The organism is Salinivibrio sp. MA440 (assembly GCF_001996265.1).
Lineage (GTDB): Bacteria > Pseudomonadota > Gammaproteobacteria > Enterobacterales > Vibrionaceae > Salinivibrio > Salinivibrio costicola.
The window spans coordinates 1-49,794 of sequence record NZ_MUFI01000025.1 but is presented as its reverse complement, the minus strand read 5'-3'; the positions used below and the strand labels follow the sequence as shown (position 1 = coordinate 49,794).

Genomic DNA, 49,794 nt, shown 5'->3' with positions numbered 1-49,794 from the left:
AATGGCGACTTTTTTCGGCTTTCCAGCGGCGACTAATCGGGTATACGTCGCTTTAAAAACAGGATTACATTGCATCGCAGACATCATCGCCATATACAACACGGTACGAACTTGAGCACGTCCACCTTGGATCACCCGTTTGCCTTTATATCGCCCACTTTCTTTTGTCACGGGTGCAACACCAATGAGTGATGCCGCTTGTTTGTTAGTTATATAGCCCAGCTCAGGGACGTTACTGATGATAGATGCTGCCGCAATGCTGCCAATGCCAGGCACGCTTTGTAAGAGCGTATTTTTAGTCTGATATTCAGGGCATGCTTCAATCAACTTCACGAGTTTTTGCTCGATGTTGGTGATTTGATTTTTCATCGCAGTGAGCATGGGTTTGATGGTTGAATGCAAGGTTTTGGGCAGTATCTGCAAGCGGTTCTTTTCCATCGTTTGCATAGATAGTAGCTGGTTTCTCCTGATGACTAAGTCACTCATTAGACGTATATTTTCCGCCTTGATAATGGTGATTTCAGGCTTAATGGCGTCGCCATAATGTGCGATTAACTCAGCATCTAAGCGGTCATTTTTCGCTCTGCGGCCAATGGCGCCGGCGAAGCGTTTAATGTGCACAGGGTTGGCGCGTAAGATGGGTAAATTGGCTTCAATACACGCGAGCACAAAGGGCATTTCTAATCGGCCAGTGGCTTCAATGATGATGCGCTCAGGCTGATATGGCTTGATGATTTTCAATGTATCTTTAATGCCTTTATCAGTGTTTGGCACAGAGAAGAAGTACGCAGTTGGTCTGACGTAGATGTCGAGTTGCGCTTTACCGGTATCGACGCCGATGTTGATGCTTTGCTTGGGTGCAGTATTCATAATAAGCTAACTCTTGTTTGCGTAATACGGGTTCGAGACCCAGTCGAGTATTCGAGTTTGGTACTTGGAGTTCTAAGGTGCGTTCATGTTTGTTATCGGTCTCTCGACAGAGGAGCCAGCGTTCAATCGAACTGCACATTAGAAAGCTTTAGTTGCAGCTAAAGCCTGGGTCTCACTTTACCCAAATACGGGTGAGATTATCCATACAAACGCTTCAAGAGGGACAGCCAACGCACGGCATTTTTACTATGCGTTGGTTTTGGTGATTACGGTGTTATGCGGAAAGTTAGTAGTAGCGTTGGCTGCCCCTTAAGTGGGCATTAAGCGTACAAAATTAGACGACTTGGAGGTAACGGTAGGTATTGAAGCGAGAGCAGTGATCTCGTTCGGATTGGAAGTGAATATTGAAATGAAAGCGAAAGCCATAATGGAGGTAGTTATGGAAAATCTGATCGTATTTACTACATGCGTTTGGTGCGGGGTGGCGTTTCTGCGGGCCTGGTGGGACACTTTCAATCCGAGCGAGAGATCAGTAATTGTGAATTGCCTTCCCGATCCAGGAGAAACGAGAGGAGGTTCGATTCCTTCTCCCCGCACCATAATTTACGTAGCGCGCTTTGTAGCAGTGGCGCTTAACACATATGAGCCCTTCTCCGGTCACATATGAGCCCTTCTCCGGTCAATAGGCAATAGCATTTTTTTGGCTGCGCCAGCAGCCAATGCTCTCGAACAGCAAAGTCGTCTACTTCGTTCTGTCATTTCCGCCATTAAGTCATTGCTTACGGCAAACACATATAGAAGGTCTCTTACTGCGGTCTCACCGCTGCCTGCCAATCCTGTGACAGGGCCATTAGACATTATTCGGTTAACCCAAGCAGGCGCTATTCAAAAAGAAGGCTAAACGTTTGTTTTCCAGTTATCTTCAGGCTCAGTTTGGGTGTAAGCAACTTTGTTGTTCGCTTGTGTGCGCAACAATGGGGCGGCTAATCAAAGCAAAGGGGCTTGGACAACCATTGGTACAGCAGACCATTGGGGCTTAATGCCCAGTGAACTCAGTCAGCAGCGTGCTCCTTCTCAGCACCAGTTAGACGTTCAGCTCACCCCATTGTGCGACTTACTCGGGTAAGAACTTGTGTTCGTCAAACACGGTTTTGTTCCTCAACATGAAGTAAACGCAGCGTCCCAGCTTGTGGGCGAGTGCAGAGAGTGCTTTGGCTTTACTCATGCGCTTTTGTAATCGGTTTAGGTATTTCCTGGCCTTTTCATTGCCGCGAAGATAAAGCACCGCCGCTTCAGAGAACGCCCATTTAAGGTGTGCGTTACCGATTTTGTTGCCATTGGTCCCGTATTGTTTTCCCGCAGATTCGGCTTTGCATTTAATCAGTCGCGAATAAGACGCGAACTGTTGGACAGTTGGAAAACGTTGGATGTTGCCAATTTCATACAAGATAGTTAGTGCCAGAATACGGCCAATGCCAGGGATGGTTTGTAGCAGTTGGTAATCTTGCGGATTATGTTGTTTGGCATTTTGCTCGATGAAGTGTTCAACGCTTGCCAGCTCTTTGGTGTAGAAGGCAATCACGTTCAAATCGATATCGAGATTGCGGTTTATTGCTGGTTCGTTGAAGCGGTTGCGAACCTCCTCTCTGGCGCAGGGGTAGCGCAGTTGGAGGTTAGGTGCAGGATGATTGTACTGACTAAAGGTGTTGGAGACATGGGCTTTCAAATCAGCGCCGTGACGCATGATTTTGGTTCGGCGGCGAAGCAAATCGCGAGTGGCCCTCATCGCTTTTGGATAGACATAAGCCAGCGGAAAGTTACCCCCCCTGAGAAGAGAAGCAATCTTATAGGAATCAATGCGGTCGTTTTTGGTTTTRCCGCCGTGAATGGCTTTCATGTATAAGGCATGGCCGAGCACAAAGTCAAAGGCGTAATCGAGGCAAAGGTCACTCACCCAATACCAGCAATGCATACACTCGACGCCGACAACAATTTGGTCTTGAAAGGGCGCAAGAATGTCTAAGAGTGCGTCAGGGTTGGCGTCAACTTTCTTATGAACCACGGTGTTACCCGCAGAATCAATGATACAGACGTAAAGAATGCGCGCATGCAGATCGATGCCGCAGTAATAATCGTGCTGTTGGTTATAAAATCTCATGAGTCTTCTCCTTTTTGGATTTGTCGCCTTCCAGCTTAGCCTGCTGGTTGAGCTGGAGGAGAAGGCTCAATGAGTATCAAGGCCAGTCACGGCGACGGATTTTTCTTTGCGGCTGCGCCTACATTACAAAGCCGCGCGTGCTGGCGGCGTTAAGTGTCTAAAGAGTCGAGTATGGAACTAGATACTAAATCGAAATTGAAGCGATATATTGAGCGTGAAAATATTGCTAGCGTTCTAAACAACACTAAATGGGAGCGCCTTTTTAAAGAGCTTCAGGAAATCGAATTCACGCTAGATTTTCAACGCAAAGACTTAGATGAAACTGAACCAAGCCCGGATTACTGGGATTCTGACCTATATCATGTCATGGGGGCGTGGGAGCAAATAGAGTGGCTTAATATCAGAGCTTTAATCAGTCGTCCTAAAGGGGCTTTGATTAAGCCGGAAATAGAAGATAACACTCAATTATTAATAAAAGCATTGAGGCAATCTGGTGTACCTTATTGCATATACAATGATGGCATAAGAATTTATGGTTATTTGCGTCCAGGAGTTAGCCCTGAGTGGTTCAGTACTTAACAAGCGGCTCCAACGGAAAAATTTCCACTGTCACCTTTTGTACAAAAAACACGCAAAAAGCCGCCATCAATAATTTGCTCGGTGAGCCGGGCGTTAGCAGCACAAATGGAGGAATAAACATGGTTACACTATCAAAGCGCCTTTCCTGCTTTGCAGCACTAATTATTTGTATGGTGATGATGGGGCTGGTGCATGCTGAAACCGTTGAAGGAGCCACCTACTCAATAATTTCCGACAACGAATTTCGGGACGTGAAACGGAGTGTTGATGTGAGGTTGGACAGGAAGGTGTCGGCTGAGGCGTTAAGAACGATAGCTATGGAATTAAAAAATATGGAGCGCAAGAAATATGACCGGATTTTTATTGCTTATTACCTTCCAAATATGAAGGTTGGTTCAGGTGCCTGGGCAACAACGCATTTCGATCCCGAATTAGAAGTGAAAATCCTTGGGCTTACTGCTGAGGAAGAAGAGAAGATGGTGCGTGCTGCAAAAAGCACACCTCGTGATGTGGTAGGCATTTGGATGGATGATAGGCCATACGTGGGCGCAACGGTAACAATATATCGCGAAAACAACAAACTGTATTTGGAATCGAAATATAAGGATGGCAGTGGTTCCACCGAGGAAATGACTGAATCCCAATCGACTGTTGGTTCAAAGCTCGTGGAAAAGGGTGGCAACCCCCATGGGGAGTACTTTGTGCTTGATAAGAAAGGAAATCTACAAGCTGGCGACAATAATGGAATTTTCTTGAAATACAAAAAACTCAAATGAACAAATTAATTGCTGCTAACAATCATATACACTCGGACAACAAAAAGCGCTGCTCCTCGTTCCTCATCGCTATACTTTTTGTTGCCGGTGATGTGAAGCGTTAGGGAGTATCCAATTGAAGCTTAACGATAGGTCACCTAAGTCGAAAGAAAAGTTTGCCGACAGCTTGATGGCGGTTGCGAACACGATTCATGGCGCAGTCCTTGTCAGCATCTTCGTCTTTCCGCTTACGGCATTTCTAACGGCAATCTTCGGAAACCAAGAGCCTTTTTCTTTTATCGCAATAATTCGGAGAATGACATGGGCGAATGTCGGGTTATTTGCACTTGTCTATCTTTTGCCCATCTTGGCCGGAGTAAAGGCTAAAGAGAAAGCAATGGACTTGTACGATGAAGTGGCTAAATCAAGTCCCTAACAAGTGTAGGCACGGCGACTCCGGCTCCATTCCGTGGGCGCGCATGCTGCAAGCGTTAAATTGTTTATGAATCGAGAGTTAATGAATACCTGCAACGAATGCGGTAGTGCCTATCGACCTGAGGCTTCTGAGATGGCCGCACTGTGTCCTGAGTGCACTCACCGCTTATACGGCTACAAAAATTGCCCACACGAAATGGAAAGTGGGCGTTGCAAGATATGTGGGTGGGATGGCTCTGTATCCCCGTTCCTTAAATACCAGAATCAAGGGCAAGAACTCTAATGACATCGGGGTTGACTGCCAATTTAACAAAGCCAGGCAGTAGGACGCTCGCAAGCTCGGGCCTCTGCTGGCAGCGTTATACCCTTAGGAGGATAAATGAACTTCGATGAATCAAATAATCCGACAGTAGACAGATTGGCTGCTATGTATGATGAATTAGAAAGCCTAGGGGGATTGTCGGAAGATCTTGAACGAGAATCTTCTGTATTATCAGTGATAAAAAATTTTAATTCACGATTTAAAGATCAAGCATGGGTACTTAATGATTACTTACCTTTGGCGCATTGCGAAGAAGCGGTAACGTTAGCGGAGGGTGGCAACCTATCTGAAGCTGAAAAAGTACTGATAAAAGGGGTCAATGATGGCCTTTCACTTTTCATGCAACACCTATCAACGGCTAAAGAATTTAAACAACGAGAAGTAATTCTTAACAACGCAAAAGAACTACAGTTACAAAAAAACTATGGAGCAGTTGTTCCTCTTTTGTTGATGGCTATTGATGGAATATCTAATGATATTATGAATCTTGGGCTATTCGCCCAAGATTCAGACATAGGTGTATGGGACTCTATATGCCAATATGACGATGCTTTCACTTATTTACAAAATAATTTTCTTACCAAAAGTAGAACTAAAACAAATTTCGATGAAATATTTTTTCCTTTCAGAAACGGGGTTTTACATGGTAGGGATGTAAATTATGCGAATGCAAGTGTATCGGCTAAATGTTGGAATATATTGTATGTTTTACGTACTTGGTATCGTGATAAAAAAGATGAATCTTACAAAAGGCGCAAACTTTATGCTGAGTTAAATATTTCGACAGAAAATGAAAAATTGAAGCTTTACTTAGAGCAGTTTGATAAGCGCGCGAATGATCTTTTATTTATAGAAAGGTCAGGTGCGTCAGAAATAGCAAATTTTTTTTTGGAAAGCTGGAAGAAAAAGCAATGGGGGAAAATTGTGCTTCATATGTACGATCTATCCGGTAAGCATCAAGGGAAATCAGCAAGTGAAGTTAGAGAAACATACGCTAACTTTGAATTGATCGATTATAGGTGTATAGGAGGCAATTGTGACACTCCTAGCAGCGTTGTCTTAGATGTTTATTTGACTATCTCTTTCGTAGGGCAAAGAGAGGAGCATTTGGTAAAACTTCGGTTAAACTATTCATCTGACGACCTCCTACCTTTGCCAATGAATCATCCTGATGGTAATTGGGGGATTGTACAAAACTCATTGTCATCAATACTGTTTGGACGGGTATAACAAATAAGAATAAGTGTCGCGCAGCCGACACTTTATTTGGGTGTTGAACAAGCCCGTTGCTTTATTAAGTAAATAGCTCGAATGCGCATAGGTGGGTGCTGCGTCTGGCACTTTTTTCAGCGCGAGCGCAGCCAGGAAGTGAGCAGATAGACCTCACTTCAATACGTTACGTTAACGATGTGGTTTTTGTCGGTTTGCTCTCCTGTGTTTAAGTGAACGCCATTCTCCTTATTCTGTTCGCCTTTCGGCTACCTCGGTCGTGTCACGCCCACGCAGACCATGAGCCGCTCCCCACATGTAGGACAGCATCGTGTCGTATGCTGCTCAGGGGCCGTCTCAACGGGCAAGGTCTGGTGTGCCATGTGAAGCAACATACGTTGAATATGGTATCGCTTGTGTTTGGCGCTGCCATGCAATAAGCCATAGTCACGCACGCGTTGTAGTCCTTTGGGTAAGACATGCTGAAGTATTAACATCAGGAACTGATTGGTAGGCAACGAGCGAGTCGCCGATTGATTTGTCTGGCTGTCGGTGTACCGGAAGGTCACCTGATGGTCACTGATGTCGATGATATCTTTGTCGGGCGTGCGGATAAAGATACTGCTGATTGGCAGAGTAGGAAGAAACATAGGCGTTATACGCCAAAGATTGGGTTAACATCCATACTCTTATGCAAGATTCTGATGATCTGGATGTTTTGGCTACCAATTTGTTGATAAAAAATAACATGGCTTCCTTGTGGAAATTTTCGGTAGCCATCTCTGATTCCATCACAAGTTTTACCAATATCAGGATTTTCAGCGAGTAGCCAAAATGATTCATCGAATTGTTTGAGGTAAATATTACGTTGCTCGCGGCCCCATCTGCGGAAGGTAAACAAGGCAATGTCTTTTAAATCAGACTTTGCCTTGTTGGTTAGTTGAAATGGTTTCATTTTCCCTCTTCGCTATCTAGTTCACTGATAAACGAATCGAGGTCATAATCAGCCATACCACTTTCTTCACCTTCAACGAGTAGTTGTCGCAAAGTGTTTATTTTCGTTTCTTGTGTTTCGAGTAAACGTAGAGCGGAACGAATTACTTCACTTGCTGAGCCATAGCGTCCACTTTGGATTTGGTTACTGATGAAGCTATCAAAGTGTTCGCCGAGAGTGATGCTAGTATTTTTAGCCATTGCAATCTCCTAATACCAAATAGTACCTAATTATGGTATTAATTTGAGGTAATCGCAAGTGGCGCACAACAAACCAGGATGTCGTCAATCACTAAATTTTAGCGAGATTTTTATGTCTCTGAACATCGAATTTAAGATCACTACCATCTTGCGCACACAGGCAATAATGGCGACTTTTTTCGGCTTTTTAGCGGCGACTAATCGGGTATACGTGGCTTTAGAAACAGGATTACATTGCATCGCAGACATCATCGCCATATACAACACGGTACGAACTTGAGCTCGTCCACCTTGGATCACTCGTTTGCTTTTATACCGTCCACTTTCTTTTGTCACGGGTGTAACATCAATGAGTGACGCCGCTTGTTTGTTAGTTATGTGTATTTCTAGCTTGGAGGTTAGATGGAATCGGTTAATGTAGCATTAAACCCGCTGGATTGGTCTGGTGTTTCAGCAATTACATCAATCCTGATGCTTCTCATCAATTTTTTCTTACTCGTGTCGGTAATTTTTGCTTACCGCACCATTAAAGAGGAAGTAAAAAATAGGGACAGTACCCTGCTGCTTTGGGCAATGGATGAAATGTCAAAGATCAAGTCAGACTTATCATTGCTTCATAATGCAGGCGACTATTCAAACGGAGAGCTAGGGGGCGAAGACCATGAGGTCGCTTGGTCTAAAGAAACCGTTGATGCAGCGTATCGTGTCAGTATTGTGATGCAACGATTGTCCTATATGGCTATGTCAGGGCTTATTAGTCGAGAGCATTTTTCAAAAATGTGGGGTCCTGCTTTTATAAAGGCCTGGGATTCGTTAGAGCCGTATATCCATCACAAGCGCTTCCTAAATGGTGAACCTTTGACGCTCGCAAAGGGCGCCTACAGCCGGAATGATTTCGAAAAATATGCCCTGTACTGTAGGGATCTAAACACATAACACGGCCAAGCACGGCGGCGCCCTTTGACCTTTAAATTGCGCCTTTGGCTCCATTCCAAGGGTGCGCATGCTGCAAGCGTTAGAAAACTAGGAAGTTACGGATGATCAAGGAAGTTGGAAGCACAGTAATTCAAGAGTTTCACAAAGCTCAATGTCATTGTGGTTCAGTCGAGTTTGAGCTGCACTTGCCACAGGGCATCGAAAAGCCTAGGCGTTGTGATTGCTCGATATGCCGTCGTAAAGGAGCAATAGTAGCCTCAGTAAAATTGGATGGCATTCGTATTTTGAAAGGTAAAGAGCATTTAAAACTTTATCAATTCAATACGAATACAGCAAAGCATTACTTCTGCTCAAACTGCGGTATTTATACACATCACCAAAGGCGTTCAGATCCAAGTGAGTATGGTTTTAATGTGGGTTGCTTAAACGGGGTAAATCCATTTGATTTAGGTGATGTTGTAACAAATGATGGGGTTAATCATCCAGCGGACAAACGATAACGACTTATGAAGGATATAGACATGCGTGATCATTACGATTTTTCTGAGTCCGTTAAGAATCCATACGCCAAGAAGCTCAAGAAGCAGGTTACGATCCGGCTGGTGTCGGAAAGGCAAAAGATCCGACCAAGAAGTGGATTCTACTTTTGCGTGCTGCAGAGCCGGGCGTTAGGCTAAACATGTCAAATTCAGATGTTACGGACAAGGAGGCCTGATAATGCTTTGGATTGTAATTAAGTACCTTACAACGGCAGCTATTGTAGTGTTGATTTCAGAAGTCGCAAAACGAAGCGATAAAATGGGAGCTTTAGTTGCTGCGTTGCCTACGATAACCATATTGGCGCTGGTTTGGATGTATATTGAAGGGCAAGGAAACAGTAAGCTTTCAAATCACGCTTTTTATACTTTTTGGTATGTGCTGCCAACATTACCAATGTTTTTGCTATTCCCTTACTTGCTAGCCAAATATTCGTTTTGGATTACGTTACTAATTAGTTGTTTTGTTTCGATAGCTTGTTTTGTAATTACTCACGCAGTAGTAAAGCAATTTGGGTTAAATTTGCTGTAAGAAAGTTTAGCCTAACAAACGAGAATAAGTGTCGCGCAGCCAACAAGTGGGTAGATACGCTGTCACGCCCACGCAGACCATGAGCCGCTCCCCGCATGAAGGATAACATCGTGTCGTATGCTGCTCAGAGGTCGCCTCAATGGACCAGATCTGAACAACTATCCTGACATCGGGAGATTCAGTGCTGTCCATATTGTGGTGAGAAGTTAGAACGAGAACTTACCCAGCAAAAGCAACCTTACTATTACCATTTCGGCGCTTGCTAATTAGGCTGCTGATCTATGTTTTTTTAGTACGTTGTCAATCACTCGTTTTTGGCGAGGTTTTTATCTCACATTGCGCCGTCTCTGAGCATTGAACTTACGATCACCGTCATATTACCAACGGTGCAGGTTTATTCTTTTAATGCGATTTATTACGCAGTTTGGATCGCCTGCTATCGAAGAAGGACGATGAGGATCAGTCAAGCCTGAAGTGATGACTTTGCCTTAAATGAACACAATTGATAGGGAATAGAGAGTAAACCTGATATGATCCATGTCTTCCAGTTTTCACGTTGATAGCACTGGATTTACCTAAGACTAGGAACTATTTTGACCAATAATGACATTTTACGCCGTGTACGCTATACATTTGATTTAAAAGATAATGTAACAACTGAGATCTTCGCTTTAGCCGATTATACAGTGACCAATGATCAAGTCAGTCGCTGGCTGAAAAAAGAAGACGATGAATATTTTGTTAAACTTAGCGATACAGAACTAGCGATATTTCTGAATGGCTTTATCAATCTTAAACGTGGTAAACGAGACGGTGAGCAGCCTAAGCCAGAGCAAAGGCTAAGTAATAATATCGTTTTTCAAAAATTACGCATTGCTTTGAACTTAAAAGCAGACGATATTTTAGATATTCTGCAGCTTGCCGATTTTCGATTAAGTAAGCATGAGCTCAGTGCCTTTTTCCGTAAACCGGATAATAAGCACTATAAAGAGTGCAAAGACCAAGTGCTGCGAAACTTCTTATCAGGCCTCCAGCGTCAGTTACGTCCAAGTAGTGACCAATTCGATGTAGAATAAGCGATAACACTATCAAATAGCTTCCTCATCTGCGTGCCTAGCAGCATGAGGATGACTATTTACAAAAAACACGTATAAAAGGAATGTTTGTGTGAAAAGTAACTGTGTTCTCTTTTTAACATTCACAGTAATGCTGCCATGTTTTAGTACTGTGGCTGCAGAGCTCCCCATTAAAAAGCAGAACCTAATGGGGCAGTGGACATGTTCGTTTACCATGCAAGGTGATAAAGTCTACAAAGAGCAATGGACATTAAAAGATAACAACGCGTTCTCACTACAAGGACGTGTTGAATATTTTCTTGGCGAAAAGAATGCGCACTTTTTATATGATGCGACAGGTGAATGGGAGTTAATCAACGAGACAATTAAGTTGGTTTACAATCCGTTTGAGTTTCAGAGCAAAGACAGCTTCAGTCAAGATTATATCTCCGATATTGAAACCGTATACATTACACCGGCATGGAATGGCACACGACGATTTCAGTACGACGTTGAGGCATTGTCAGCATCACGTATGCAAATCGGCGATGACTACGATAGCTGGCAATGTAAAAGAAACAAACGTGCGAATTAAACGGCTAAAACTACTTTGTTGATAACTCGCGCAACGTGCCAAACCGCGAATTAGGTAGAAAGATCAAGGATGCTAATGAATACAGAACAACAGGATTACTTAAACGCCTACCTTGCCACTTTAAGTGACGAAGAACGTCAGGCCGTGCCTGAAACCATTGCCGAGTACTTTTGCGCGGATGAATACAACGCCAATGAATGCGCTCGTTTGATTGACCAAGGCATTAAACGCGCATCGTGCAGCTTAAAAGCCTGCTATGAGATAGAAAACGAACCCTACCCACAAGTGGGCCGTTTAACTGTGGTGCTTAACTGGGCGCAGCAGCCGGTTTGTATTATTAAAGTGACTGAAGTGAGCGAGTGCCCGTTTGATCAAGTGACTGCTGAATTTGCCGCTGCGGAAGGTGAAGGAGACAAGAGCTATGCGTGGTGGCGGCAGGCACATCTTGCATTTTTTGAGCAGGAAGGGCGAACACTCGGCGTGCCGTTTACAACCCAATCCCCTTTGGTGTTAGAGCGCTTTGAGAAAGTCTATCCGCTTGATAACCATGAAACTGAGCAGGTAAGCGCATGATAAAACAAGTCGGTCAAACATCCATCCAACCCGAACACTTGGCCCGCTGTCACTGCGGGGCGGTTGTGTTAAGCGAATAACCACTAAACATGTTCTTTAAGTTGTACATGTCTGGTTTGTTGCTCTATACTTCGATGGTGTACGAATAGGAGCAATCCGATGAAAATCATTTCGTTTACTGAAGCGAGAAATGGCCTCAAAACGGTATTAGATGGAGTGGTTGATGACGCTGATACCACTGTCATTACCCGACGTGATGCAGAGGATGCGGTGGTGATGTCGCTTGATTACTACAACAGCCTTATGGAAACCGTCCATCTGTTGCGCTCGCCCGCCAATGCTGAGCACCTAAATCGCTCCATTACTCAGTACAAGATGGGGAAAGCGATGGAGCACGCGTTAGTCGATGACGATGAGTAGTCGCTTACTTTGCTGGACGGATGATGCGTGGCGTGACTACGTGTACTGGCAAAGTCAGGATAGAAAAACACTCAAGCGAATCAACAAGCTTATCCTCGATGTAAAACGAACGCCATTCGAGGGAATAGGCAAGCCCGAAGCACTAAAAGAAAATCTGACAGGCTTTTGGTCGCGGCGTATTGATGATACCAATCGGCTGGTTTACGCCGTGGATGATAGGTCTATTACGATCCTATCTTGCCGATATCACTATTAATCACCTAGCGCATGATGTAGGCCGCGCGTTTGCCGTGGGAATCGAATGCGTTGTGATCCCAAGTGTAGCAATTCAGTGAGTCAAACACATAAACTCCCTTCTATCTTAGGGCCTTGGTTCGTCAACACGGTCAATTTAGCGTAGGATGCCAGTAATCCAGTCACATGTAGCTGTTTATGACTATTGAAGTAACAAACGTGCCAACCTCCGATGTTACCTGCGCGACGTGTAAAGCGTGTTGCTGTCGCTTAGAGGTGATGCTGATTACCGATACCGGTGTACCGAGAGAGCATATTGAAATCGATGCTTGGGGCGGAGAGGTAATGAAACGGCTTGACGATGGTTGGTGCTCGGCGGTTGATCGAGACACGTTTATGTGCACGATTTATGAAAATCGGCCTTGGATTTGTCGAGAGTTTGAAATGGGCTCAGATGAATGCATCGATGAGCGTAAAAACATGTAACCACTATTCACCGTGAAAAAAGAGGGCCTGTTGAACAAACAGGCCCTCTTTTTTTATTTTTTGATCGCGCGAGGGCGGCCGTTCTCATCAATGGCAACATAGTTAAATGTTGCATGACTGACCTTATTACGATCACCAATTTCATCATGGCTGACGGGCTTAACCCATACCTCGAGTTCAATGGTTATCGACGTATTGCCGATACGTTGGCAGGTACCGTAGCAGCAGACCACATCGCCGACGCTCACCGGTGATTTAAAGGTAATGTCATTGACTGAGACAGTCACAACGCGACCGCCTGAGATTTCTTTCGCCAAAATGGCGCCGGCCAGATCGAGCTGAGACATAATCCAGCCACCAAAAATATCACCATTGGCGTTAGTGTCCGCAGGCATCGCTAATGTACGAAGTAGCAGTTGGCCGCGTGGGCAGTTGTTTTTATTGTCAGACATGGCTCTCTTCACATCTTATTGAAAAGGGGCAATGCGCCCCTTTTTTACTGTACAAGATAAGAATTGTGACCGCTAACACAGCATTCGGGCACGTTTTTATTGGTCCGATAAGCGTTAAACCCAATCCCAGCCGAAGACCAACAGCATTAAAATGGGGCAAATAACACGCACATAGCCGGGCCAAATTTTCCAGAACCAGGTGTCGCCCAGTTCAGGACTGCCTTGCACCAACTCTTTTAATATTTCGTTGCGGTGCCATAGCCAACCGGCGACAAGCGCAAACAGTAGGCCGAGAATTGGCTGTGCGTATTCAGTGGTCACGGTGACGACCAAGCCAAACAGCTCGCCAAAGTTGTAGACGATGATGGCCGAGGCGGCGGTGATCAGGCCACCTATCCACCAGACCGCTTTTTCTCGTGATTGTTTCAGCTCTTCGGTCGCACAGGCGACAGGCACTTCAAGCATGGAAATCGCCGAGGTGAGTGCCGCAATCACCATGAGCAGGAAGAAGGCAAAACCGATGAATAAGCCAGCCGAGCCCATGGTGTCAAACATGGCCGGTAATACGCTAAATACCAGGGTGTCGCTGCTCAGCAATTCGCCCGCTTCGCTGTATATCGCCACCCCATTGTGCTGTGCCACAAACATGGCGGGCATGATCAGTAGCCCCGCGGTAAAGGCAATGCCCGTATCGAGTAGCGCAACTTGCGCGGCCGTTTTAGGAATGCTGGCAGATTTGGATAAGTAAGAGCCGTAGACCATCATCACGCAGACACCGAGCGATAACGAGAAGAAGGCTTGCCCCATGGCACTCACAACCAGGCTAGGTGACAGGTGTGACATATCGGGGATCAGGTACATTTTTAAACCGTCGATCGCACCCGGTTGGAACAAAATGTACACCACCATGACCACGAACAACAAAAACAGGACGGGCATAAGGCGGGATGACCAACGTTCAATACCGTTAGCAATGCCATTGCGCACAACCAGGATGGTCGGCACCATAAAACACAGCATCAATACCAGATTTCGGGTATCGCTAAATGATTCTAACCAGGTTGCTGTTTCGGTAAAGCCCAATGCGGTGAGTAAAGGCGAGACCATAAACCCGACCAGCCAGCCAGCGACAATGGCATAGAAGCTCAGAATACCCGTCGCTCCCAGCATACCGACTAAGCCGAGCAGGCGGCCCAACCACTTGTGTCCGCCGGCAACCGACGACAAAGAGCGAACAGGGTTGGCATTACCGTAACGACCAATAGTGAGTTCTGCTATTAAAAGAGGGTACGCTAGGATAAAAACCATTAGCAGATAAATGAATAGAAAAACGGCGCCGCCGTTAGAGGCGGTTTGGGTAGGGAATCCCCAAATGTTGCCTAGCCCAATGGCTGAGCCTGCTGCCGCCAAAATAAACCCAATGCGGGATGAAAATTGTGCGCGTTGTGTGTTTGCCATACCTACTCGTTATCGTTTGCGATAATTAATTGATTTTTTTTAACGACACCTCAGGATGTCGTCGTTGATGAAACTGTCAAAGGTGTAAACTTTTTATTACGAACTTGGATGAGTGATTCCCAGCTCAAAGACTCGTAAGTAAAACAGTTTATGCGTAGAATTTGAAGATCTTGCCGTATGTAATGCCTAAAATAAGCATAATTTCCCCATATTCTTCCTGCTCGTGATGACTTCTTCGACAGTGATAAGCGCGATTCGCTACCTATAGTGAGTATCACAGTGACTTTCTCTGCTGCAATCACTGATTTAACAATCTAGTAACATTGCGATGAGTTGTCACAATAATATGAATGACTGCGCTAAGATAAGCGCCAATGATGTGCGTTAACTCACTGTCGAGTCTGATTGTGTCGTAACCTAAAGACAAGACGTTGCTTGCACCCGCTCATAACCTAGGCAGAATGGAAGAGCTAGCGGGTTAACCCTTTATTAATGACTATCAAGGTGTGCACTTGGGCATGGAAAAAGTCTACGAAATCCTTACCGTACTGTTGTTGTTACTGTACTGGTTAACAATTGCGGGTGTAACGATACGCGTGGTATTCAAGCGACGCGCACTGGGCGTGTCGATTGCTTGGCTGATGATTATCTATATTTTGCCGATTGTGGGGGTGATTGCGTACCTGCTTTTTGGAGAATTGAACTTGGGGAAAACCCGAGCCGTGCGGGCGAAAGCGATGTTTGAGCCTTATCGTCAGTGGCTGTTAAGTTTACAAGCGTGTCCCGCGCACCGTCCCCATCATATCAATGAGCAATCCCACCATGTGAACCGGCTCTGTCATGCTCGAATTGGTGTCCCTGAGCTCACGGGCAATCAATTGGCGCTAAAAACGGAACCGGCAGAGATCCTTAAATCTGTGGCACTCGACATTCGTCAGGCGCAAAAAAGTGTGGATATGGTGTTTTATATCTGGCACCCGGGCGGGCACGCTGATGAGGTGGCGCAGGCGGCGTGCGATAAAGCAAAACAGGGCATTCCAGTGCGGATCATGTTGGATTCTGCAGGGAGCAAAGCTTTTTTCCGTAGTAAATGGCCTCATGCGATGCGCGAGGCCGGGGTTGAGCTGATAGAAGCACTGGCGGTGAACCCGTTCAGGATGTTCTTTCGTCGCCTCGATATTCGCCAGCATCGTAAAGTGGTTATTATCGATAACCAACTGGCTTATACCGGCTCGATGAATATGGTCGATCCACGATTTTTCAAGCAAAATGCGGGTGTTGGTCAGTGGGTCGATGTGATGGTTCGCGTGTCGGGGCCGACGGTATCGGTGCTTAGCAGCGTATTTGCCTGGGACTGGGAAGTTGAAACCGGCATTCGTGACCTGCCCAGTGCGCCCGAATGCTTGATGATAGAAGATCATCAACATGCCAATCATGCCGTACAAGCGATTCCGTCAGGGCCTGGATTGCCTGAGGGAATGATCCAACAAGTGCTCACCTTGGCCATTCACCAAGCGGAAACCAGTATTACGATTACCACGCCTTATTTAGTCCCCAGTGAAGGCCTGATGGTCAGCCTGCAAACCGCGGCGCAACGCGGTGTGAAAGTGACGATCATTGTGCCGGAAAAAAATGATTCGCTGATGGTGGAGTGGGCGAGTCGCTCATTTTTTGAGGACTTGATGTCAGCGGGGATAAACATCTATCGCTTCAGCGGTGGCTTATTGCATACCAAGTCAGTGCTTGTCGATGAGCAGTACTGCTTAGTGGGAACGGTAAACCTTGATATGCGCAGCCTATGGTTAAACTTTGAATTGACTTTGACTGTCGATGACCCTGAATTTTGTGCTGCTATTAACCAATTACATCAGGATTATCTGGCTCAGTCTTCGCGCGTAAACCCTGAGAGCTGGCAACAGAGGCCGGTTTACCTCAAACCTATCGAGCAGTTTTTTTATATGTTTAGTCCGCTGTTGTAAAAAAAGCCCACCATGGCACGACTTGCCTGGTGGGCTTTTTGCTATCGGTACTGATGACGACAAGCGACTGAAAGCTACGAGGCGTGTGCTGTTGCCGCTTTCATGGCTCGGACAAACTCAGTAAGCGCGTTGAGCATAGTCGGCACGTCGTGCTGATGGGTTTCAATAATTTTCACCACCGCTGAGCCTGATATTGCACCGGCGGCTCCGGCCACAATGGCTGCCTTGACTTGCTCAGGGGTTGAAATACCAAACCCAAGTAGCGGGCGCGGTGCTTGATGATGAAGTAGGGTGCCTAGCAAGTGCTCGACCGGTGTGCCGGCTTTGGCTTCCGCACCAGTTACCCCGGCGCGCGATACCAAATAGGTATAGCCACGACCCAGCTCGGCCACTTTGGCGAGGGTTTTATCGTCCGCATTGGGTGGGGCGATAAAAATCGGATCGATACCGTGCGCTAGGGCGTGATCACGAAAGGGGGCGGATTCAGAAATCGGGGCATCGGCGATAAGCACCGAGTCGACGCCAACCTCAGCGCAGCGGGTGTAAAATGTTTCGATACCCCGTGCATAGACTAAGTTGGCGTACATTAATAACCCAATGGGAATCGTGGGGTGCTTGGCACGAATGGTCGCTAACATGTCAAAACAGGTATCGGGTGTGGTGCCGGCTGCCCGCGCTCGGATGGTGGCGTCTTGAATGGTCGGCCCATCAGCGAGCGGATCGGAAAATGGCATGCCGAGCTCTAGGGCATCCGCGCCACCTTCAATCAAGGCATCGACCACGGCGAGCGATTGCTCAGGATTCGGATCCCCCAAGGTCACAAAGGGAACAAAGGCGCCTTGCTGTTTGGCATCCAAGTTTGCAAACATTGATGAGTATCGCGTTGATGGTGCCACCATTACAGCTCTCCTTTGCCTTCTAAAATCTCATAAACCGAAAAAATATCTTTGTCGCCTCGGCCCGATAAATTAACCACCAATATCTGCTCTTTATTGGGGTCGGCGGCGATCATTTTTTGCGCGTGTGCCAGGGCGTGGGCGGTTTCTAATGCGGGAATGATCCCCTCATTACGCGCCAGTGATTGAAAGGCTTCCAGCGCCTCGTCATCCGTGGCCGCCGGGTATTCAGCACGACCAATGGCGTTGAGGTGGGCATGTTGAGGTCCCACGGACGGGAAATCTAACCCCGCAGACACGGAATACGACTCTTCTACTTGGCCATATTCATCTTGCATTAATGGCGATTTCATCCCAAAGAAAATCCCGGGCTTACCGTGTTTTAAGGGTGCGCCGTGCTGATCGGTATCGAGTCCTTTACCGGCCGGTTCCACGCCAATTAAGCGCACGTCTTTGTCTTCAATAAAGTCCGCAAACATACCAATGGCGTTTGAGCCGCCGCCGACACAGGCGATCACCGCATCGGGCAAGCGGCCTTCTGCGCGCAGGATTTGTTCGCGGGTTTCTTCGCCAATAATGCGTTGAAACTCGCGCACAATGGTCGGGAAAGGATGAGGGCCGGCCGCGGTGCCGAGCAAGTAGTGCGCGGTATCATAGTTGGCAGACCAGTCGCGCATCGCCTCGTTACAGGCATCTTTGAGGGTCGAGGAGCCCGCGTGCACGGGGATCACCGTTGCGCCCATCAGCTTCATGCGAAACACATTGGGGCTTTGACGTTCAACATCCTTGGCACCCATATAAATGCGGCATTTTAGCCCCAACAGCGCACATGCGAGTGCGGTCGCCACGCCGTGTTGTCCGGCGCCGGTTTCGGCAATAATTTCTGATTTGCCCATGCGCTGAGCGAGCATCGCTTGGCCAAGCACTTGGTTGGTTTTGTGCGCGCCACCGTGGAGTAAATCTTCACGTTTGAGATAGAGTTTAGTCTTGGTGCCCTTGGTAAGATTACGGCATAACGTCAGTGCGGTGGGGCGTCCCGCGTATTCTTGCAATAGACGAATATAGTCGTCTTTAAAGGTGGGATCTTCTTGCGCATCAATAAACGCTTGCTCGAGTTGATCGAGCGCAGGCACCAAAATTTGTGGCACGTACTGGCCGCCAAATTCACCAAAATAGGGGTTAAGCTTGCTCATAATAATCCTTTTACGTCTTTAATTTGGTGCCGAGGTGCGTCGTTCACCCCGGCGTAATCACTCATCTCTGGACAATTAATAACGGCGTAGGGCACGAAACGCCGCGTTAAGCTTGTGGGCGTCTTTCACTCCGGGCGCATGTTCGACGCCGGAGTTAAAATCGAGCCCTAAGCAGCCTTGTGCAGCGGCCTTTGCGGCATTGTCGGGCGTCAAACCACCCGCGATCATCACTTTGTCTTTGGCCGCTTTTGGGATCAGGTGCCAATCAAAGGTTCTGCCGGTGCCGCCAGATTGCTGACCGACTCGGCTGTCGATGAGGTGGCGGTCTGCGTCGACGCCGTCTAACGCTGGGGCGACATCAGACACACCGTGCGCTTTCCACATTTCACAGTGGGTCGGAAGCCTTTCGCGCAGTGCTTGTAAGTACGTAGCATCTTCATCGCCATGTAATTGCACCGCGTGTAGGTTGAGCTGATGGGCATGCGCTGCGACTGTCTCTATTGCGTGGTTTTGGAACACGCCCACATAGCGAAGCGGCGCGCCTTGCTGTACACGTTCGGCCACGGCTGGGGTTACCGCGCGCGGCGAGTGTTCAACAAAAATGAGCCCGCCATAAACCGCGCCCGCGTCATAGGCGGCGAGGGCATCATCGGCTGAGGTTAACCCGCACACTTTGTTATCGCCCAAGATCACTTTACGTAGCGCAAGCGTGAGATCGGGCTCTGCCATTAAGGCACTGCCAATCAAAAAGCCGTCGGCGTAATCGGCGAGGTCGCGCACATGGCGGTGGCTATGAATGCCACTTTCTGAAATCACGATCGCTTTTTCCCCCACTTGCGGTGCTAAGCGTTTGGTGCGATCGCGATCAATACTTAAATCGCGCAAATTACGGTTGTTAATGCCAATCACCACCGCCCCTAAGGCATTGGCCCGCGCCAGCTCGTCTTCGGTACTCACTTCGGTGAGTACCCCCAGCTTTAAAGACTCGGCTAAATCGGCTAGCTCACGGTATTCGGCGTCGTCGAGCACTGACAGCATCAACAAGATCGCATCGGCTTGATAATGACGCGCGAGGTAAACCTGATACGGGTCGATAATAAAGTCTTTACACAACACCGGCGCATCAACTTGGTCACGCACGATGGGGAGAAAATCAAAACTGCCCTGAAAGTAGTCTTCATCGGTGAGTACCGAAATCGCCGTGGCGAATGGCTTGTATGCTTGCGCAATGGCTGCTGGATCAAAATCGTCTCGAATCACCCCTTTCGAGGGCGAGGCTTTTTTGCACTCCAAGATAAACTGCGAGCCCGGTGCGGCTAACGCAGCACGAAAATCACGATCGCTCGGCGTCAGTTGGTCGACAAAGCTTTCTAACGGCTGGGCTTTTTTGCGGGCGGCGATCCAGCGTTTTTTGTCATCGACAATGCGGCCTAAAATGGTGTCGTTGAGGGCTGACGTGGTCATACTGCGCTCCTTTGTGCTAACGCTTGCATGATGGTGTAAGGCTTGCCCGACGCCATCACGTCCAAGGCCTGTTGGGTATTTGCTTTCAAATCTTCTTGTCCGAATAAGCGTAGCAATAGGGCGACATTGACCGCTACCGCCGCTTGCTGGGCATCTGTGCCTTTACCTTGCAAAATCGCGCGGATCATCTCGCGGTTTTGCTCGGGCGTGCCCCCGGCAATGCTGTCCAGCGGGTATTGGGATACACCAAAGTCGCTGGGGGTTAGGGTGTAATGCTCAATCTGTGTTGGCGTGATTTCTGCCACCGTCGTAGGGCCATGGATCGCCACTTCATCCAGGCCGTCACCGTGAACCACGGCCGCGCGCGTCATGTTGAGGTTTTGCATGGTTTGCGCAATTGGCGCCACCAGTGCTTGGTCGTACACGCCCATTAGCTCAATACTGGGCTTGGCTGGATTAATTAACGGTCCAAGCAGGTTAAAGATGGTACGTGTTTTCATGGCTTGGCGCACGGGCATCGCATGGCGCACACCGGTATGGTATTGCGGGGCGAATAAAAAGCACACGCCAAGTGTATCCAGTGCCGCACGCGCTTGCTCGGCAGGCATGGCCAAATCAATCCCAAACGCGGCGAGTAGATCCGACGAGCCGGATTTGCTCGAGACCCCGCGATTGCCGTGCTTGGCGACTTTCACGCCACAGGCAGCGGCCACAAATGCGGCGGTGGTAGAAATATTAATGGTGTTCGCCCCATCGCCACCCGTGCCGACGATATCGGCAAACGGATAGCTGGGACGTGGAAAAGGCTCGGCGTTATCGGTGAGTGCCTTCGCGGCGCCGGCGATTTCTTCGGGGGTTTCCCCTTTAATCTTCAATGCGGTTAACGCGGCGGCTAATTGAGCAGGCTCGAGCTCGCCTTGAATAATGGCGCTAAATAGTTGTTCACTGTGCGTTTGGCTGAGCGACTGCTGTTGGTAGAGCGCTTCTAGTAGGTGATCCACGGTTGCTTGATCCATCACTGCATTTACCTCGATGTGTCTGTCCTGACGTCCGTACTTATTGGTGCTGTACGTGTTGTATCTCTATTCGTTTCTTTATTTATTGGTTTGTTTAGCTATTAATCACGATTGCCTTGGTAAAATTCACTCGCCCAATCAATGGTGTGGGTGAGTAGCGCCGCCCCTTGCGCGGTTAAAATCGATTCGGGGTGGAATTGATAACCGACTACATAGTCGGTGTTGTTAACCACGGCCATCACTTTCTGATCTTTGCCATCAAAGGTTGTGGCGATGACATCCAAGTTGGCAGGGACATCAGTGGCAACCAGTGAGTGGTAACGGGCGACGGTTAATGGTGAGGCAAGTGGACCAAATACCGCATGTTGCTGGTGGTGCATGGCCGAGGCTTTGCCGTGCATAATGGTGCCGGCGCCTGCCACTGTGCCGCCGTAGGCTTCAACGATGGCTTGCTGGCCCAAACAAATCCCCAACATCGGCACGTGGCCGCGTAAGGCCTCAATCAATGCGGGCATGCAGCCGGCATCGGCGGGTGCACCCGGGCCGGGCGAGAGCACCAGTAGCGGCTGGGGCAGGGCACGAATGTGGCTGACAATGGCATCAGCATCTAAATGGTGCCGGAACACCGTGACCGGGTAACCCAATGCGCGAAATTGATCCACTAAGTTATAGGTAAAGGAGTCCATGTTATCGAGCAAGACAATGTCCATTTTCGGGGTGCTCATGGTTGGCCTCCTTGGTGAGCAGCTTGAATCGCATGGATCACGGCTTGCGCCTTGCCGCGGGTTTCGTCCGCTTCCGCTTGTGGGTCAGAATCAAACACCACGCCTGCGCCGGCTTGCACGGTAGCAAGGCCGTTTTCAACGTAGGCGGAGCGGATCACGATGCAGGTGTCCATGTCGCCTGAACCGGTAAAATATCCCACCGCACCGCCATAGCTACCGCGGCGGCAATGCTCGGTATCACGGATCAATTGCATCGCTCTAAGTTTCGGTGCACCGGTGAGCGTGCCCATGTTCATACAGGCTTGGTAGGCATGCAGCGCGTCAAGATCGGGTTTAAGTTGACCCACCACCCGAGAGACTAAGTGCATGACGTGGCTGTAGCGGTCCACTTTGAGCAAATCGGCCACGTGGCGGCTGCCGGGCGTGCTAATGCGTGCAACATCGTTACGGGCCAAATCGACCAGCATCATGTGCTCAGCATTTTCTTTTTCATCATTACGCAGCTCAAGTTCAATTCGGCTATCTAAGTCGTGATCAATGCTGCCTTGGGCCGTTTTTCCGCGTCGACGAGTACCGGCAATAGGGTAAATTTCGACTTGATTGGTCGTTTGGGTATATTTGAGTGCGCTCTCTGGTGAGGCACCAAATAAGCTGAATTCGCTATCGCGCAGATAAAACATATATGGACTAGGATTGCCGTGTTTCAGCGCGCGATAGGCATTGAGCGGCGACGGGCACGCGAGTGTAAAACGGCGCGAGGGCACCACTTGAAACACATCTCCGGCGATCACGTGTTTTTTTAGCGCTTCAACTTGCTGACAAAAGTTTGAATCGGAGACTGAAACCGCGACCGAGTGTTCAGTCATCACGGGCGCGTCGGGAAGTGGCGCAGGCGATAAGCAGGCTTCTTTGATGCGTTGCAAGCGGCGCGATAAATCCACGTAGTGGGCACTTGCATTATCGCCACCAAACAAGGTGCCTTGTAAGCGTGCTTGTCGGTGTTGGTGATCAATCACCAGTAAGCTCTCGGCGACATAAAAGAGATAATCCGGACAGCTCTCGGTGCCGTCTACGCTGGACAGTGTTTCGGTACTGGCGACTAAGTCATAGGCAAATAAGCCGCCGATAAACAGCGCATCGTCAGGCTGGTTCTCCAACGCGACGCTTTGTTTAACGACGCGCAGCGCATCAAACACCGACGCTTGGCGCAGGCGGGCGTCTTCATCCAATAGGGCACCATTGTCGTTAGGATGGCGGAATGTCAGTGTCAGTGCCGGCTGATTGTTACGCTCAGTGCTTTCTGCCTCACAAGGTAACGCTTGCAGCGCCGCACTTTGCCTGATGCTGTCGAGCAAATGGGCGCCATTATGGGTCAGCGCTTGCAAGGTTACGGTTTGCGCCCGGCATTCAATCCGTACCGCGGCGTCAACGAGCATCAGGCTTTTCACGTTGCGCTTTGAGTCAATTTCAGCTGACTCCAGCAACATGCTAAAGGGTTTATCTTGGCACACGGCGGCATACAGCTCGGTCGGATCGGCCACATAAGGCACCGACAGTTGGAGCGTATCGAGCTCGCCGTATTGGAGGTGATGGGTGTTCACAGCTTTCTCCCTGCCGCTTGAACAAAGGGGGTTAATTCTTGCATTAGCTGCGCGAACATATCGCCGGTCAATGCTTGGTGACCGTCTGACAACGCCTCGCTTGGATTCAGATGGCTTTCCACAATAATACCATCTGCGCCGACGGCTGCAGCCGCGCGTGATAGCGGCGTGACGAGCTCTCGCACACCCGTTCCATGGCTTGGGTCGACCAGTACTGGCAGGTGGCTGCGTTGTTTCATAAAGGCCACCGCGTTTAAATCCAAGGTGTTTCTTGTGGCGGTTTCGTAAGTGCGAATGCCGCGCTCACACAAAATCACATTAGGGTTGCCCGCATCGACAATATATTCCGCTGCCAGCAAACATTCTTCGATAGTGGCGGAAAGGCCGCGTTTTAACAAGACCGGTTTGCCAGTTTCTCCCACTGCTTTGAGTAAGCCATAGTTTTGCATATTACGTGCGCCAATTTGCAAGCAATCAATGTATTCACACACGGCATCGACTTGGCTGATTTCCATCACTTCTGACACGGTTGGCATGCCGGTGAGCTCACTGGCTTTTTTTAGCAGCTTAAGCCCTTCTATTCCCATGCCTTGAAAATCATAAGGGCTGGTGCGCGGCTTAAAGGCACCGCCACGTAACACGCGAGCGCCGTGGGTTTTAACTCGCTCTGCCACGGAAAGCAATTGAGGTTCCGACTCCACCGAGCAAGGGCCTGCCATGACCACAAAGTCTTGTCCACCGACAGGCACATTGCCGATATTTACTACGCTATCGTGCGGCTGCACATCACGGCTGACGCGTTTGTACTTGGTTAAAATCGGTTTCACTTCTTCAACCAGCGGGTTGGCCTCAAAGTGGCATTGTTGCAAAACGCGTTCATCGCCCAACGCGCCGAGTACGATGCGCTCAACCCCTGGCATGTAAAGCGGTTTTAATCCGCACTGCTCGATTTGGTTGAGTAGCCCTTTGGCGTCCTGCTCAGTGGCTTGGGGTTTAAGTACAATAATCATCAAATATCCTTTTAAACTATGGTTGTGGATTACCGTGGCTGAATGCTTAGTAGCCAAATGCTTAGTAGCCAAATGCTTAGTGGCTGAATGCGTAGTAGCACGATAACGCTTAATGGCAAAGCTCAGAGACAAAAACGCCCGCGTCAGTGGCGGGCGTTGTGAATAAGGTAGCTGTTGATACAGCCCGTCACACCGCCCGTAAGGAGCCGTGCCACCCAATAAGTGCAACAGAGGTCATAGATGTCGCTAGCGCGCTGACGGCCAGTACTGCAGTGGGTGCCGTGTAAATGCCCTTTGTACGAGGCGAGGTATTGAAATACATGCTGCGAGACTCCGTTGTGCCTGTTACCCTTAGCGCCATCTTGCTCCCCGAGACCGAGAAACGGTGCGCGTTAACTTGTGTACTAGTAAACTGATATTTTGTCTCTGTGTCAACGGGGAAAACCAAAAGAATGCAGAAAAAGTGCGGAAACAGCGCACCATAAAAAATAACAAATGAATCAATAGTGTTCGCGTACGTGCATTAACTTGCTTGCGTTAGCATTACCAGAGTGCGTGGACATATTAAGGAAACCCGATACACCATGATCATTGATTTACATAGTCACACGACGGCCTCAGATGGCCGTTTATCGCCCCAAGATTTAGTGCAGCGTGCGGTTGAGCGCCGTGTGGGGGTGTTGGCGATTACCGATCACGACACCACTGCCGGGCTGGTGGATGCGCAAGCAGAAATTGACCGCCAAGCGCTGCCCCTCACCTTGGTCAGCGGTATTGAGATTTCTACTCTGTGGCAAAACTTTGATATTCACATTGTGGGCTTAAATATCGATCCGCACCATCCGGCATTAATCGCGCTGATTGCCGAGCAAGCTGAGCGACGCCAACAACGGGCGGAGTTGATTGCTGCACGGCTAGAGCGCTCGCATTATATAGGCGCGTTAGCGGGTGCACGTGAGCAGGCCGGTGATGCACCGCTAACTCGTGCGCATTTTGCCCGCTGGCTGGTAGAGCAGGGCCACGCGAAAACCATGCAGGCTTGTTTTAAGCGCTTTTTAACCCGAGGCAATACGGGGTATGCGCCGCCGAATTGGTGTTCGATTGCAGAGGCCGTTGAGGTGATTCACCAAGCCGGTGGACAGGCAGTACTCGCTCACCCGGGCCGATACAAACTCAAGGCTAAGTGGCTGAAGCGACTGCTAACGGCGTTTTCTGAGGCGAAAGGCGATGCCATCGAAGTCGCACTCCCTCAGCAGTCGCAACAAGAACGTCGTTTGCTCGCTGACTACGCGCGGGACTATGGCTTATTGGCCTCATTGGGCTCAGATTTTCATTACCCTTCACCATGGACAGAGCTAGGCCGAAATCTATGGCTGCCTAAAGACTGCCAGCCGCTTTGGTGGAATTGGGCATGGTTAGAGGCTGCCGAGCAGAAACAGCAATCAATAAATCAACTAGATAGCAACCAGTCAGACGCGTTACAATAGAAGGATAATAAGGATTATCCGGCGCGTCGGCCACTATCGCTGGGTTGCGGTGCGCATCCAAAACGTGGTCAAGCTACAGCAGGAGGAACCATGAGTCAGTTTTTTTATGTCCACCCAGAGAATCCGCAAGCGCGGCTGATCAAGCAAGCGGTGGAAATTGTGCGAAACGGTGGGGTGATTATTTATCCGACTGATTCGGGCTATGCGCTTGGCTGTCAGCTTGAGAATAAACAAGCGCTAGAGCGTATTTGCCGTATTCGTGATCTCGATAAAGATCATAATTTTACGTTGCTATGTCGCGATCTTTCTGAGCTTTCACTGTATGCACGGGTGGATAATGTTGCGTTTCGGCTAATCCGGAACAATACCCCAGGGTCGTATACCTTTATTTTTAAAGCGACCAAAGAAGTGCCAAAACGTTTGATGAATCCAAAACGTAAGACCATTGGCATTCGTGTTCCCGATAATCAAATCGCCCTAGATTTGCTCGAAGCTTTGGGTGAGCCATTAATGTCGACCTCGCTGATTCTGCCCGGTAATGATTTCACCGAATCCGATCCCGAAGCGATACGCGATCATTTAGAACACAGTGTGGATTTGATCATGCACGGAGGGGTGTTGGGTGAGCATCCAACGACGGTGGTCGATTTTAGCGACGGTGCGCCTGAAATTCGACGCCAGGGTCGTGGTGATTCGACGCCGTTTGATTAATCCTTTATTGCCAGTGAACCAACAAACATTGCACTGCGTAATTATCAGTGCAATGTTCTTGTTCTGATGTTGCGTCAGCCAGTGGTTGACCTTCCATTCCCGCCCAGCCACCTTGCTGGGCGTTTTTTTATGATTCGATATGTCTCAATTTATGCGGTAGGCGATGCACTATTGACCCAGTTGATGCGCCGTTAAAATTGCGGAATAAACATTATCTGCCGTTACAGGAAATGGCATGTTATGGATAGTCTCTCCTTCAGCAGTTGATGCTTCTGCCACCGCACGCAACGTCGTATGATTCAGCGTTTTTACGCCCATATCAAAAAGATTGGTCGGTAGGCCAACGGAACGGCAGAAAGCGAGGACGGTATTTATCTCTTCCATTGCCGCGTTTTCGAGTACGAGTTGAACAAGTGTACCAAATGCCACCTTCTCGCCATGGTAAAGATGGTGGCACTCCTCAAGCTTGGTGAGACCGTTATGGATGGCATGTGCGCCAGCTAGGCCACTGCTCTCAAAACCGATACCGCTTAGGTAGGTGTTGGCTTCAATAATGTTTTCTACCGCCTTGGTACTCACACCATTTTCTACTGCGATTTTCGCTTTTAAGCCATCTTCAAGTAATGTTTCATAACACAGTTTTGCTAGCGCTTGCGCGGACCGGGTCGCAAGCCCACCGGCCATGGTTGCTTTACCTGACGTCATATTTGCACGAGCTTCAAAGTAAGTTGATAGCGCGTCACCCATCCCGGAAACCAGTAAGCGAACCGGTGCTTTAGCGATGATCGACGTATCCATGATCACCATGTCCGGATTTTTAGGAATCATCAAGTATTCAGAAAATTCACCTTCTGGGGTATAGATAACGGCGAGAGCCGACGTTGGCGCATCTGTAGACGCGATGGTCGGCACAACAACAACGGGAATTTTGGTATAGAAAGCAACGGATTTTGCCGTATCTAATGTTTTCCCGCCGCCAATACCGACGATGACATCATGTTGCTGTGTCGCACAAATATCGGTGATGCGCTCAATCTCAGCACGCGAACACTCGCCATTAAAAATATTGGTTGCGAGTGATATCTCTTCATCAGCAAAACTCTGTTTTACCTCTGCACCCACCAAGTCGGTCACGAACGCATCAGCGATGGCTAATGGTTTCTCACCAAGACTTTTTACATAGTGTGCAATCGAGCTCAGTACTTGCTCACCTTGGACGTATTTACTGGGGCTAATAATTATTTTGTCCATAATTCAGACCTTTATTCTTTATTCTGTGTGTTTTCTGCAATGAAAAACCATTGTAGGGAAGGCGCTATATTAGGACTGACAGCTCAAACGAGAAAGGATATCGAGGATTTGAATTGAGCTTTTATGACCGCAGTGTCAAATCCGTCGCGAAAGAAAAAACGACAAACCCTGCTTTATGGCATTGATCACTATTCAGACTGTTTGCGTCATTCATGTTCCATATTGAAACGAAATAAAAAGATAAATTGTTCCACTATGGAACAAAATTATTTTTGTTGAGCCCCTGTTTTCTCTGCTTAAGATGAGTTCATACCCTACGTGAAAATAAATGGAATGAGATAGAACGATGAAAAAACTAATCAATCAAGTCGATGATGTTGTCTTGCAACAAATGGAAGGCCTTGCGTTGTCCCGTCCTGAGTTAAAGGCCAATTACGAACCTCGTTATATGTGGCATGAGGAAACACCAGGACAAGTCGCGTTAGTGTCTGGTGGCGGTTGTGGTCATGAGCCATTGCATGCGGGTTTTATTGGTAAAGGTATGTTGACCGGAGCGTGCCCGGGAGAAGTCTTTACATCGCCCACACCGGATCAAATGTATGAGTGTGGTAACCAAGTAAACACCGGTGAGGGCGTGCTTTTTATCATTAAAAACTACACGGGCGATGTGTTGAATTTTGAAACGGCCGTGGAGCTACTTCATACCGATGGTATCAGTGTTGGATCAGTCTTGGTGGATGATGATGTGGCCGTGAAAGATAGCCTTTACACCGCTGGCCGTCGTGGCGTGGCAGGTACTGTGTTAGTGGAAAAATTAGTCGGCGCTGCGGCAAGTAAAGGTTATACGTTGGCACAGTGTGAAGCGCTTGCTCGACGCGTCAATAACCAGTGCCGATCCTTTGGTGTCGCGCTTAATGCTTGTGTCGTGCCAGCCGCAGGTAAGCCGTCGTTTATCTTAGAAGATAATGAAGTGGAGTTTGGTGTTGGTATCCATGGTGAGCCTGGTATTAAACGCATGCAATACACAGACGTCGATACTTTGGTGGATGACATGTTTGCTGAACTCGCTGAAAACGCACCTTATCAGCGCACGTTACGGATTTGGAATCGTGAAGAAGGCGAATGGGATGAGGTCGTGTCTAGTATTGAGCCTTTTTCTGCCGATCATGACTACATCGTGATGGTCAATGGTATGGGAGGCACGCCAATTTCTGAGCTTTACGGCGTGTATCGCCGTCTAGCGCATAACTGCGAGCAAGCGGGATTCCGCATCGTACGAAATAGGGTAGGTAACTTCTGTACGTCGCTTGATATGGAAGGGGTGTCAATCACCTTACTCAAAGCGGATAAAGAGATGTTAGAACTTTTTGATGCACCCGTTGATACTGCCGCAATCAACTGGTAACAGGGGAAATAACATGCAAATTGAAAAAACACATATTATTCACTGGTTAGAGTTGTGTGCGACGACCTATCAAGACAACCAAGATTTTCTCACGGATCTTGATCGTGATATCGGCGATGCCGACCATGGTCTCAACATGAATCGTGGTTTTAAGAAAGTCGCGGAAAAACTGCCACAAATTGTCGAGCAAAACATTGGTAGCATTCTAAAAAATACGGGAATGACATTATTGTCTAGTGTCGGAGGCGCAAGCGGCCCTTTATATGGCACGTTATTTATTCGCACAGCGGCGGCTGTCGGGACTCGAGAACAATTAACCTTTGAAGAGCTGATCGACGCGCTAAAAAGTGGGGTCGATGGTGTGGTTTCTCGTGGTAAAGCTGAATTAGGCGACAAAACCATGTGTGATGTTTGGCTACCGGTTTTGACGAGTATAAAGGCATCGTTAGATAAGGGCACAAGTGCTGATCACTTACATAATGAGATGGTTGAGCTCGCAGAAGCGAATGTATTAGCCACCATTGAAATGCAAGCGAAAAAAGGACGAGCGAGCTATTTAGGTGAGCGCAGTATCGGCCATCAAGATCCCGGTGCAACGTCCTCTCTATTAATGATTAAAGCACTAAAGCAAGCAATAGCAGGTAATTAAGATGGTGGGAATTGTTGTTGTCTCTCATAGTCGTCGCCTTGCTGAGGGGGTCGCTGAATTAGCGACCCAAATGACCCAAGGCAAAGCGAATATCGCCATTGCTGCAGGTGTTGATGATCCTGAAAACCCGATAGGTACCGATACCATTGCTGTCATGGAAGCGATAGAGCGGGTGAATGATGAAAAAGGCGTTATTGTCTTGATGGATCTCGGAAGCGCATTGCTGAGTGCAGAAATGGCGCTAGATCTCCTTGATGATCAAATAAAGGAAAGTGTGACGTTAATATCAGCGCCCATCGTCGAAGGGACGATGGCGGCATCGGTGGCAGCAGCGGCAGGGTTACCGTTGGCAACCGTGGTTGAGGAAGCGCAGAATGCCTTGGGTGTAAAACAAGCGCATCTAGGTGATCAGCCATCAACAAATGCGGAACCCGCGCAAACGGCGACGCAGGACAAAGAAGCGCTGACATACGACTGGGTCGTGCAAAATCCGCATGGATTACATGCTCGGCCAGCCGCCGCCATTGTTGGCGCACTGGCGCATTTTGACTGTCAACTCTGGCTACAAAAGGGCGACCGACAGGTCAATGCAAAAAGTCTCAATAGTATTGCGAAGCTTGGTGTCCGTTGCAATGAGACCATAACCATACATGCCCTTGGTTCCCAAGCCGTGGATGCGATAGCAGCATTTAAAGCTCTCGCACATGATCACTTTGGCGAAAAACAGGCCGTTGATGATGGCGCTCTCGAACATCAAAGCGATGAAGTTGATGCATTACAGTATGAGGTGAATGCGCAAACCATTGAAGGTGCGATCACGGGGATTAGCGTGAATGAAGGTATTGTAACGGCGCCCGTTGTTCTTTTTACCAGTGATATGCCCTCCGTACCCGATCGTCCCTTTGGTCATAAAACCGATGAAATTACGCATGTTAAGCAAGCGATAGAGTGTGTTGTTCAACGTTTACAACGTCAAGCAAAGCAAGCGAAAGGAGACATATTTTCGGCGCATAGCATGATGTTAAGTGACCCTGAATTGTGGCAATCGGTCGAATCGCATATTCAGTCAGGCATGATTGCCGAGCAAGCTTGGCTAGAAACCCTTCACGCGCTGGCGGAAGAATATCGTCATGCTGAGACGCTATACATGCGCGAACGTGAAGCTGATGTACATGATATTGCCCGCCAAGTGATGATTGAAATGACAGGTGCCAAGCCTCAGGCCATTGAGATTCAGGAGCCAAGTATTTTATTGGCCCATGACCTTATGCCCTCGGATGTGGCTGGATTAGATAAAGAAAAAGTGCTCGGTATTTGTTTAAGTGAAGGTGGTAAAACGTCCCATAGTGCGATACTTGCTCGCGCGATGGGGATCCCCGCGATGGTAAAAGCGCAAGGGTGTCTCGATGCCGTTCGGTCAGGTCAAATGGTGACGCTTGATGGCTTCAAAGGGCACTTATGGTTTGCGCCGTCAGATGAGATACAGCAGGCGCTAGACGCACAGAAAATTGAATGGCAAAACGCGCGAAAAAGTGCGCTAGCGAGCGCACAGCAAGTGGCGATGACTCGCGATGGTATCGCTATTCCCGTTTTAGCGAATATTGGTGGACCGAATGATTTGGAAAATGCGTTAACATCGGGGGCAGAAGGTGTTGGTCTATTTCGTACCGAGTTTCTATTCCAAGACAGTGAAGCCTTACCGACTGAAGATGAACAATACCAAGTTTATCGAGACATTGCCGCTGCGCTCGGCGATAAACCACTCACCATTCGTAGTCTCGATGTGGGAGGGGATAAACCTCTAGCGGCTTATCCTATGCCTGAGGAAGATAATCCTTTTTTAGGCTTGAGAGGGGTACGTTTGTGCCTCAAGCATGAAGCTTTATTTAACACGCAACTGCGCGCGATTTTAAAGGCGTTTCAGGTACAGCCGAATATTCAACTGATGATACCTATGGTCGCGCAGGTTGAAGAAGTAAAAAAAGTGAAAGCATTGTTGGCGCATCAAGCTCAGCAATTAGGGGTGGATGCAAGTAAGCTTCCTGTCGGTATTATGATAGAAGTACCCGCTGCTGTCCTAAATGCGGATGCGTTGGCGCAAGAAGTTGACTTTTTTTCTATTGGTACCAATGATCTGACGCAATATGTTATGGCGGCAGATCGCGGCAATACGGCAGTCGCAGAGCTTGTGAATTACTTTGAACCGTCGGTGTTAAAAGCCATTGAATTGACGTGTGCTGCCGGTGAGCGTGCTGGTATTCCCGTGAGCATGTGTGGCGAAATGGCGGGTGATCCGAACGCAACACAGATGTTACTTGGTATTGGTCTTCGTAAGTTCAGCGCTAGCGCTAGCCTGCTGCCTGGACTCAAAGCTCAGATTCGCCAACTGTCTTTGCAGGCATAGCGTTCCTCTACGTATAAACCGGCGTTCAACGCCGGTTTTTTTATATGACTTTTTTAATATGACTCGTTAGTACCACTCCATCTGTTCATGTAAGCCAAATTTTTTGATTTTTCGCCATAGTGTCGTGCGTCCAATTTGCAGTGCTTTGGCCATCTCGTTCATTTTCCCATTACACTGATTCCAAGCCTGAACAATGGCTCTTTTCTCGGCTTCTTCTAGGGTTATGATCGGCGTATTATCTGTACGATGATGGGCGTTCAATTTTATGTCCTCAGGAATATCACTCAGTTTGATCAAGTTTGAACCTCGATTAAGCAAGATGCGCTCAATTCGGTTTCTTAACTCGGAGTTATTTCCTGGCCAACGAAAATTCATTAACGCTTCCAATGCCACTTGTTCTATCGAGAGGGTTACATTGTGGCGACGCTCGTAATGGCTAACAAGCTGCTGGACAAGATGTTCGATGTCTTCTCTGCGTTTTCTTAGTGGCGAAATAGGGAGTTCGTTTGAGGATAACTCATAGTAGAGTTGGCGACCAAATGAGCGCTGTGTAACATATTCGCTGATTTCTGCGGTCGTACTGGTAATGAGTTGAAAGTCTACTGGGATCAATCGCAAGCTGTCGCTACGGCTTACCAAGCCTGTCTTTAATAACTTTAGTAACACGGCTTGTAGGTCTGGCGATAGGTATTCCACTTTTTCTAAAAACAGAGTTCCGCCGTGAGCTAACTCAAACTTAGAAGGCATGCCCTGTCCTTCATCATAGCCCAAGGTCTCTTTCACCAGTTGTTCCGTATTGATCGAGCGGCAGTTGAGCGTAATGAATGGCCCATCTTTATAGCTACTCTCATTATGAATCGCCATGGCTAACGTCGCTTTTCCCACACCTTCCTCTCCAGTAATGAAGATCGGTGAATTCGATTTTATCGCCCGCTTGGCCATGGTAATCACGTGTTTCATCTTGCGTGAAATAACAGGCAACGTATTGAATGTATATCGTGCACTGCCTCCGATTTGCTGTTGAGCTAGTTCGCGAATTTTATCGATGGGGTGCAAGAACAGTAAATGGGTGCCGTCATTGAGCGCACGCAGCGTGATAATCGCTTCAACAAACTCGCCGCCGACTTCTATTGTGGTCAATTTACGCTTAATTGTTGTACCAGATTCAATACTGTTGAGTACATTGGGAGGGAAACGAAAAACACAGAACACATCTTTTTCTAAGACATCGCTTGCCTCGATATTCAGTAACCGCTCAGATTGATGGTTAACCATGGTGATGTGATTGTCTTCATCCCATGCCAGGAGACCATCATCCATGGACTCTAGTGTGGCGTTGTGCGCGCAGGAAAGACGGTTAATATTCTCTTGTTCAGAATGAATATGTATCTGCAAACTGATTTCTCTCGCACTTGACGCGATGATGACTAAGCTCTCTTTCTGGTAGTGTTCTGCGTTTTTGATCAAACACGTTGTCCCACGTAGCTTGCCAAATTGATCGAAAACAGGTGCTGCCACGGAGGCATAAGGATGTAAGTGACGATTAAAGTGTTCTGCGGCAAATACTTCACAAGGCATATGGGTGTTGATACAGAGATTGACTGCATTGGTACCAATCTTCCCTTCAGAAAGAAAGCAACCGTGTTTTATACCAAGCTCGTTCATCTCCTGCTTTATTACGTCATGCCCGACGAGAGAAAGAATGCAGCCATTGTTGTCAGTCACAATCAATAGCAAATTTTCTTCGCCTAACATATCGTAAGTATCTTCAAGCACTGTGGTGGCACATTCGATAAGATGCTCGTTGCGCTTCATCAAAGACGATAAGGTAAAACCAGAGGCAATGTGTGGTTTTGACCAAGTGTAGGGATTACATTGCTTTATACACCGCTCCCACGACTTAAGTACGGGGGTACGTGAGAATTCATGAGACACCCAGTGGTGTTTTTGGAAAAAGTCCCATTTGGTTTTATTGTCTTCGATCGAAAGCATGCTATACCGCTCTAGCACAAGTTATGGACTGTCGGCATGTTACAGGTACTTTAGCCCAGCAGCTGTGAGAACTTTCACGCCTCAGCACAGAGAGACGAAATGAGCGAGATAAAAGACGTATAAAAACTGACCGTTTTATCCAGTGGTCAGGGTGTATTTTTCTATGCGTGCGTGATGCGGTCGTGTATCATTAGGCACCTGTTATAGCGCCGCGCTTTATCTTGTTGGAGATGTTTCAACAAGTTTTACTAGGGGCGTATTATAACCAGCCATAACGTAGAGTTATTCCGTTTTTGACGCCTGTGAAGGCGACAGTAAGGTAAGACAAACATGAGCGAAAAATTACAGAAGGTGCTAGCGCGTGCTGGCACGGGGTCACGCCGCGAAATGGAAAGCTATATCCAAGCCGGCCGAGTGAGTGTCAATGGTGTGGTGGCCAAGCTGGGCGACCGTCTTGACGATCCGAGTGCGCTGGTGCGTGTCGATGGCCATGCAGTGCCGCTCAATGCGCCTTCTGAGTCAGTATGTCGCGTGCTGGCTTACAACAAGCCAGAGGGCGAACTATGTACGCGTAGCGACCCAGAAGGTCGTCGTACCGTGTTCGACCGGTTGCCAAAGCTCAAAGATGCCCGCTGGGTCGCTGTTGGCCGCTTGGACGCCAACACGTCCGGTCTCATGCTGTTTACCACTGACGGTGAACTGGCAAACCGCTTGATGCATCCAAGCCGCCAAGTGCAGCGTGAATATATGGTGCGCGTTTTTGGTGATGTGAACGAAGACATGGTGCGCAACGTGGTGGCCGGTGTCGAGCTTGAAGACGGTGTTGCCCGCTTTGAGGACGTGGTTTACGCGGGTGGCGAAGGGATGAACCACACCTTTTATGTTGTGATCACCGAAGGGCGTAACCGCGAAGTGCGTCGCCTTTGGGAAACTCAAGGTGTGACTGTGAGCCGCTTGAAGCGAGTGCGTTACGGTGACATTTATCTTGAGAAAGACCTGCCACGTGGTGGTTGGCGCGAGATGGAACTTAAAGAAGTTAACTATTTGCGCGAGATGGTGGAAATGAAGCCTGAATCGCAAACAGTGATCACGCCAGAAGACCAAAAGCGTAAAAAGTCGCGTCAGAAAATTCGTCGAGCAGTGCGCCGCTATGAAGAGCGTATCGACTCGAACGATAAGCCAAAGAAAGCCCGTCAAGCTCGCCGTGGTAATGCCCCGGCAGCAGGACCAAAAGGGTCGGGACCCAAAAAAGGTAGCCCACGCCCTGGCGCGCCAAGAGGGAAAGGAAAGCCTCGGACGCGTAAATAAAACGCTTTCAGCATTAATGAATGAAAACCCGGCCTTGTGTCGGGTTTTTTTATTCAAGAGAGAAGAGAAGGGTATACATGATAACGATTATTGTTTGTGTTATTGTCAGCTCAATTTATAGAACTATCGATATACGGAAATAATGACGATCGCTGCTGAGCCTTATCAAGCTGCCACCCGTTTGAATCGGATTGAACGTGTATTAGCCTACATCCATACCCATTTAGATCAGCCACTATTGGTTAGTGAACTTGCAGCAAAAAGTTGCTGGTCTCGTTGGCAACTGCAGCGCGTGTTCTCTGAGCAAACGGGGATGAGTGTTGCGCACTACGTGCGGGAGCTTAAATTGAGTGATGCCGCTAAGCAGTTACTGACTGGCCAACGTCGTATCATTGATATTGCCTTATCCTGTGGGTTTACCTCTGAGGCTAATTTTTCCCGCGCATTTCGACAGCAATATAATATGACGCCTCGAGAATATCGTCGACGAGGCATTATGGATGGTATTCGTACACCGTTACAAATTACCACTTTAACCACACCACAACCTCTGTGGTTATCTGTGCAGATTAAAACGCGACCTCAAGCCACAATCGCGGGAGACGTTGCACCGATATTGGGATTATTTGCGCCAGAGCCTGATTTTAATGATGTTGTGCCAGCGCTTTGGCAGCGAGCCTATGCGCGCGGCGTGATTGATCTAAACCAGCCAAGTATCGGTGCCATTGATGTAGCTAGCGCGGATACACTGCAATCACCGTTGCCATACCTTGCGGGACAACAGGCATTAGCAGGCTTTCAACATGACACCACAAGCTGGATCATTCCGGAAACGACCTATGCCGTTATCACGCACTCCGGGCCGGTGAGCGGGCTCCCTGATACATTGCAGGCGTTTATTTACGCTTGGCTACCAGACTCTGGCTATCAATGCACCGATGGTATAGAGCTTGAAATCTACCCCAGTGGTTACCAGCCCCACTCGAATAGCGCAGTAATGACATATTGGGTGCCACTCAATCCCGTGCATCGTGCTATCGATCCCGTGCATCGTGCACCAAAATGAACAGTATTTCCTCTATGTATCCATAAAATACGAATGATTCCGTTTTAGATTTATTGGTTCGTCATTAGAGGAAATCATGATGCATACAGGTTTTTCGTGCCCACGGCAGGCTATTGGGCGATTGTCGCCGTTGACCTTAGCTGTGATTAGCAGCGTGGTAACTGTGTCGGCTTACTCTGCTCCCCAAGAAGCCAACATGGAAACCATACAAGTCCTAGGTGACACGTACCGCAATACCGCCACCAAAACGGTATTGGCACCCGAAGAGACACCACAAGCGGTCACAGTGATTAACCGCGACACTTTGGAGCAGCGCCAAGCAAGTTCATTAAGCGAAGCCGTCCGCTACACCCCGGGCGTAAATACCGAACTTCGCGGTGGGGCCGTGACCCGTCTCGACCTTTTCAATATTCGTGGTTTTATCAACTATCAAAATTTTTACGACGGGTTAGCGATCCCTTACAACACCTGGAATTTACAGCCACAAATTGATCCGATCGCGATTGAGCAAGTCGAGGTTTTTAAAGGGCCTACATCCGTGTTGTACGGAAATATCCCACCGGGTGGCATGGTGAATATGATCGCGAAAACGCCACAGCGTGAAGCCGCGCATCGGGTTGGCGTCAGTACTGATACAGAGGCGCTGCGAGAAATATCAGTCGACAGCACCGGAGCGATTCAAGATACCTCGTTGGCCTATCGGATGGTGGCGCTGGCACGGAAAAAAGACGGGCAAGCCGGGCATTCAGAAGAAGAGCGTTATGTCGTGGCTCCGTCGCTAGATTGGCGTATTTCGCAAGATACCTTAGTGAATTTTAATCTATATTATCAAGCGGATCCGGCTGCGGGCATTTATACATCGCTACCAGCAAAAGGCTCAGTGCTGCACAGTGACCAAGGCAGCCTTTCGAGTGACAGTTTTTCCGGTGACAACAACTGGAATACCTACGACCGAGAGTTTTTAATGCTGGGCTATAAAGTGCAACACCAACTCGCTTCTGATTGGTCACTACTGCACACCGCACGATACACCGATGCCGATTTACTGCAAAAGAACATGTACCATCAAAAAAGCAGTGATGGCAGACACTATCCGCGTAATGCATACCTGACAGATGAAACCATGGAATCGTGGGTGGTTGATACTCAGCTTTCTGGCGATTTGCGCTGGGGGGCAGCGCAACATTACACCTTGTTTGGCTTGGATTATCAAAACATGTCGTCCAATGTTGGCTATGACGATACCCTTGCAGGTGTGGTGCCGGCTATTGATATCTTTGAGCCCAATAATAACCAGGTGGACCCAAGTTCACTTAGCTTCGTTTATCAGGATCAGCATGACATTGAGGTCACGCAGACCGGACTCTACGCCCAAGATCAGATCCTTTGGAATCAATGGGTCTTTCTCGCTGGCGCGCGATACGATGAATATGAGTTAAAAGATAATCAGCAAACATTGTTTGCTGGGTCACCGAGTACCTCTGATAAGAACATTCGCCACTACAATTTGGCGTTTCGCGCCGGAGCCATGTACCAATTTGATAACGGTATTTCCCCTTATCTCAGTTACTCCGAGAGCTTTGAGCCGACAGACATGGATAATCGAGGTAATGTCTTTGATCCATCGAAGGGCGAGCAGTGGGAAGCAGGCCTGAAGTATTTATCGTTGGATGGGACGACAGGGCTCAACTTGGCGTTATTTGAGCTGACTAAGCAAGATGCCTTGGTCAACGATCCCAATGATTCTTACGCCAAAATTCAAACGGGTGAAATCCGTTCGCGAGGCGTAGAAATTGAACTGAATCATGCGCTGAGCCTAGATACCAATGTGGCCTTAACCTATAGCTATATTGATATGAAGATCACCGACGATCCTAACCTTGAAGACAAGACACCGGTTTGGGTGCCCGAGCAAACGGCCAGTGCTTGGGTGAACCATCAGTTAACCTCCGGATTAGAAGTGAGCGTGGGGGCGCGTTATGTGGGCGAGTCACAGGGTAACGCGAACAATACCTTTAAAGTGCCTGATTATACCCTGTTTGATACCGCTCTAAACTATGATCTTGCTCGGCTAGATACGTCGCTATCAGGAGCGAAATTGTCACTATCTGCAACGAACCTGCTGGATAAAACGACCTATAGCTGCTTCGACGAGCTGAACTGTTGGTATGGTGATGAGCGGAATGTAAAAGCAAAAATTACCTTTGATTTTTAAACCGCGTTTGTGAAAAACAACGCCCCCGTCAATGGGGGCGTTTTTGTTTATCGTTTGGGTTGCGCATCAATGCACTGGCCATGCACTTCAACACCTTCCGGGGCCATGAGGTAGACGTAGAGCGGAATAATATCGAGTGGCGTTTTTAATGTGTCGGGATCCTCGCCTGGGAAGGCGCTGGCGCGCATGCTAGTTCGCGTGCCACCTGGATTAATCGCGTTCACTCGTACCTTGGTGTCTGACATTTCATCGGCCAGTACTTGCATCATTCCTTCCGTGGCGAACTTAGAAATCGCGTAGCTGCCCCAGTAAGCACGGCCTTGATGACCCACGGTAGACGTGGTAAACACCACGCGCGCATCATCAGACTTTTTCAGCAGTGGCAGCAAGGCTTGTGTCATCAACATGGTGGCTTTGACGTTCACTTGCATCACATCGTCATGCGATTTTTCATCGATTTGATCGAAAGGGCTTAGCACGCCAAGTAGGCCAGCATTATGGAGTACTCCGTCTAAACGACCAAATTGCTGGTCAATGGTATCCGCCATGTCGAGATAATGCTGCCGGGTTGCCCCCAGCATGTCTAAGGGAATAATGGCAGGTTGTGGTGCGCCCGTGGCAGTAATTTCATCGTACACAGCTTCAAGTTTTTTCACGGTGCGGCCGAGCAAAATCACCGTCGCGCCTTTTTCGGCATAGCTCAGTGCCGCTTGACGACCAATACCAGCGCCGGCGCCGGTGACCAAAATCACACGCCCTTGAAGCGCGTCGGAGGTTACTTGATAGTCCACAGTACAAATCCTTATTTATTGTTAAACGTAGATTATTGTAAGGTTGCGGGTAATGTGTGACAACCAAGTGCGTGATGCACTGGGCTGAGGCATTGCAAACTCAGAGATAAAAAGAGGATACAACATTGGAATTCATTGCGGATTATGGGCTTTTTTTAGCGAAAGTCGTCACCTTTTTAATGGCAGCGGTGGTGTTAGTGGCACTGCTACGCGCTTCGAATGATAAAGGCGGACAGAAAGGCAGCCTGAAGCTTACCGATTTAACCGATAGCTTTAAGACCTACCGGCAGTCGCTCGAACATCATCTTTACAATGAGTCATCGTTAAAAGCGCGCGATAAAGACGAGAAAAAGGCGAAAAAGAAAGAAGAAAAGGCACAAAAGGCCGCAGCGAAGAAGCAAACGGCGCAGCCAACACAGCGCGATCCGCAACTTTTTGTTCTGACTTTTAAAGGCAGTATTGATGCCCGCGAAGTCGAGGCATTGCGTGAGGAAGTGACCGCCATTTTGTCGGTAGCGACCGAACAAGATGAAGTCTTGGTTAAACTGGAAAGTGGCGGCGGCATGGTGCACGGCTATGGGTTAGCCGCCTCGCAACTGGCACGCGTTCGTAAAGCCGGCGTACCGCTGACTGTCGCGGTTGACAAAGTCGCGGCTAGCGGTGGCTATATGATGGCATGTGTGGCCGATAAGCTGATCGCTGCGCCTTTCGCAATCATTGGTTCGATTGGTGTGATTGCCCAGCTCCCTAACTTTAATAAGTTGCTCAAGAAAAACGATATTGAGTTTGAGCAGCTGACGGCAGGGGAGTTTAAACGTACCTTGACCATGTTTGGTGAAAATACCGACAAAGCGCGTGAAAAATTCAAAACCGAGTTGGAAGAAACGCATGGTCTATTCAAAGCGTTTATCACCGAGCACCGTCCTTCGTTAAATGTTGATGAGGTCGCAACCGGCGAGCACTGGTTTGGCAACCAAGCATTAGAACTTGGCTTGATTGATCAAGTCTGTACTAGCGACGAGTATCTTTTTGAGGCAGCCAACAAGGATCGTAAAGTGCTATCGGTCTCTTATCAGCAGCGCAAAAATATCGCTGAGAAATTAGCAGGAACCTCCGCTGAGGTGGCCGATCGTGTGTTGCTTAAATGGATTAGCCGAGGCCAGCGTCCGCTGGTGTAAGCAAACGCGCGTGCATGATATCGGTATATTGCGCATAAAATAGGGCATCGTCGTATTGACTGCTGGCATGCCTTTGGCTTGGCGAAATCACGCTATGATGGGATAAATATCAAGAATAATGTGAGCCAAGCCAAAAATTACCGTATCCACTTAGCTATTTTACAGGCGGCAATGGTAATGATTAGCGCGCTTTTTGCCGAAAAGTGGCATAGCGAATAACCGATACACTACTATCACAATTGGTTAACAATTGTGGAAGGTACGAGCAATCAGCGTGTTTTACTGCGAATTTAGTTGATATTCGGCTAGACTCGCTCAATATTGTAAAACAGATAGCGGCATTCCAATATCGGAGTGCAACGCAACGAATTTTCGACAGTTTTAGCGCAAAGGGCGTCAATTAGGTCATTATGGGCAAATCTCTCGTTATCGTGGAGTCCCCTGCAAAGGCGAAAACGATCAACAAATATCTCGGCAAAGATTTCATTGTGAAGTCGAGTGTCGGGCATGTGCGTGATCTGCCTACTGGAGCGACCCAGGGCGGTAAAAAAGCTGCACCTGTGTCTACGAAAGGGCTCAGCGCCGAAGAAAAAGCGCAAATTAAGAAACAAAAAGAAAAGAAGGCGCTCATCAATAAGATGGGCGTCGATCCTTACAACGGTTGGCAGGCGAAATATCAAGTGCTGCCGGGCAAGGAAAAAGTCGTTGCCGAACTCAAATCACTGGCCGAGCAAGCTGACCATGTTTATCTCGCAACGGATTTGGACCGCGAAGGGGAAGCCATAGCTTGGCACCTGCGAGAGCTGATCGGTGGCGATGAAGATCGTTTTAAGCGTGTTGTGTTTAACGAGATCACCAAAAATGCCATTACCCAGGCGTTTGAAGCGCCGGGAGACGTCAACATTGATGGCGTCAATGCACAGCAAGCCAGGCGCTTTCTCGACCGTGTGGTGGGCTTTATGGTGTCACCGCTGCTTTGGAAAAAAGTGGCACGCGGTTTGTCGGCAGGGCGTGTGCAATCGGTCGCGGTGAAATTGTTGGTCGAACGCGAGCATCAAATTAAAGCGTTTATTCCTGAAGAGTTTTGGGATGTGCATGCGGACACGCTCACTCCTAACGAGCAGGCGCTTCGATTGCTCGTTGCACAGCAAAATGGAAAAGCCTTTAAGCCGAAAAACAGCGATGAGGCGATGGCCGCGGTGGCCGCGTTGGAAAACGCGAGCTACGTGGTACGTGATCGTGAAGATCGCCCCTCAACCAGTAAGCCATCTGCGCCCTATATCACCTCAACACTTCAGCAAGCCGCCAGTACGCGGTTAGGCTTTGGGGTGAAGAAAACCATGATGTTAGCGCAGCGTCTTTATGAGGCGGGTTACATCACCTATATGCGTACCGATTCGACCAACCTTAGCAAAGAGGCGGTGGACGCAGCGCGGGGACATATTGCCAGCGAATACGGTGAACAATATTTACCTGAGTCGGCGAACGTCTACGGGGCAAAAGCCAATGCGCAAGAAGCCCACGAAGCGATCCGTCCATCGGATGTTGGCGTGACGGCGAGCGATTTGCAAGGTATGGATCCTGATGCGCATCGACTGTACGACCTGATATGGCGTCAGTTCGTGGCGTGTCAAATGGTACCGGCTAAGTACGACTCCACCACATTGACCGTAGAGGCCGGTGAGTTCTCTTTGAAAGCAAAAGGGCGGATTTTACGTTTCGATGGTTGGACGCGCGTACAGCGCCCGACGGGTAAAAACGAAGATCAAATCTTGCCTGCGGTGGAAGTGGGACAATCACTGACGTTGAGTCAGCTTGATCCGAAACAGCACTTCACTAAGCCACCGGCGCGATTCACGGAAGCGGCTTTGGTTAAAGAGCTGGAAAAAGCGGGTATTGGCCGTCCGTCCACGTATGCGTCGATCATTTCGACCATTCAAGATCGTGGTTATGTGCGCGTCGAAAATCGTCGTTTCTACGCAGAGAAAATGGGAGAGATCGTCACCGATCGTCTGACCCAGAGCTTTGCAGACTTGATGGATTATGACTTTACCGCCCGGATGGAAGCGTCGCTGGATAAAATCGCTGAAGGTCAAGCCGATTGGAAAGGCGTGCTTGACGACTTCTTTGCCGACTTCACCGCAGAGCTAGAGCAAGCGGAACAAGACGAAGAAGAAGGCGGGATGAAACCGAACAATATGGTCATGACGGATATTGATTGTCCAACATGTGGCCGTAAAATGGGTATTCGTACTGCATCAACTGGCGTCTTTTTGGGCTGCTCAGGATATGCATTACCGCCGAAAGAGCGTTGCAAAACCACCATCAATCTGATGGATGAAGACGGCATTGTTAATGTCCTAGAAGAGGATGTTGAAACCGCAGATCTTCGTGCCATGAAACGTTGTCCGATTTGCGAAACGGCGATGGATTCATACCTGATTGACCAACATCGTAAGCTTCATGTCTGTGGTAATAACCCAAGCTGTGAAGGTTATGTGGTCGAAAAGGGTGAGTTTAAACCGAAAGGCTATGACGGTCCGGTCGTTGAGTGTGACAAATGTGGTAACGATATGGTGCTGAAAAATGGCCGCTTCGGGAAGTACATGGGTTGCACCAATGATGAATGTAAGAATACGCGCAAGATCTTGAAAAACGGTGATGTTGCACCACCGAAAGAAGATCCTGTGCATTTCCCTGAACTGCCTTGCGAAAATTCGGACGCCTATTTTGTGCTGCGAGACGGCGCCTCGGGGCTGTTTATGGCGGCAAGTAACTTCCCTAAATCGCGTGAAACTCGCGCGCCGCTGGTGGAAGAGCTCGATCGCTTTAGAGATCGTATTTCGGAGAAATTCCAATACCTTGCGGATGCACCACAACAGGATCCTGATGGACGACCGACGGTGGTTCGTTTTGCACGTAAAACCAAAGAAAACTACGTGCGAAGTGAAGAAGACGGTAAGCCATCCGGCTGGTCAGCTTTCTTTGTCGATGGTCAGTGGGAAGTCACTGACAAGCGCAAGAAGAAGGCCAAAGCCTAATGAGATTCAACCCGCCATCACGGCGGGTTTTTTTTCGTCGTTTTTAGCGGCCGTGATACCGACGTTTGATCTCTACCAAAGTGCCTCTGGTTTGTGCTGCTAAGATGCGACTTTGTATTGAGCCACGAGGCACCATGGAGCTGCACCAGTTAGTTAATACACTTGGCCAAGATCTCAAGCACCGCTATGGCGAACGGGTGCATAAACTGACGTTACACGGTGGTTTTAGCTGCCCAAACCGCGATGGCACGTTGGGACGGGGCGGTTGCACGTTTTGTAATGTGGCCTCGTTTGCGGATGAAAAAGCGCAACATGCATCGGTCAGTCAACAACTCAGTCAACGCGCCAAAGAAGTGGATCGTGCCCGCCGTTATTTAGCGTATTTTCAGGCTTATACCAGCACCTATGATGAAGTCGCCCGTTTAAAAGTGTTGTACGAGCAAGCACTGGCCCAAGAACACATGGTGGGATTATGTGTGGGAACACGTCCTGATTGCGTGCCGCATGCCGTGCTCGATTTGCTTGCAGATTATTATCAACAAGGCTTTGAGGTGTGGTTAGAGCTTGGCTTACAAACCGGCCATGATAAAACGCTCAAACGCATTAATCGTGGGCATAACGTCGCGGTATACCAACAGGTCGCAACAAAGGCCCGTGCCTTAGGGATCAAAGTGTGCACCCATTTAATTGTCGGCCTGCCAGGGGAGGAGATAACGGCCCATCAACAGACGATTGATACAGTGGTAAATACGGGCACCGATGGGATCAAGTTGCATCCGCTGCACATCGTTGAAGGAAGCACCATGGCAAAGGCGTGGCGAGCTGGGCGACAAAGGGAAATTTCGTTCGACGATTACATCGCTAGCGCCTCGATGATGATTCAGCGAACGCCACCAGAGGTGGTTTACCATCGGGTGTCGGCAAGTGCACGTCCACCCACATTGTTAGCACCTGCCTGGTGTGAAAATCGCTGGCTTGCGATGACAGCGATCGCCGAGACACTCACACAAACAGGCGCACAAGGGGCCGCGCTGGGCCATCCCTTTGTGGGGCGCTAGCCGATTGAATCTTTTGAACTAGCGGGTTTATCCTCTGATGCCGTTGGCAAGACGCGTTGCATCAGTCTTTGCAACACTCTGCCAATATCTTGCAATATCAGGTACAAGCAAGGCACAAGAATCAGTGTGAGCAAGGTTGCGAACATCACGGCAAAGCCTAACGCCACTGCCATGGGGATCACAAACCGTGCTTGTAAGCTAGTTTCAAACATGATCGGCAGTACCCCGGCAAAGGTGGTGATGGAGGTGAGAGTGATGGCACGAAAACGCGCGCAGCCGGCGTCAATCACCGCTTGTTTGACTGCAACGCCCGCTTGCCGAGCCCGGTTGATGTAATCGGTCATTACCAATGAATCGTTGACCACCACACCTGCCGCGGCAATTAAGCCAAAGGTCGACATCAAGCTCAAATCGATATCAAACCAATAATGTCCCCAAATGGCGCCGGTGAGACTAAATGGGATCACCGACATAATGATTAATGGCTGGGTGTAACTTTTTAATGGTACGGCAAGCAATGCATAGACCACGATCATGCCAGCGATAAAAAACAGCAGTTGCTCACTTTGCTGAGCTTGTTGCTCCTCAATCGAGCCACTGAGCTCACTGGTGACTTCAGGATAATCGGCCAACACATCAGGTATTACCGATTGTCGAATCGTTTCAACCACTTGGTTGGGTTCTACTTGCTCTTCATCAATGGCGCCATAGACGTAGACAGTGCGAAACCCTGCTTCACGGCGAAGGCTACTGATCCCAGGCTGTTGCTCAAAGTTGACCACATCACCCAGCATCACTTGTTGCCCCGTTGGCGTCGTAATCACGGCATAGCGTAGCGATGAGAAGGTTTCTCGCGTGCGCTTTGGATACCGCACCATGACTTTGATTTCTTCACCGTCTCGGATCAATCGCTGTGCTTCACCGCCATAAAAGCTGCCCCCAACTTGCTGGGCAATGGTCGTCAGATCCAGCCCCAGATCATGGGCGACGGGAGTGAGCGAGATCAGAATTTCCTGGCTGCCAGAATCCATCGAAGAGGATATATCGAAAAGCCCTGGTTGCTGATTAAGGCGTGACATCAGCGCCCGCCCAGCGGCATTGAGGGTATCAATATCGGGGCCGAATAACAGGTAACCAAATTCATCACCTTGTTCTCCGCCGTTGACATCGTCTTGAATGGTGAGCTTTTTCACCCCCGGAATATCAGGCATGGCATCGCGCCAGCGCCGAGAGAGTTCAAAAGTGGTAAAGGGACGAACGGCATCATCCACCAAGGGGATCACCAGCTGCCCAGCGGTTCGGCCCTCATTAAATACCAGGGTTTCTTTGATCATGGCTTGGCCGGTTTCCGCTTGAGTGTTGTTATCAACGTCGTAGACCATTCGCTCGATAGCTTTTAGGGCAGCGATGGTTTGTTCGCTCGATGCGTTGTTATTCATCTCTAAACGAATATTGGGGAAGTCATGTGGTACTTTCGGCGTCGGCACCATACGAACGTGGCTGGCCACCACCAAAGCAATACTGATTGCCAATAGGGCAATGAATACGGTAAGTACAGACCAACGCCAGTGTGTGGCCCGGGTGACTGTACGACGATAAGGGCCGTGAATGAATTGCTGAAAACGGCGGTTAAAGCGTTGGCGTAAGCTATTTGGTTTAGGGGTAGAAAAGTGGGTATGAGCAAGGTGTGCTGGAAGGATGAGTTTGGATTCAATCAAACTAAATACCAGACACAAGATGACAATGGCGGCGATACCAAAGAAGAAGGCACGCTCTGGTCCACTAGACATCAAAAAAGGGGCAAACACTGCAATGGTCGTTAATACCCCAAAGGTAGCGGGCGTTGCAACCCGTTGAGCACCGGCAACCACGTTATTCACACCACCGCCCTTATGCTCGACTTCGGTATAAACGCTTTCGCCTATCACAATGGCATCATCAACGACGATCCCCAATACCATAATAAAGGCAAATAACGACACAATATTAATACTGACCCCTATCACTGGCATCAGCATAACCGCGCCAAGAAAACAAACGGGCAGTCCAACGAGTACCCACATAGCTAGCTTAAAGCGTAAAAAGAGGGTCAGTAACAACGCGACGAGCACTGCCCCTTGCAGCAAGTTTTTGAGCATCATGTCCAAGCGCGCGTTTAAGTAGTGGGTCATATCAACCACGGACTTTAGCGCCAAGCCGGCTGGAAGCGTGTTGTTTTTCGTCTCGATGTAATCTTTGACTGCGGAGGCGACGGTAACCATGTTTTGCGACGCTGTCGCGTTCACCGAGAGAAAGATGGCATTTTGCCCAGAGTATTTAAAATAGCGCTCACCTTCGGTAAAGCCATCTTTAATGGTCGCGATATCTTGCAGTCGTAGTCGGCTACCATTTGGACCAATTTTAATCGGGATCTGTCGAAATTCGTCGCCGCGATAGCGTTGGTTTTCCACGCGAATGGCGATCATACCGCTATCGGTGCGCACTTCACCGGCTGAGAAGTTGGCTGAATAGCGGGCTATGGCATCACTGACTTGACCCAGAGTGAGGTCGTATTTTCTTAATTGTTGCGGTGCAACTTCAATGGCGATTTCGTAGTTAGGGGCACTGAGCTCGACTAATGTCACATCGTTAAGTTGAAGTAACTCGTCTTCGATGTTTTGTGCGACGGGTTTTAGCTCGGTCAGTGGCTTGTCGCCCACCACCGCCATGCGTATCACTGTTTGTCGAAACTCAACTTGCGACACATTGAGCGGCTCCATAGACGCGGGCAGATTAGAAATGGCATCGACTTTCTGATTCACCCGATCCAACACCACATTGAGGTCTTCGCCAACATCCACTTCGATTTCGACACGGCCAAAGCCTCGGCGTGCTGTCGATACTACAGACTCAATGCCGGTGACATCTTTAATGGCTTCTTCTACCTTTACGAGGATGCTCTCTTCAACCTCTTGTGGCGAGGCGCCTGGGTAGTCAGCAGTGATATGGATATAATTAATTTCGATGTTGGGGAACATCTGACGTTGAATAAAGAAGTAGCTCGCGATCCCCATGATCAATACAAAAATCATGATCAGATTCGCCGCGACAGGGTTATGTGCAAAATACGCAATGAGACCACGAGGTGGCGTAGGGGCTTCATTCATCGTCGTCGTTCTCCTGCGCAACCTGCGATGCCACGCGTACCGTCATTCCCGCTTCAGGAAACTCGGGGGGCGTTGTCACAATCTGGTCATTGGCACTTAGCCCTTGGTCCGCATAAAGGTATTGCCCTTCGGCACGGACGATATTCAAGGCGCGAGATGAAAGTTGGCCCTTGCCATCGACCACCCAAACTTGTCGATTATTTGCCAAGGCTTGGGGAAGTTTAAATACTGCGTCTAACGTGGTGCCGTTAAAGGCCACCTCAACATAACTGCCGAAGGGCAGAGTTGGTTTAGGCGAGCTGATACCGTAGGGGTCATCAAGACGCACCACCACACGCATCATCCGTGTACTTTGTTCCACAATCCCTAAATCACGCACCACGGTGCCTTCGCGATGAATCGGCGATGTGCCATTTCGTGTCAGCGAGGCCTGAATACCTTCGAGTTGTTCGGGCAGAAATGCACTGTCAAACCCAGCCACAGGTACGTGGACTTCCGCCACTTCAACATTGTTGATCGTACCCACAGTCGTGCCTGCGCTAATATATTGACCCACACCGATATCGCGTGAGACCACTAGGGCATCATAGGGGGCAGTGACTTGACAGTTATCAAGATCGCGTTGAGCGCGTTTTAATGCCGCTTGGGCCGACTTCACCCGCGCCTTGGCTGTTAATAGTTGTGGTTTGCGTAAATAGAGATCGGTGACCTGTGTCGGAGGCAAGCTTTTTGCTTGGCGCTTTGCCACTGCGGCTTGCGCTTGTTCTTCAATGAGAGCGGCTTGCGCGCTGGCGAGATCGGCCTCTGCACTGAGCACCGCCGCCTGATAATTATCCGCCTCAATAGAGAAGAGCACGTCGCCACGTTTTACGATGCCACCGGCGACAAAATTCGGGTGCCAATCCATGACTTCTCCCGATACTTGCGCGGAGATTTGCGTGGTTTCCAGCGGCATTAATTCACCATGCCCCGTGATGACTACTTGATGTTGCGTAGGTGTGATGAACTGCGTATCGACGATCGGCGGAGGAGGAGCGGGATTATCGACCTGTGTCTCTGATTCCGTTGCCGCAATAGCAGTATAGCCAAGGTAGCCGAGCCCTAATACCACTAAGGGCAGAATCCAACGTAGTCCTTTCATTAATGATGAGTCCTTTCTGTGCGTCGCCATGTGTAGTGTGACAGCCGATTCGGGTTATATGTCTATTAACTAATTTATCATGTAACGTCAGTACTGTGATGACACGCTAACTGATCTTTYGAATTTCATCATTTTTTGTTGCACTCAACACGTTACGACTGAGTGTGTCCTCCCGATCGCCTCGTTTCGCTCATCCGGCATGTGTCTTTTGCTAAAACGCAAACCTGTTCTTTTTTTTCAATAGATAATTACATAGTTAGTTTTTATC

At 48.7% G+C, this 49,794-nt stretch carries 44 protein-coding genes and 2 pseudogenes; 26 read left to right on the top strand and 20 right to left on the bottom strand.

Annotation, left to right across the window (positions count from 1 at the left end; genetic code table 11):
- A partial coding sequence (locus BZG80_RS15975; protein ID WP_198532939.1) for an IS110 family transposase occupies nucleotides 1–870 on the bottom strand: 870 nt, incomplete at its 3' end.
- 949 nt (nucleotides 871–1,819) lie between these two features.
- On the opposite strand from BZG80_RS15975, the gene BZG80_RS15900 reads away from it, so the two are divergent.
- Complete coding sequence (locus BZG80_RS15900) at nucleotides 1,820–1,996, top strand: hypothetical protein (RefSeq protein ID WP_158011542.1); 177 nt, start codon at nucleotides 1,820–1,822, stop codon at nucleotides 1,994–1,996.
- Here BZG80_RS15900 and BZG80_RS09395 read toward each other — a convergent pair.
- On the bottom strand, nucleotides 1,985–3,028 hold the full coding sequence (locus tag BZG80_RS09395; RefSeq protein ID WP_077679200.1) for an IS110 family transposase: 1,044 nt from the start codon (nucleotides 3,026–3,028) through the stop codon (nucleotides 1,985–1,987). The two genes, BZG80_RS15900 and BZG80_RS09395, sit on opposite strands and share 12 nt — an antisense overlap.
- A 171-nt stretch (nucleotides 3,029–3,199) precedes the next feature.
- On the opposite strand from BZG80_RS09395, the gene BZG80_RS09390 reads away from it, so the two are divergent.
- The 4 genes from BZG80_RS09390 to BZG80_RS09370 all read left to right on the top strand — a co-directional run bounded on the left by BZG80_RS09390 (nucleotide 3,200) and on the right by BZG80_RS09370 (nucleotide 6,349).
- Nucleotides 3,200–3,607, top strand: a complete 408-nt coding sequence (locus tag BZG80_RS09390; protein WP_069589958.1) for a DUF6678 family protein — start codon at nucleotides 3,200–3,202, stop codon at nucleotides 3,605–3,607.
- A complete protein-coding gene (locus tag BZG80_RS09385; protein WP_131827552.1) occupies nucleotides 3,592–4,383 on the top strand; it encodes a 2-hydroxyacyl-CoA dehydratase in 792 nt (263 codons plus the stop codon). The genes BZG80_RS09390 and BZG80_RS09385 overlap by 16 nt, the downstream gene beginning before the upstream one ends.
- Nucleotides 4,384–4,498: 115 nt before the next feature.
- Nucleotides 4,499–4,798, top strand: a complete 300-nt coding sequence (locus tag BZG80_RS09380) for a hypothetical protein (RefSeq protein ID WP_077679198.1) — start codon at nucleotides 4,499–4,501, stop codon at nucleotides 4,796–4,798.
- Between the two features lie 378 nt (nucleotides 4,799–5,176).
- Nucleotides 5,177–6,349, top strand: a complete 1,173-nt coding sequence (locus tag BZG80_RS09370) for a hypothetical protein (protein WP_077679197.1) — start codon at nucleotides 5,177–5,179, stop codon at nucleotides 6,347–6,349.
- A 248-nt stretch (nucleotides 6,350–6,597) separates the two neighbouring features.
- Here the strand turns inward: BZG80_RS09370 and BZG80_RS09365 are convergent.
- The 4 genes and pseudogenes from BZG80_RS09365 to BZG80_RS09350 form a co-directional block, all read right to left on the bottom strand.
- Nucleotides 6,598–6,933, bottom strand: a pseudogene (locus tag BZG80_RS09365) (transposase); the annotation flags it as partial.
- 50 nt (nucleotides 6,934–6,983) lie between these two features.
- Nucleotides 6,984–7,283 carry a type II toxin-antitoxin system RelE/ParE family toxin gene (locus BZG80_RS09360; protein WP_077679196.1) on the bottom strand — a complete coding sequence of 100 codons (300 nt, stop codon included), beginning with the start codon at nucleotides 7,281–7,283 and terminating at the stop codon, nucleotides 6,984–6,986.
- A complete protein-coding gene (locus tag BZG80_RS09355; protein WP_077647087.1) occupies nucleotides 7,280–7,522 on the bottom strand; it encodes a type II toxin-antitoxin system ParD family antitoxin in 243 nt (80 codons plus the stop codon). Before BZG80_RS09355 ends, BZG80_RS09360 begins: the two co-directional genes overlap by 4 nt.
- An 84-nt stretch (nucleotides 7,523–7,606) precedes the next feature.
- Nucleotides 7,607–7,903, bottom strand: a pseudogene (locus BZG80_RS09350) (transposase); the annotation flags it as partial.
- A gap of 21 nt (nucleotides 7,904–7,924) precedes the next feature.
- Between BZG80_RS09350 and BZG80_RS09345 the strand changes: the two are divergent.
- The 9 genes from BZG80_RS09345 (at nucleotide 7,925) to BZG80_RS09300 (ending at nucleotide 12,889) form a co-directional block, all read left to right on the top strand.
- Nucleotides 7,925–8,458 (top strand): hypothetical protein, encoded by a 534-nt coding sequence (locus BZG80_RS09345; protein WP_077679194.1) that lies wholly within the window; start codon nucleotides 7,925–7,927, stop codon nucleotides 8,456–8,458.
- Nucleotides 8,459–8,562: 104 nt separating this feature from the next.
- Nucleotides 8,563–8,958, top strand: a complete 396-nt coding sequence (locus BZG80_RS09340) for a GFA family protein (protein WP_174566348.1) — start codon at nucleotides 8,563–8,565, stop codon at nucleotides 8,956–8,958.
- Between the two features lie 217 nt (nucleotides 8,959–9,175).
- The gene (locus BZG80_RS09330) at nucleotides 9,176–9,526 is read left to right on the top strand and encodes a DUF3147 family protein (RefSeq protein ID WP_077679193.1); all 351 of its coding nucleotides are present in this window, start codon (nucleotides 9,176–9,178) and stop codon (nucleotides 9,524–9,526) included.
- Between the two features lie 593 nt (nucleotides 9,527–10,119).
- A complete protein-coding gene (locus BZG80_RS09325) occupies nucleotides 10,120–10,602 on the top strand; it encodes a YehS family protein (RefSeq protein ID WP_021024588.1) in 483 nt (160 codons plus the stop codon).
- Nucleotides 10,603–10,789: 187 nt separating this feature from the next.
- Nucleotides 10,790–11,176, top strand: coding sequence for a hypothetical protein (locus BZG80_RS09320; RefSeq protein ID WP_077461021.1), 387 nt, complete (start codon nucleotides 10,790–10,792; stop codon nucleotides 11,174–11,176).
- A 75-nt stretch (nucleotides 11,177–11,251) separates the two neighbouring features.
- The gene (locus tag BZG80_RS09315) at nucleotides 11,252–11,749 is read left to right on the top strand and encodes an ASCH domain-containing protein (protein ID WP_077679192.1); all 498 of its coding nucleotides are present in this window, start codon (nucleotides 11,252–11,254) and stop codon (nucleotides 11,747–11,749) included.
- A 159-nt stretch (nucleotides 11,750–11,908) separates the two neighbouring features.
- Nucleotides 11,909–12,169: a type II toxin-antitoxin system Phd/YefM family antitoxin gene (locus tag BZG80_RS09310; RefSeq protein ID WP_077679191.1), complete on the top strand. Its 261-nt coding sequence runs from the start codon at nucleotides 11,909–11,911 to the stop codon at nucleotides 12,167–12,169.
- Entirely contained in the window at nucleotides 12,156–12,425 is a 270-nt protein-coding gene (locus tag BZG80_RS09305; protein WP_198532938.1) for a Txe/YoeB family addiction module toxin, read from the top strand. The genes BZG80_RS09310 and BZG80_RS09305 overlap by 14 nt, the downstream gene beginning before the upstream one ends.
- A 176-nt stretch (nucleotides 12,426–12,601) precedes the next feature.
- On the top strand, nucleotides 12,602–12,889 hold the full coding sequence (locus BZG80_RS09300) for a YkgJ family cysteine cluster protein (protein WP_021024594.1): 288 nt from the start codon (nucleotides 12,602–12,604) through the stop codon (nucleotides 12,887–12,889).
- 53 nt (nucleotides 12,890–12,942) lie between these two features.
- On the opposite strand, the gene yciA is transcribed toward BZG80_RS09300, so the two are convergent.
- A complete protein-coding gene (gene yciA / locus BZG80_RS09295; RefSeq protein WP_021024595.1) occupies nucleotides 12,943–13,341 on the bottom strand; it encodes an acyl-CoA thioester hydrolase YciA in 399 nt (132 codons plus the stop codon).
- A 114-nt stretch (nucleotides 13,342–13,455) separates the two neighbouring features.
- A complete protein-coding gene (locus BZG80_RS09290) occupies nucleotides 13,456–14,799 on the bottom strand; it encodes a sodium-dependent transporter (protein ID WP_021024596.1) in 1,344 nt (447 codons plus the stop codon).
- Nucleotides 14,800–15,317: 518 nt separating this feature from the next.
- Here BZG80_RS09290 and cls point away from each other — a divergent pair.
- Nucleotides 15,318–16,778, top strand: a complete 1,461-nt coding sequence (gene cls / locus BZG80_RS09285; RefSeq protein ID WP_077461026.1) for a cardiolipin synthase — start codon at nucleotides 15,318–15,320, stop codon at nucleotides 16,776–16,778.
- Between the two features lie 74 nt (nucleotides 16,779–16,852).
- On the opposite strand, the gene trpA is transcribed toward cls, so the two are convergent.
- The 7 genes from trpA to aroF all read right to left on the bottom strand — a co-directional run bounded on the left by trpA (nucleotide 16,853) and on the right by aroF (nucleotide 24,683).
- A complete protein-coding gene (gene trpA, locus BZG80_RS09280; RefSeq protein WP_077661195.1) occupies nucleotides 16,853–17,677 on the bottom strand; it encodes a tryptophan synthase subunit alpha in 825 nt (274 codons plus the stop codon).
- The gene (gene trpB / locus BZG80_RS09275; protein ID WP_077461030.1) at nucleotides 17,677–18,867 is read right to left on the bottom strand and encodes a tryptophan synthase subunit beta; all 1,191 of its coding nucleotides are present in this window, start codon (nucleotides 18,865–18,867) and stop codon (nucleotides 17,677–17,679) included. Before trpB ends, trpA begins: the two co-directional genes overlap by 1 nt.
- Before the next feature lie 75 nt (nucleotides 18,868–18,942).
- Nucleotides 18,943–20,331: a bifunctional indole-3-glycerol-phosphate synthase TrpC/phosphoribosylanthranilate isomerase TrpF gene (trpCF, locus tag BZG80_RS09270; RefSeq protein WP_077679190.1), complete on the bottom strand. Its 1,389-nt coding sequence runs from the start codon at nucleotides 20,329–20,331 to the stop codon at nucleotides 18,943–18,945.
- Nucleotides 20,328–21,347, bottom strand: a complete 1,020-nt coding sequence (gene trpD, locus BZG80_RS09265; protein ID WP_445177062.1) for an anthranilate phosphoribosyltransferase — start codon at nucleotides 21,345–21,347, stop codon at nucleotides 20,328–20,330. Before trpD ends, trpCF begins: the two co-directional genes overlap by 4 nt.
- A gap of 101 nt (nucleotides 21,348–21,448) precedes the next feature.
- Entirely contained in the window at nucleotides 21,449–22,072 is a 624-nt protein-coding gene (locus BZG80_RS09260; RefSeq protein ID WP_021024307.1) for an aminodeoxychorismate/anthranilate synthase component II, read from the bottom strand.
- The gene (locus BZG80_RS09255; RefSeq protein ID WP_077679189.1) at nucleotides 22,069–23,673 is read right to left on the bottom strand and encodes an anthranilate synthase component 1; all 1,605 of its coding nucleotides are present in this window, start codon (nucleotides 23,671–23,673) and stop codon (nucleotides 22,069–22,071) included. Before BZG80_RS09255 ends, BZG80_RS09260 begins: the two co-directional genes overlap by 4 nt.
- A complete protein-coding gene (gene aroF, locus BZG80_RS09250) occupies nucleotides 23,670–24,683 on the bottom strand; it encodes a 3-deoxy-7-phosphoheptulonate synthase (RefSeq protein WP_077461176.1) in 1,014 nt (337 codons plus the stop codon). The genes BZG80_RS09255 and aroF overlap by 4 nt, the downstream gene beginning before the upstream one ends.
- A gap of 584 nt (nucleotides 24,684–25,267) precedes the next feature.
- Between aroF and rnm the strand changes: the two genes are divergently transcribed.
- Together rnm and BZG80_RS09240 are read left to right on the top strand one after the other, a co-directional pair.
- A complete protein-coding gene (gene rnm / locus BZG80_RS09245) occupies nucleotides 25,268–26,170 on the top strand; it encodes an RNase RNM (RefSeq protein ID WP_077679188.1) in 903 nt (300 codons plus the stop codon).
- A 90-nt stretch (nucleotides 26,171–26,260) separates the two neighbouring features.
- Nucleotides 26,261–26,881, top strand: a complete 621-nt coding sequence (locus BZG80_RS09240; RefSeq protein WP_077577260.1) for an L-threonylcarbamoyladenylate synthase — start codon at nucleotides 26,261–26,263, stop codon at nucleotides 26,879–26,881.
- Nucleotides 26,882–27,049: 168 nt separating this feature from the next.
- Here the strand turns inward: BZG80_RS09240 and BZG80_RS09235 are convergent, their stop codons facing one another.
- Nucleotides 27,050–28,132, bottom strand: a complete 1,083-nt coding sequence (locus BZG80_RS09235; protein WP_077461037.1) for a glycerol dehydrogenase — start codon at nucleotides 28,130–28,132, stop codon at nucleotides 27,050–27,052.
- A 346-nt stretch (nucleotides 28,133–28,478) separates the two neighbouring features.
- Here BZG80_RS09235 and dhaK point away from each other — a divergent pair, with 346 nt between their 5' ends.
- From dhaK to ptsP, 3 genes are read left to right on the top strand one after another with little or no spacing between them, the layout of a single operon-like run.
- Complete coding sequence (dhaK, locus tag BZG80_RS09230; RefSeq protein ID WP_021024313.1) at nucleotides 28,479–29,537, top strand: dihydroxyacetone kinase subunit DhaK; 1,059 nt, start codon at nucleotides 28,479–28,481, stop codon at nucleotides 29,535–29,537.
- Nucleotides 29,538–29,550: 13 nt separating this feature from the next.
- Nucleotides 29,551–30,186: a dihydroxyacetone kinase subunit DhaL gene (dhaL, locus tag BZG80_RS09225; RefSeq protein WP_025673984.1), complete on the top strand. Its 636-nt coding sequence runs from the start codon at nucleotides 29,551–29,553 to the stop codon at nucleotides 30,184–30,186.
- Between the two features lies 1 nt (nucleotide 30,187).
- Entirely contained in the window at nucleotides 30,188–32,590 is a 2,403-nt protein-coding gene (gene ptsP / locus BZG80_RS09220) for a phosphoenolpyruvate--protein phosphotransferase (RefSeq protein ID WP_077679187.1), read from the top strand.
- Nucleotides 32,591–32,656: 66 nt separating this feature from the next.
- Here ptsP and dhaR read toward each other — a convergent pair whose 3' ends face one another.
- Nucleotides 32,657–34,582 (bottom strand): dihydroxyacetone kinase operon transcriptional regulator DhaR, encoded by a 1,926-nt coding sequence (gene dhaR, locus BZG80_RS09215; protein ID WP_021024316.1) that lies wholly within the window; start codon nucleotides 34,580–34,582, stop codon nucleotides 32,657–32,659.
- Nucleotides 34,583–34,912: 330 nt separating this feature from the next.
- On the opposite strand from dhaR, the gene rluB reads away from it, so the two are divergent.
- The 3 genes from rluB to BZG80_RS09200 all read left to right on the top strand — a co-directional run bounded on the left by rluB (nucleotide 34,913) and on the right by BZG80_RS09200 (nucleotide 39,171).
- The gene (gene rluB, locus BZG80_RS09210) at nucleotides 34,913–35,890 is read left to right on the top strand and encodes a 23S rRNA pseudouridine(2605) synthase RluB (protein WP_021023931.1); all 978 of its coding nucleotides are present in this window, start codon (nucleotides 34,913–34,915) and stop codon (nucleotides 35,888–35,890) included.
- Between the two features lie 142 nt (nucleotides 35,891–36,032).
- Entirely contained in the window at nucleotides 36,033–36,956 is a 924-nt protein-coding gene (locus BZG80_RS09205; protein WP_077461044.1) for an AraC family transcriptional regulator, read from the top strand.
- A gap of 196 nt (nucleotides 36,957–37,152) precedes the next feature.
- Entirely contained in the window at nucleotides 37,153–39,171 is a 2,019-nt protein-coding gene (locus tag BZG80_RS09200) for a TonB-dependent siderophore receptor (protein WP_241833889.1), read from the top strand.
- A 47-nt stretch (nucleotides 39,172–39,218) separates the two neighbouring features.
- Here the strand turns inward: BZG80_RS09200 and BZG80_RS09195 are convergent, their stop codons facing one another.
- A complete protein-coding gene (locus BZG80_RS09195; RefSeq protein WP_021023934.1) occupies nucleotides 39,219–39,962 on the bottom strand; it encodes a YciK family oxidoreductase in 744 nt (247 codons plus the stop codon).
- 125 nt (nucleotides 39,963–40,087) lie between these two features.
- Between BZG80_RS09195 and sohB the strand changes: the two genes are divergently transcribed.
- The 3 genes from sohB (at nucleotide 40,088) to BZG80_RS09180 (ending at nucleotide 45,239) form a co-directional block, all read left to right on the top strand.
- Complete coding sequence (gene sohB, locus BZG80_RS09190; protein WP_077679185.1) at nucleotides 40,088–41,140, top strand: protease SohB; 1,053 nt, start codon at nucleotides 40,088–40,090, stop codon at nucleotides 41,138–41,140.
- A 410-nt stretch (nucleotides 41,141–41,550) separates the two neighbouring features.
- Entirely contained in the window at nucleotides 41,551–44,181 is a 2,631-nt protein-coding gene (gene topA / locus BZG80_RS09185) for a type I DNA topoisomerase (protein ID WP_077669351.1), read from the top strand.
- 134 nt (nucleotides 44,182–44,315) lie between these two features.
- Complete coding sequence (locus BZG80_RS09180; RefSeq protein ID WP_077577266.1) at nucleotides 44,316–45,239, top strand: TIGR01212 family radical SAM protein; 924 nt, start codon at nucleotides 44,316–44,318, stop codon at nucleotides 45,237–45,239.
- On the opposite strand, the gene BZG80_RS09175 is transcribed toward BZG80_RS09180, so the two are convergent.
- Entirely contained in the window at nucleotides 45,236–48,385 is a 3,150-nt protein-coding gene (locus BZG80_RS09175) for an efflux RND transporter permease subunit (protein ID WP_077679184.1), read from the bottom strand. The genes BZG80_RS09180 and BZG80_RS09175 overlap by 4 nt on opposite strands.
- Nucleotides 48,378–49,526 (bottom strand): efflux RND transporter periplasmic adaptor subunit, encoded by a 1,149-nt coding sequence (locus BZG80_RS09170; protein WP_077661208.1) that lies wholly within the window; start codon nucleotides 49,524–49,526, stop codon nucleotides 48,378–48,380. The genes BZG80_RS09175 and BZG80_RS09170 overlap by 8 nt, the downstream gene beginning before the upstream one ends.
- Nucleotides 49,527–49,794 lie beyond the last annotated feature (268 nt).

What these genes read in the sequence shown, in the direction of transcription:
- BZG80_RS09180 (WP_077577266.1), top strand. Translation starts at nt 44,316, where the DNA reads ATGGAGCTGCACCAGTTAGTTAATACACTTGGCCAAGATCTCAAGCAC.
- BZG80_RS09205 (WP_077461044.1), top strand. Translation starts at nt 36,033, where the DNA reads ATGACGATCGCTGCTGAGCCTTATCAAGCTGCCACCCGTTTGAATCGG.
- rnm (WP_077679188.1), top strand. Translation starts at nt 25,268, where the DNA reads ATGATCATTGATTTACATAGTCACACGACGGCCTCAGATGGCCGTTTA.
- BZG80_RS09305 (WP_198532938.1), top strand. Translation starts at nt 12,156, where the DNA reads ATGACGATGAGTAGTCGCTTACTTTGCTGGACGGATGATGCGTGGCGT.
- BZG80_RS09300 (WP_021024594.1), top strand. Translation starts at nt 12,602, where the DNA reads ATGACTATTGAAGTAACAAACGTGCCAACCTCCGATGTTACCTGCGCG.
- cls (WP_077461026.1), top strand. Translation starts at nt 15,318, where the DNA reads ATGGAAAAAGTCTACGAAATCCTTACCGTACTGTTGTTGTTACTGTAC.
- BZG80_RS09345 (WP_077679194.1), top strand. Translation starts at nt 7,925, where the DNA reads ATGGAATCGGTTAATGTAGCATTAAACCCGCTGGATTGGTCTGGTGTT.
- BZG80_RS09310 (WP_077679191.1), top strand. Translation starts at nt 11,909, where the DNA reads ATGAAAATCATTTCGTTTACTGAAGCGAGAAATGGCCTCAAAACGGTA.
- BZG80_RS09360 (WP_077679196.1), bottom strand. Translation starts at nt 7,283, where the DNA reads ATGAAACCATTTCAACTAACCAACAAGGCAAAGTCTGATTTAAAAGAC.
- BZG80_RS09240 (WP_077577260.1), top strand. Translation starts at nt 26,261, where the DNA reads ATGAGTCAGTTTTTTTATGTCCACCCAGAGAATCCGCAAGCGCGGCTG.
- BZG80_RS09260 (WP_021024307.1), bottom strand. Translation starts at nt 22,072, where the DNA reads ATGAGCACCCCGAAAATGGACATTGTCTTGCTCGATAACATGGACTCC.
- trpCF (WP_077679190.1), bottom strand. Translation starts at nt 20,331, where the DNA reads ATGACCACGTCAGCCCTCAACGACACCATTTTAGGCCGCATTGTCGAT.
- BZG80_RS09355 (WP_077647087.1), bottom strand. Translation starts at nt 7,522, where the DNA reads ATGGCTAAAAATACTAGCATCACTCTCGGCGAACACTTTGATAGCTTC.
- BZG80_RS09390 (WP_069589958.1), top strand. Translation starts at nt 3,200, where the DNA reads ATGGAACTAGATACTAAATCGAAATTGAAGCGATATATTGAGCGTGAA.
- trpD (WP_445177062.1), bottom strand. Translation starts at nt 21,347, where the DNA reads ATGGATCAAGCAACCGTGGATCACCTACTAGAAGCGCTCTACCAACAG.
- BZG80_RS09200 (WP_241833889.1), top strand. Translation starts at nt 37,153, where the DNA reads ATGGAAACCATACAAGTCCTAGGTGACACGTACCGCAATACCGCCACC.
- rluB (WP_021023931.1), top strand. Translation starts at nt 34,913, where the DNA reads ATGAGCGAAAAATTACAGAAGGTGCTAGCGCGTGCTGGCACGGGGTCA.
- BZG80_RS09170 (WP_077661208.1), bottom strand. Translation starts at nt 49,526, where the DNA reads ATGAAAGGACTACGTTGGATTCTGCCCTTAGTGGTATTAGGGCTCGGC.
- BZG80_RS09315 (WP_077679192.1), top strand. Translation starts at nt 11,252, where the DNA reads ATGAATACAGAACAACAGGATTACTTAAACGCCTACCTTGCCACTTTA.
- BZG80_RS09330 (WP_077679193.1), top strand. Translation starts at nt 9,176, where the DNA reads ATGCTTTGGATTGTAATTAAGTACCTTACAACGGCAGCTATTGTAGTG.
- BZG80_RS09175 (WP_077679184.1), bottom strand. Translation starts at nt 48,385, where the DNA reads ATGAATGAAGCCCCTACGCCACCTCGTGGTCTCATTGCGTATTTTGCA.
- BZG80_RS09235 (WP_077461037.1), bottom strand. Translation starts at nt 28,132, where the DNA reads ATGGACAAAATAATTATTAGCCCCAGTAAATACGTCCAAGGTGAGCAA.
- yciA (WP_021024595.1), bottom strand. Translation starts at nt 13,341, where the DNA reads ATGTCTGACAATAAAAACAACTGCCCACGCGGCCAACTGCTACTTCGT.
- BZG80_RS09290 (WP_021024596.1), bottom strand. Translation starts at nt 14,799, where the DNA reads ATGGCAAACACACAACGCGCACAATTTTCATCCCGCATTGGGTTTATT.
- dhaL (WP_025673984.1), top strand. Translation starts at nt 29,551, where the DNA reads ATGCAAATTGAAAAAACACATATTATTCACTGGTTAGAGTTGTGTGCG.
- ptsP (WP_077679187.1), top strand. Translation starts at nt 30,188, where the DNA reads ATGGTGGGAATTGTTGTTGTCTCTCATAGTCGTCGCCTTGCTGAGGGG.
- trpB (WP_077461030.1), bottom strand. Translation starts at nt 18,867, where the DNA reads ATGAGCAAGCTTAACCCCTATTTTGGTGAATTTGGCGGCCAGTACGTG.
- trpA (WP_077661195.1), bottom strand. Translation starts at nt 17,677, where the DNA reads ATGGTGGCACCATCAACGCGATACTCATCAATGTTTGCAAACTTGGAT.
- topA (WP_077669351.1), top strand. Translation starts at nt 41,551, where the DNA reads ATGGGCAAATCTCTCGTTATCGTGGAGTCCCCTGCAAAGGCGAAAACG.
- dhaR (WP_021024316.1), bottom strand. Translation starts at nt 34,582, where the DNA reads ATGCTTTCGATCGAAGACAATAAAACCAAATGGGACTTTTTCCAAAAA.
- dhaK (WP_021024313.1), top strand. Translation starts at nt 28,479, where the DNA reads ATGAAAAAACTAATCAATCAAGTCGATGATGTTGTCTTGCAACAAATG.
- BZG80_RS09370 (WP_077679197.1), top strand. Translation starts at nt 5,177, where the DNA reads ATGAACTTCGATGAATCAAATAATCCGACAGTAGACAGATTGGCTGCT.
- aroF (WP_077461176.1), bottom strand. Translation starts at nt 24,683, where the DNA reads ATGATTATTGTACTTAAACCCCAAGCCACTGAGCAGGACGCCAAAGGG.
- BZG80_RS09320 (WP_077461021.1), top strand. Translation starts at nt 10,790, where the DNA reads ATGGGGCAGTGGACATGTTCGTTTACCATGCAAGGTGATAAAGTCTAC.